Here is a 52,576-nt window from a genome sequence, read left to right on the forward strand (position 1 = left end):
GTCGGTGGTCCAGGGGGCCAGGCTTGTCGGGGCGGACCCGATCATCGCGGTGGACGTGGCGGAGACGAAGGAAGAGCTCGCACTCAGGTTGGGTGCGACGCATTTTCGGGTCGCCTCGCCGACGTTGTCGAAGGAGGTCCGGGCGCTCACCGGCGGGCTCGGTGCCGACCACGCCTTCGAGGTCGTCGGGAAGGCAGCGACCATCCGGGCCGCGTGGAGTGCCACCCGGCGCGGCGGGCGTACCACTGTGGTCGGCGTCGGCGCCAAGGATGATCGTGTGTCGTTCGGGGCGTTGGAGGTTTTCCACCTCGCTCGTACGCTCACGGGTTGCGTTTTCGGTTCCTGTGATCCGGACCGGGATGTCCCACTGCTGCTCGATCATGCCCGCCGCGGGGATATCGACCTGCGCGGTTTGGTCACCGCCGAGATCGGGCTCGCGGATGTGCCGGCGGCGTTCGAGGCGATGCTGCGGGGCAGCGGCGGCCGTTCCCTCGTCCGGTTCCCGGCCGAATAGCCCCTATTGCCGGGCGCTCTAAGCGGTCGGCGCTGGAAGTTCGTCCAGGGTCTGCCGGCACACAAGATCATCGTGGATACTTACGGCGGGTTCGCCCGGCACGGCGGTGGCGCATTCTCGGGAAAGGATCCGGGTAAGGTGGATCGTTCCGCGGCGTATGCGGCCCGCTACGTAGCGAAGAACCTCGTGGCCGCCGGGCTCGCGGCGCGTGTGGAGGTACAGGTTGCATACGCGGTCGGGGTGGCGCGTCCGGTTTCCGTGCTCGTCGAGACCTTCGGTACCGAGCGGGTGGTCCGCAGGCTCATCGACAAGCTGGTGGCCGAGTATGTCGACCTGCCCTGGGAGCGCACCGACCGGGCGGCCGCGCTGCGCGACGCCGCCGGCCTGACCACCACCGACAGTAAGACCATTACCGACAGTAAGACCACTGTGGCCTGAGAGGGAACCTGCATGACCACCATGACGACACCGGAAATCTATCGCAGCCGCAACGGCATTTCCTTTGCCGTCGCCGACCTCGGACTCGCCGAGTTCGGGCGTAAGGAGATCCGGCTCGCCGAGCACGAGATGCCCGGCCTGATGACGCTGCGCCGGGAATATGCCGGGGCCCGCCCGCTGCACGGCGCCCGCATCGCCGGTTCGCTGCACATGACCGTGCAGACCGCCGTCCTGATCGAGACCCTGGTCGCCCTCGGTGCGCAGGTACGCTGGGTCTCCTGCAACATCTTCTCCACCCAGGACCATGCCGCCGCCGCGGCCGTCGTCGGACCAGACGGGACACCCCAGGAGCCGACGGGTGTGCCGGTCTTCGCCTGGAAGGGCGAAACCCTCGAAGAGTACTGGTGGTGCACCGAGCAACTGTTCACCTTCACGGCCGACAACGGCGAACCGGTCGGCCCCAACATGATTCTCGACGACGGCGGGGACGCGACCCTGCTGGTCCACAAGGGAGTCGAGTTCGAGAAGGCGGGTGCGGTCCCCACGGTCGGCGCCGATGATCTGACAGTGTCCGACGAGTACCGCATAATTCTCGACACGCTGCGCCGCTCGTTGGCCACCGCGCCTGGGATGTGGACAGACATTGCAGCCGGCATCCGTGGCGTCACCGAGGAGACCACGACCGGGGTCCACCGGCTCTACCAGCTCGCCGCGCGGGGGGAGTTGCTGTTCCCGGCAATCAATGTCAACGACTCGGTGACGAAGAGCAAGTTCGACAACAAGTACGGCATCAGGCACTCGCTGATCGACGGCCTCAACCGGGCTACCGACGTACTGATCGGCGGGAAGGTCGCGGTCGTCTGCGGCTACGGCGACGTCGGCAAGGGCTCGGCCGAGGCGCTCGCCGGCCAGGGTGCGCGCGTCATCATCACGGAGATCGACCCGATCTGCGCACTGCAGGCACTGCTGGAGGGCTATCAGGTCGCCCGGCTCGATGACGTCGTCGACAAGGCGGATATCGTCATCACCACCACGGGCAACAAGGACATCGTCACCGTCGAACACATGGCGCGGATGAAGCACCAGGCGATCCTGGGCAACGTCGGTCACTTCGACAACGAGATAGACATAGACGGCCTCGCCCGCATCGCCGGCATCCGCAAGGTCACCATCAAACCCCAGGTCGACGAGTGGGTCTTCCCGGATGGGCACACGATCATCGTGCTGTCCGAGGGCAGGCTCATGAACCTGGGTAACGCCACCGGCCACCCCTCGTTCGTGATGAGTAACAGCTTCTCCAACCAGGTAATCGCGCAGATCGAGCTGTTCACCAAGCACACCGAGTACGCAGGCGAGGTCTACCGGTTGCCGAAGCTTCTCGACGAGAAGGTCGCGTGGATCCACGTGCAGGCGCTCAGCGGAGACCTCACCAAGCTCACCAAGGACCAGGCGGACTATATCGGTGTCGACATCGAGGGGCCGTTCAAGCCGGAGCACTACCGCTACTAGGGCGTGTCTGATGCTCCGCGGCCAGACCGCCTTCGTCTGCTGAGAAGTACAAGGGGAGTGCATGTCTGCAGGAACCGTCGCTGTCACCGGCTCGATCGCCACCGACCATCTGATGCGCTTTCCCGGGAGGTTCGCCGACCAGTTTCTCGACACTCACCTCGACCGGCTGTCGCTGAGCTTCCTCGTCGACGACCTCGTTATCCGCCGCGGCGGCGTAGCCGCCAACATCGCGTTCGGCATGGGCGTCCTAGGCCATAACCCGGTCCTGGTGGGCGCGGTTGGTAAGGATTTCGATGATTACCGTTCCTGGCTGGAACGCCACCGGGTCGACTGCGCAGGACTGCTTGTCTGCACCACCGCATACACCGCGCGTTTCACCTGCACCACCGACGACGACCAGTGCCAGCTCGCGTCGTTTTACCCAGGAGCGATGAGCGAGGCACGGAACATCTCGCTCGCACCGATTGTCGCCGACCGCGGGATCGGTCTCGTCCTGGTGGGCGCCAATGATCCGCAGGCCATGCTCAACCACACCGCCGAGGCCAGACAGCTGGGTATCGCGTTCGTCGCTGATCCGTCTCAGCAGCTGCCCCGGCTCGACCGCGACCAGTGTCGGTCCCTCGTCGACGGTGCGAAATATCTGTTCACCAACGAGTACGAATGGGAGCTGCTCATCCGCAGGACCGGGTGGAGCGAGGCGGAGATCGCCGAGCGGGTGGAACTGCGGGTCACTACTTTGTCCGCCAAGGGCGCGTTGCTCGTCGGCAATGGAAAGAGCATTCACGTCGACGTCGTGCCCGCCAAGGAGATCGTCGACCCCACCGGTGTCGGCGATGCGTTCCGGGCTGGCTTCCTGGCCGGGGTCGAGGGTGGCCTGGCCTGGGAGCGGGCCGCCCAGCTGGGCTCTCTCATCGCGACCCTGGTCTTGGAGACCTCGGGACCACAGCAGTGGCGGCTCGACCCCGGTACTGCCCCGGCGCGGCTGAGCAGCGCCTATGGAGGCGTCGCCGCGGCCGAGATCGAAGCAGTTCTGTCGCACGCTCGCGATCTGTCATAGCGGCCGGTGCGGGCCTGGTGAACCAGCGAGAACAGCGTGGCGAAGCAGACATGTGAGAGCTGCCGCCCGCGCGTCGGCCCGGATAGAACACCACTATCCGGGCCTTCGGCTATCCGGGCCTTCTCCGCCTTGCCGGCTCACCGCATGGATCGTCGACCGTATCGCCCAGCCCGACCCTTGATCGGTCAGTGCGCGGCCTGGTCGCGGATGCGGTCGACCAGATCGTGGAGACGGACGCCATCGTGGAACGTCGGGGATTAAGAGCGACCGGCAATAGGGACGCGGCGTCGCGGGGCCGGGGCACGCACCTCGCCACGTTGTCGTCGGTCGACACCCACTACCAGGGTGCCTCCCTCCTCGCACCTCGCGATCTACGCACCCCAGCCCAGCTCCTTCATCCACGCCCCTATCGCCGGGCGCTCTAAAGATCATGTACTGCCTGTCGGTGTGGCAAGACCCCCGCACCAACAGGGGTGTCAGCCGTGTAGAGTCTGTTCCGTTGCAGGTCCGGCAGGGCATGCATGTCCGGGTGGCGGAATGGCAGACGCGCTAGCTTGAGGTGCTAGTGCCCTCTAAGGGCGTGGGGGTTCAAGTCCCCCCTCGGACACTCGCCTCCAGACGTCCTGTGTGCTTCGCACCAGGTCGTCTCGTTTATGCCTGCCCGGGGGCCGAGCCCTCGGACCTCCACGGTGCGTTGGTGCTGCGCGAATCTCGGCCTTGTCGGCGGGGTCGGCTTCGGCGAGGATGATCAGCATGTCGCCGAGGGCCTCGACCATGGCGGCGATTTCGTCCCGGGTCGTCCGCCTGTCGGTGTGGTCGGTGGTGTCGCGGAGCTGGCGTTCGGCGGTAGCGCGTTCGGCTTGGGTTTGTGCGATCCAGTCGGTGACGAGGGCAGGGTCGGCGCCGGCTTCCAGTGCGGCCCGGTAGCGGGCGATCTTGGTCGTGCAGTCTTTGATCGTGCGGTGGGCGCGGTCGGCGGCTTGGTCGTTTCCGGTTGGCCCGGTTTGGGTCGCGGCCATGGCGTCGAGGGTGTCGGTGAGCCGCGGCGGTTTCAACGTGGTGGCGAGCCAGCTGTCCAGGGCGGGTACGACGGCGTCTTCGCGGACGTAGACGTTCGCCGGATGGCTGATCGTGTTCGCCAGGGCATACTCCTGCGGGTAGCGGCAACGGTAGTAGGCGGCTCCGCGGACGGTGTGCTCCTGCATCTTGCGATCACAGACACCGCAGTGGACCGCGCCTCGCAGCGCGTAGGGCTGGCGCGTCCGCGGGACCTTCTGGTCACCTGAGCCCCGTCCCCGGCCCGCGAGGAGCTGCTGCGCCTGAGTGAACGTCTTGATGTCGATGATCTCCGGGTGGGCCGTCTGCTCTGACCAGATCCACGTGTCCTCAGGGTTCCACCGCAGCTTGGTGCTGTGCCCGAGGCCGACCCCTCGAGCGCCTCGTCCGCGCGCCGGAACCGCTCGGCGGCGGGGACGCCGGCGTAGAGCAACCCGTCGGCGACGTTCTCCCGCACCGTGGCATGTTCGGCCAGGAAGAACTGCTGGAAGACGAACCCGATCCCGCGAGCCCGCAGCAGCGACAGCTCGCGGTCGCTCAGCCGTGCCGTGTCGACTCTCCCGATGCGGACGATGCCGCCAGATCGCCGTCGACCTGGACTCGTCCGTGTGCGGTGTCGAACAGACCGAGCTTCACAGCGACCAGCTCGCGTCGCGCGTCGGCGCGCACGACCTCGACCGCGAACCCGCCGCCGAACTTCGCCACGATCGCCGTGACCGGGACGCTCGGCGCGTTGCCGACTCCCGCGGTCGAGCCGCACAGCAGCAGCACCGGGTGATCGTCCGTCCTGGCCGAGCAGGGTGTCGGTGTTGGTGACCTCACCGGCGACCGGAAGCACGTCGCTGCGGGTCGCCACCATCGCGGCGAGGGTGGTGCTTGAGCACGAGGTAGGCAGTCAGCACCTTCGCCAGACTCGCGATCGGGACCGGCTGCTCATCAGGGCTCACCGCTGGCCGGCCGTCGCCGAGCACGTACGCGCTCTGCCCGCGCCGTGGCCATCCGCGCGTCGACAGGTAGGCGCTGTCCAGATCGTGCTCCAGGTCGCGGCCCTCCCCCGACCAGCACATCAACACCTACCAGGCACTCATCCAACTCGCCGACGGCAACCCCTGGCTACCCCAAACGACCTGACCAGGCACGGTTCGGGTTGACCATCCGCAACACGCGTGGCACCATGAGATACTCCAAGTATGCGAGATTATGCGTTAAGAATGGACAACGAGATGGCACTGTCGATGCGTCCGACCGGTTGGTTCCAGATCGGCTGGTCAGGGCAGTACGCGGTCGGCGATGTGTCGCCCTTCAAGCTGTGCGGCAATGACCTCGTTGCGTTCCGTACGGAGTCTGGTCGACTGGTTGTGCTCAGCGCATACTGTCAGCATCTTGGAGCGCACTTAGGGTACGGGGGGTGCGTCGACGGCGAAAATATCGTGTGCCCGTTCCACGGTTGGCAGTGGACCCCGGAAGGCACTAACGCGCTCATTCCGTACCAGGACCGACCGAACTACGCTCGAAAGGTGCAGCCCTGGGTCGCCTTCGAGAAGCACGGCGTGGCGTTCGTGTGGCACGACGTCCACGGCAGGGACCCGCTTTGGGATGTGCCGGACTTGTTCACTGATGTGTCCGACCAAGGGCTAAGCCCGGCTGACCACTACCGCCCCTATCCCGAAGCAGCGTCAACGGTCGACGACGTGACGATGCACCCGCAATACATGATTGAGAACGGCGTCGACTTCGCACACTTCAAGTATGTCCATCGCAGCGCGCTTCCCGAGATCCTCGGTAACGAGCAAGGCGAGACATGGTTCCGAGCGTCGATGGACCTCACTTACGGTGCGGGGAAAGAAAAGACGTGGCTCACGCCCACGGGACCAGCGAAGGTGACGCTCCACAACCTGTTCTCTGGCGTGGGCATCACGTTCTCGGCATTCGAAGGCGCGGACGCAGCGCGGACGATCCTGGCGGTCACCCCAATCGACGACAAGCACTGCACCGTGTACTCGACCGTGTGGCTGCCAAGGCTTCCGGGTGACACCGGAGATGCCCTGCCGGAGAAGTTACTTCGAAGACTGCACGAGACAAAACGCCAGGTGGTCAACGACGTCGAGATTTGGCGCCGGATGCAGTACACCGAGCCGGCGGGTCTTGCCACCGCAGAGGGTAAGGGCTTCACCGAGATGCGGCGTTGGGCTCGGCGCTTCTACCCTGACGACAAAGCAAACAGCATGTTTGAGGGCGCGCACCGCGTTGGGACAGGGGTCGGCGGTTGACCACCTCCATCCCCGCAGGCATCGCGGCGTACTGGGCTAGTGACACGTCGGTGCCGCTGGTTGACAGCAGCGTCGGCGATGTCCTGCGTCGACAATGCGAGCGAACGCCCGACGCCACCGCCCTGAATTTTGCTGGCTCACACGGGCTCGTGACGCGCACCTATCGACAACTGTTCGACGAGGCGACCACGGGCGCGATGTCATTGTTGACCCACGTCTCGCCGGGGGAGCGGGTCGCCGTGTGGGCGCCGAACAGCATTGACTGGGTCGTGCTCGAATACGCAGCCGCGCTTGCGGGGGTTGTTCTCACGCCGTTGAATCCGGCGCTCACCCCGGCCGAAGTGACTGCGATGCTCGGCCACAGCAGGGTAAAGCTCGTATTCGCCGTCCCCGAAGCCAGAGGTAAGCCACTGCTTGCGCAGGCGAACGAGATATCGACCCACGTAGCTGGCATTAGTGCCGTCCTCAACCTGCACGCTCGCACACCACACGACGGATGGCCACCTGGACCCCGCCCAGTCTCGATAGAATTACCGGTGGTCGAGCCAATCGCACCATTTCTCCTGCAATTCACTTCGGGCACCACCGGCCGACCCAAATGCGCGGTTCTCAGCCATCGCGCAGCTTTCAACGTGGCCCGGATGTGCGCGCTGGGAATCGACGACGGACCTAACCAGGTGTACTGCACGCCGCTTCCGCTACATCATGTCGCGGGCACGGTCAGCATGGTGCTCGGTTCGCTTTCGGTCGGAGGCGCTTTGACGTTGCTTCCGGCTTACGACCCCCTGTCGCTGCTCGACGCACTCGAGTCGACAAGGGCGACGATGGTCGGGGTCGTGCCCACGATGGCTGTCGACCTCCTCGCCGAACCTTCATTTCGGTCGCGGTCCCTGACCTTGCGGACGCTGCTCGGCGGCGGCTCCGCGATTTCTCCGGCGCTGGTGCGCGACATCGAATCCACCCTGGGCATCGAGATGCTCGTTGGCTATGGGCAGTCGGAATCGCCGTCGATCACCCAGACACGACGCGGCGACCCGGCCGAGGTCAAGGCGACCACGATCGGGCGCCCGTTACCCAACCGTGAGGTACGGATCCGTCGGCCAGAGTCTGACGAGACCGCGGCTTTCGACGAAATCGGCGAACTCTGCACCCGATCCAAACTCGTCATGGACGGATACTGGGACGATCCCTCCGCGACAGCCGAGGCTATCGACGCGGCGGGCTGGTTACGCACCGGCGACCTGTGCTCGATGGACGAAGGAGGTTTGATCAGCTTCCACGGTCGTATTCGGGATGTGCTGATCGTCGGCGGAGAGAACGTCTACCCTCGCGAGATCGAGAATGTGCTGCTGGCACATCCGGCAATTTTCGACGCGGCGGTCGTCGGGGCACCTGACCGGCGGTTGGGAGAGCGGCCCGCTGCATTTCTGCGACTGAACGACAGCGCCGTAGTCACCGAGAACGAACTCCGCGACTACGTATCGGAACGTCTCGCGACAATAAAGGTCCCGCGCGAGTGGCATTTCGTGGCCGAATTCCCACTCACGGCCGCGGGTAAGGTAAAGAAATTTGAGCTGCAGCGCCAGCTGCAGGATGGAGCGAAACTATGAGCGGTGCGCGGGTGGTCCTCACGTCAGCCGACGAATACCTACACCACCAGGCGGTCGCCACGTTCGATGAGGTGACCACCACCGACCGTAACTGGACCGAAAAGGGCTACGTCGTCGGGTACGCGACGAACGGCTCGGTGATGGCGGGCATCGGCATCGGTAAGTACCCCAACCGCAACGTTATGGACGCATTCGCGACGATCGCGGTACCAGGTTGGCAGTACAACGTCCGCGCGTCACGGGACCTGCGGCCCGGTATCGAGTCGACCACCGTGGGCCCCGTTGTTTGGGACATCATCGAGCCGCTCAAGAAAATCCGGGTCGCGCTGCTGGACAACGACTACGGTGTCAGTTGCGACCTCCTCTACGAGGGGTACTTCCCACCCGTCGTTGGGAGTCCCGGATTCCGTCGAGACAACGGGATCACGAGCAACCACACTCTGCGGTATTACCAGCCGGGTAGGACCAGCGGGACCGTGACGGTCGAAGGCGTGACCCACACGATTGATGCAGACAATTCGTACGGGTATCGGGACCGTTCGTGGGGGGTGCGGGGTATCGCGGGCGTGCCGCCCGAGGGTTCATTCCTTTTCGACGACGCATCGGGTCAGCCCGAGACTGGACTGCGACCGGCTAGCCCGACACCGGCCGGGCTGTTGCACGGATACCTGAATCTAATCTTCCCGGGCTTCGCGGTCAGTTCGACGTTCACCCAAGGACCCGACGGGACGCCCGTCCCATCGAGCACTGGTAGCAGTGAGGGTTTCGTCGCCTTCCCGACCGAGACCGGGCGCCCTCCGATTGCCATTGTTGACCTCGAGCTCAACTTCGAGTTCTTTGCCGGTACGCGCCGAGCCCGCGGGTTGGAAGCGAGTGTCCTGCTTGCTGACGGGACTAAGAAACAGATCACCTGCAGCTGGAAGAATCTTGTTTTCTATTTCCGAGGCGGAGCTTATTTCGGCTTCCGCGGTTGGTGGCACGGTAAGTACATGGGCGCTCCGCTGGTCGTAGGCGGCGAAAAGCTTGACTTGACCGACAAAGCCGTGCTCGATGAGCTCTACTCGGTCGAGGAGATCGCGGTCGACTGTACTTGTGATGGCGAACGCGGACATGGCGTGATCGAACCGTGGGTAATCGGTGAGATGCCCAGATACGGCATCAGCCATGAGCACCTCGGGTGACGTTCGCTACGCTCCTTTGCCCACGGGCAACGGAACACCCATCCCGCTGGGAGCTTGATGTTGTCCCGAAACTCACGTCGCCCGCAGGGCTGCTCAGCGGCGGCGCCGCGCTCGGCATCACCCTGAACGCGATGGCCTCAAGCACCGGACGCACTCCCGTGTGCGCAACGGCGCAGTATCAGAACACCGCGACGATCGGCACGCGAGTGTCTATCGCCGTCGAACACCAAGCTGGACGACATACGACGCAGGCGCGGGCGGTGCTTCGGTCGCACGAGCGCACACTGCTCACCGTTCAAGCGGCACTTGTCGAAGCGCGACCCAGCCGGTGGCATTCGCTGTTTCAGGCCCCCGACGTTCCCCCGGCGGTCGACTGCGCAATGCACGCGGTCGCTTCGAAGACGACCGACACCATTCTGGAATTCACCGAGATCAGACTCGCATCGGGCCGTACCTGGCCCGAGCTCGACGGAACCCCCGGATCGGGCTCTTTCGCACTGTGGTTCCGGCTGCCCGGCGGCAAACGAGCGTATACGGCGGCTGAACTTGCCGTCGTAGCAGACTTCCTCCCGCTCGCCACCTCACAGTCACTGGGTCGACCCGCCGCGGGCACGAGCCTGGACAACACACTGCGGGTGTGCGCCGGCGCGCCAACGGAATGGGTGCTCCTGAGCTGTCAGATTGACGGGATCGCCGACCGTCTCGCACACGGAACCGCACATCTGTGGGCCGAAGACGGCACGTTACTCGCCCTCGCAAGCCAAAGCCTGATCGTCCGCCGCCCCGAGGTCGCCGGGCTCAACCACGAGGCGCGGGTCCAGGACGCGTAGTAGAAAGGACGGCGAATTCATGCGCTATACCGAAAACCTGCCCAGGCGAGGCGAATTCGACTATCGCACCGTCGTCGGCCCGCACCGCGCGGACCCCGACGAGATCGCGCTCGACGTGCCCCTGCTCGGGCTACCACTATCGACAACCTACCTGTACGGGACCTTGCGTGATCTCGAGGGCGACCTGTTCAGCGCGATGAGGCGCATCTACGCCGGGAACGGTGGACGCGAGCGGTTCCTGCTGCAGTCGACCATCGACAACACCGACCTCAAGGTGCACCCCGCCAGCCGCCATTCCGCGCGGGCCACCGGAGTCACCCGTGGAACGCAAGACGGTACCTTTCGCTTCGAAAGCGATCCCGCCGCCGAAGGCGAACCATTCCACATCGAAGCCACCGCAACGGCATTCACCTGGACCGAGGGAGACACCCTCGACCTCACGGGACGGCTCGTTCCGCCAGGGACTCAGTGGCACCTGCCCGCGCGGGAACGCGGGATGGCCTACTTGTCACAGCTCTACGAAGTAGAGGGAACCATTCTCGGGCGCGAGGTCGGCGGGTTCCTGGGCATGGACGACGTGTACATGCATGGTGAGATGTACGACGGCAACGACATCCTGGTCGGCGACAAGGCGCATATTCTTTGGTACACCTGGGCTACCCGGTACACCGACGGCTCGCTGGACTTCGGTCATTTCCTCGTCGGCCATGAGCAGCTCGCGTTCGCGCTGCTTGCCAACGAAAAGACAGAGGTGTTCACCAGTCACGACATCGACGCGCAGGTTACCTTCGACCAGACGGGGACGTGGGTAGCCGGTATCGACCTCACGGCAAGTGGCCAACAGTGGGAGTTTCTGCCCGATCCGCGCGGGCGCATGGTTGATTTTATGCCGATGCCCAACCCCCAGGTCGAAGGGCGATGGCGCCGCGTTGGCGACACCCGCGAACCGCTGACATGGTTCGCGTGGGGCGAAGGCGCACCAAGTCACGGCGACCGACGGAGAGCCCCCCGATGGTGACGTCCGAGAAAGAACTCGAGGAACGGCGAGCCGCACTCCAGCGGTGGTGGCGCGATCAACCATCCGAACCCGATGACGCAACGCTCGGTCCTCTCGTCCCTGCAAGTTCAGGGTTCTCAAACGAGACGTACCTGTTCGACCTTGTCGGGTACGAGAACCCTGGAATCCCAGAGCGTTCGTATGTCGTTCGCTGCATGCCATCCGGCGCCGTCCTGCTGCCAGATTACGATCTCCGGTTCCAGTACGACGTCATGCGTGAGCTCGGATCAACAACAGTCCCAGTGCCGAGACCGATCGCGTACGAGGCCGACGACACTGTGCTGGGGTCGCCTTTCTTCATCATGGAGAAAGTCGAAGGTGTTGTCGCGTCAGGCAGGTACCCCGGCTTTCACGGCCATGGACTGTTCTTCGACGCCACACTCGCACGGCGCGAGCAGATGTGGTGGGAGGCGGTCGATGTGATGGCTGCACTACATCGGCTTGACTGGCAAAGACTCGAACTGCCGAGTTCAGTCGGTTCCCCCGAGACCGTCGACGAAGCAGTAGCCGCTGAGGCAGCGAAGATTGGACGATGGTTGGATTGGGCCGACCTAGGCCCACTTCCCGTACTAGAGGAAGGGCTCGAGTACGTCACGAAAACTTCCTGCGCAGCAAAGCGGCTAGTACTGTGCTGGGGGGATGCGCGTCCCGGAAACATCATCTATCGCGACGGGCATGTCGCCTCAGTGCTTGACTGGGAACTGGCCTATCTCGCGCCGCCGGAGTTCGATCTCGCCTATTTCACGCTCATCGACGGCGTTACTGCTGAAATCAATCAGGTCCCACGACTTGCGGGGATTCCCGAGGCTGCCGCCACTGCCGCCCACTACGAACGCGTGACCAAGCATCCGCTCGAAGCTTGGGACTTCGCGCAAATATTCCAAGCGCTACGGCTCGGCGCGCTCCTCGTTCTTGCGGTCCACATGTCACCTCCGAACCTCAACTACGTCGATGACTTCTTGACCAACAACATTCCGACTCATCGGCTTGCCGAGCTGCTCGGCAAGACCCAAACATGAAGGACGCCCCGTGACAAATCGGATCCCTCGCCTATTTTTCCGCTGACACAAGCATTGCGCTGGCCGAAACGTCAGTGGTAGAAGCTGTGCTTCGCAACGGACGTGAGCATCCCATGAGACAAGCGCTCTCCTGGCTCGATCGTCACTCGCTCGCGGCGATGTCGTGGTCCCGATCTCCAAGTCCGAGGTGTCGAGGATCTGCGCCGCGCTCGACCGCGACGTCGCCGCCTGGCGGGGCCGGCCGTTGGACCATGTGGGCTTCTGCTACGTCTACCTCGACGCGACCTACTGCAGGTCCGCATCGATGGCCGGGTCGTGTCCCAGGCAGTGGTGATCGCGACCGGGGTGTCGGCCGAAGGGTGCCGTGAGGTCCTCGGGTGCGACGTCGGGGACAGCGAGAGCGAGGTGTTCTGGGTCGACTTCCTGCGCTCGCTGCGCGACCGGGGCCTGGTCGTCGGCTCCGACGGCGTCCGGCTGGTGATCTCCGATGCGCATCGGGGGCTGACCGGCGCGGTGGCCAAGGTGCTGCCCGGCGCGGCGTGGCAGCGGTGCCGGGTCCACCTGCAGCGCAACATCGCCGTGCGGGTCCCCAAGCATGCCGCGGAGATGGTCGCGGCGACCGTACGGACGATCTTCGCTCAGCCGACCGGCGAGCTGGTGCGGGCCCAGGTCGACGTCGTCGCCGACCTCCTCGAGGCCAAGTTTCCGGCCGTCGCTGCGATGCTCACCGACGCGAAGGCAGACCTGACCGCGTTCGCCGACTTCCCCCAGGCCCATTGGCGGAAAATCTGGTCCAACAATCCCCTGGAACGCCTCAACCGCGAACTCAAGCGACGCACCGACGTCGCCGGCATCTTCCCGAATCGTGACGCCCTCATGCGCCTCGCCGGCGCCGTTCTCATCGAAGCCCACGACGAATGGCAGGTCTCCGACCGCCGCTACCTCTCCGAAAAATCCATGAAAGAACTTACCACACCCGCACCGAAACTCGCCGGCACCCAGCCGCCAGCCAGGCTGGACAACCTCGAACTATCCGCGGCATAATAGCCACCGTAGCGGAGAACGTAGAGCACAACGTGAATCGATCTACACTACTCCACGGGACGCTATCTCCGAACTTGCCACCAGGTCAGTACGACTGGCACGTGGAATCCGTGCGGTTGTCCCGCCCGGGAAGGCAGTCGCTATTTGGGCACCGAATTCACCCGAATGGGTCACGGCGATGTACGCGTGTGCGCTCGCCGGCACTCCGCTGGTGCCGCTAAACCCGGCATTTATCGACGAAGAGGCGAGTTCGTTGCTGCATCGCGCCGAGATTGCCCTTGTGTTCACGGTGCCTGAGTACCGAGGGTCGGCCCTACTCCAGCGGGCGTTTGCCCTGGTGTCACAAGGTGGACGTGCCGTCTCCCTGTTAGAAATGTTCGACGAGCTACCTGATCTCGGCGACGCGCTCCCCGAAGTCGACGCACAGTCGCCGTTCGTGATCCAGTATACGTCGGGCACCACCGGCCGACCGAAGGGCGCTGTTTTCAGTCACTTCGCGGCGTATAACTCGGCCCGGATCGGGATCGATGCGATTCTCCCGAGTGGCGACGCTGTGTTTTTTTGCGCGCTTTCGCTTCACCATGTTGGTGAGCACGGCGAACGCTGTATACGGTCCATCCTGAACACGCTGCCCCGGCGCGGACATTGCTGGCGCCCGGACCAGGATTGCTCGTATCCGCAATCGCGGGTATTCCGTCGGCGTCGCCGACGAAGCTCAATCGGCGTTCGAGGCCGCCATGCAGGAGGCGCTGAAGCATGCAAACGGTCAACCGGGAGTGCGCGTACAGAAGTTGCACCTCCAGCTCATCGGCTCCTACGAGCCGGCGAACCTCGCCGACGGTGCGCGATCGGTACGGGCGCTCACCGCGCCGGTCCTGGATCACGCGAAGAGGGCTTCGATCCTACTCACGCTCTATCCATTGCCAAGGAAGCTGAGTCCTCCGCCGTCGCCGCGAGCTGCGGTCCGACTCCGGGCCACAGTTGACAACGCACGGCCTGGCCGCTCGGCGATATGGTATACGCATGAATGCGCGAACTAATCCACAGATCGAAAACTCCGTAAACACGGCGCGTCGGAACACTCGGCGCGATGAACTCGCCAGGGAAACGCGCGGCGCATTGATTACTGCGGCGCGCACGGCGTTCGTGCGACGCGGTTATGGGCACACCTCACTTGATGAAATCGCTGAAGACGTCGGGCTCACCAAGGGCGCGGTGTACCATCATTTCGCCAGCAAGAAGGACCTCTTCCGAGCGGTTGTACATCAGGTCCAGCTTGAGCTCGGCGAGCGAGTCGGAGCCAAGCATCCTCGATCGATCGAAGGCGACGTGTGGCCTCGCTTCGGTGAGCTGATTGCGGGCTTCCTCGATGGGACGACGAACCCCGACGTGAGGCAAATCTTGCTTGTCGACGGTCCGAAAGTACTCGGTTGGGAGGAGTGGCGGACGGTCGAGACGCAGTACGCCACTAACTTCATCGAGACATACATCGCGACTGCGCTAAAGCGTGGCGAAATACCCGCGCTCTCGCCAGCTGTGCTTGCGCAGTTTTTTGTCGCACTCATGGAAGAGGCCGGGCGGATGATGGTCGCGCCTGCAGCGACACCTGCTCGACGGCAGGAGATCGTCGCGACCCTTGCGACCCTGACCGAACGCCTGCGCACACCCACAGAGTGAAATCAGCCGCTTAGGCTTCGTCGCCGGCTCTAGCTAAGCTAGTGGTTCGTAATAGCTCTGGCTTTACTTCTAACGGCGATTACTGTTAAGTTGGACTATGGCCTTGACTGGCCTTGAACGCGCCGAGCTGCAGCGGGTTGCTTCGGATCGGAGCATCAGTGCGACGTTGGCATCTCGGTGCCGCATGGTCCTGTGGCGCGATGACGGCCGTTCCGTCGCGGAGATCACGAGGTGGGTGTCGGTGACGAAACCGACGGTGTACACCTAACTGGATCGTTACGACAAGTTCGGAATGCGCGGGTTGGAAAACGTTCCGAAGCCCGGCGGGCCGCCGAAGGTCGCGCCGCGGGTACGTGCCCGGATTCTTGCGTTGACCCGCTGCAGCCCTCCGTCGGAGTCGGGGTTGGTGTGTCCTGAAGGGAACTGGATGAGGTTCTGATGTAGAAGACGGAAGGCTCGACAGCGACCATGCTGTTGCGGAGATGAAGGTAGGTCCTTCGGTATCGGCATGCAGGTGCTGGTACCAAACCGCCGCGAGCTGCTGTGGTGAATGAGCCTTTCCGCGTAACCATCCGTTGCGTTGCGTAACATCAATGGTGTGTTCCCGTGTCGGCTGTCAGGTGGTGCGGCCGTGCTCGATGTGGAGGATCACGAGGGCGGCTTTCGCGATGAGACCGATCTTCCAGGAGTCGAGGCTGATGTTCGGCAGGGCCTTGAAATGCTTCAGAAGGGCATTCGCGCGTTCGCCGACGGCCCGCAGTGCCTTGTTGGTACGTAGTCTGAAGTGCGGTGGGTGGACGGTTCGGGGTGGGGCCGGCGGGGGTTGGTGGTGACACGCCGGCTGCGGTGCATTATGTCGGGCTCGTCGAGGTGGTTTGATGCGGTACATGACGATTACCGAGCCGGAGGCAGGCCCCGCTGAGGGTGGCGTGTCGCTGGACGCGGTCATGGAGAACACCCGGCTGTGTGCCCGGGTCGCGGGGCTGGTGGCGGAGAACGCCCGGCTCGTCGCGGCGGACGCGGCGCGGGATGCGGAGGTCGCGGCGCTGCGGGAGCGGGACGTGTGGCAAGCGCAGGGTTCAAGTGGTTATAGCGACGCTCCAATCTTGGCGTGGCCTTTAGCGCCTGGCGTCGAGCAGCGTTCCGGGATGCGCGCCGGTTGCGTGGTCCGTTTCCTGGGTCAGCACACCTGACACGATCGTGGCCCGGTAGCCACCGCCTGCCCGGCGTAGCCGGCTGGCCCCGCCAGGCAAATCGTCGACGAACTCTTCCGGGTGGTAGCGCAGCTCGTCGAGGTCGAACACGACGAGGTCGGCGTGCGCGCCGACCTCGACCACGCCCCGGCCGGCGAAGCCGAAGAGTCGCGCCTGCCGGCCGGTGAGTTGGTGGACGGCGTCTTCGAGGGTCAGGTCGCCGCGCTCGCGGACATGCCGCGTCAGTACCAGCGTGGTGTCGCCGGCGGCGCACATCATCTGCAGGTGCGCCCCGGCGTCACTGTTGGAGATGATGGCGGCCGGATGCGTCAATGCCTCGGCGACCGCGTCGACGTCGGCGTTGTAGACGCCGACCGCGACGATGCCCGGGTTGAGATCGTTGTCGACGAGCCAGTCGGCGAGGACGTCGGAGGGGTGGCCGCCACGGGCGGCGACCAGGTCGGCGAAGGTGCGGCCGACCCATTTTTCATGTTCCGGCCGGGTCACGGAGACCAGCCGCAGCATGCCGTGCTCGTGATGGCGGAACATCGTGCGGGGCACCCTGTCCCACTCCGCGCGGGCCACCGCCCGCCACTGCGGGTCGGCGAGCAGTCGGCGCTTCTCTGCGGCCGGTGCCTGCACGATTCGGTGCCATCCCGCGGCCAACGCGAAGAACGACATCCCGCCGAACCAGTTGAATCGGATGTCCATGGTGCGGGGGGTGATCTGCGGGTAGACGAGGTCGCCCTGCGCCTGTAGCGCGGCCGCCCGGTCCAGCGCCGACCGGAGCTGGTCGGGGTGCTGGTCGTCGTGGACGACACCGTTGTAGGTGGCGAGCACCCCGCGGGGACGGCATAGCCGGGCCATCCGGTCGACGTCGTCGTGAAAGCGCCGCCGCGCCACGTTGGGAATGTAGGAGAGGAAGGCGCCGTGGTCGGCGACAACGGCGAGGAGGGCGGCGAACTCCTCGTCGTCGGCGAGGCGGGACGGCACCGGGCGCTTGCCTGCGTCCTCGTCGAAGAACGAGGTGGACAGGGCAAAGGCGCCGGCGGCCAACGACTCGTCGAGCGCGCCGGCGATGGCCCGCCGCTCCGTCTCGGTCGCCGGGCGTTCCCAGGCGGCCTCTCCCATCACCCACATCCGCAGCGGGGTGTGCCCGACCTGGGCGGCGAGATTGACACCGAACCCACGCTGGCGCAGGACGTCCCGGTACTCGGGGTACGACGACCAGCCCCAGTCGACCGCTTCGTTGAAGACGTCGGCGGGTAGGTCCTCCACGTAGCAGAACAGGTCACGGACCGCGTCTCGGTGCTCGGGCCGGACCGGGGCCAGCGACAGTGAGCAGTTGCCGGTCAGCGCGGTGGTGACGCCGTGCACCGCCAGTGGGTCCGCGGCCGGATCCCAGAACACCTGTGGGTCGACGTGGGTGTGGGTGTCGATGAAACCCGGGGCGACGATGGCCCCGGAGGCGTCCAGCTCCGGCTCGCCGTCCGGGTGCAGGCCCGCGGCCACCTCGACGACGCGTCCGTCACGGACCCTGACGTCCGCGCGCCGGCCTGGTCCGCCGGTTCCGTCGACCACTGTTCCGCCACGCACGATAAGCGACGTCACCGGGCTCCTTGCCGAACGTCGGATTGCCCTCGGGGAATTGCGGCAAACAGGACCCGGCCGCGAGCGGCGTCGTCTCCGGCGGCTGTGCCATGGGCTTTCATCGCCTGCGGTAGACGGCCGGCCGCCGATCGCGGCGGGCGGCTTCGGCCTCTGCCGCGTCGTCGGTACGGGAGTTGCGGGCCATCCGCTCGGCCTCCGCCGCCAGGTGGTCGGCGAACCCCAACCGCTCCCCGTCCCGGAAGTTCGCCTTCATCGTTTCCACCGCCAGCGGGGGCGCGGCCGCAACCTGACGGGCCACGCCGAGCGCGTGCGCCAGCGCAGTGCCCGCCGGGACGACGTCCTCGACCAGGCCGATCTGCAGTGCCCGCGCGGCGTCCACCCGGACGCCGGTGAAGTACAGCTCGCGGGCGAGCCCGGGACCGACGATGCGCGGCAGCGTCCAGGTCCCGCCGTAGTCGCCGGACTGACCGGCGGCTGCATAGGCGGTGACGAAGACCGCGGTGACGTCGGCGTAGCGCAGGTCGCAGGCACACGCCCAGGACAGTCCGGCACCCGCGCACGCTCCGTTGACGGCGGCGATCGTCACTTTCGGCATCTCATGCAGCAGCAGTGCGGTGCGCATGTTGCGCTGGGTCCGCACCACGTCGGCGTGAACGGTGCCGCGACGGCCCAAGCCCACCAGCATGTCCCGGTCGGCGCCGGCACAGAACCCGCGGCCTGCACCCGTCATGACGACCGCGCGGACCGCGTCATCGGTCGCCGCGCGCTCGAGCAGACCCTCCAGGCGCGCCATCAGCTCATACGTCAGGGCGTTCAACCGATCTGGCCGATTGAGCGTCACGACTGCGGTGGTGCCGTCGACCACCTCGTACGTGACGGATTCGCTCGTTCCCTCACCCGCCGGCGATCCGTTCCCGTTGACCGGTCGCGAGCCGGCACTCAACGTGGCCGTCCCGCCGACCCGAACCGCCGACTGGGGACACCCGCCCGCTCACGACGCGCTAGCCATGGCGTGAACATCAGGCGCATCCTGGCGCTGGCCACGCTGGCGAAGCTCATGGTTCAACCATATAACCATATTGGTGGGCGTGGTCAATCGAAGCGGGGAGGAACCGCAGGGCGCCGGCGACGCGCCGGGGTCTACCAGGCACCGCCGTCTTCGGGTGCCCGACCGGGCTTGCGGGTTGTCGAGGCGCGGGCGCTGCCATGAACGCCAACCCAAAGGTCGTACCATAGACCGTCGCGTAGTACCGAGAGGGAGGCTGTTTGTGACGTCTGGACCACCGACCCCCGTCGGTGCCCCGCCCGACTCGGCGGAGGAGCTGCCCCCAACAGCCGACGCCTCCACAACAGCGGACTTGGCGGACGCGGCCGGCATGACCAGCCGAGCCGCCGAGGCGGCCGCAACAGAGCTGAGAATGGAGCCCCGGGGTGTCGGGCTCGGGGCAGCCGGGGTGATGATCGCGTCGGACGGTCCTCTCGTCTCGCCAGCTCGCCCCAGCCGGACCTTCGACGAGGTCATCCGCCAGCTTCGGGACCTCATCAGCCGGCGGGAGGTAAGGGTCGGCGACAGGCTGCCGTCAGAACGTGCGCTGGCCGAACAGTTCCAGGTCAGCCGCAATATGGTGCGCGAGGCACTGCGGATGCTCGAGATCACCGGGATGATCGAGCTGCGCAAGGGCCGCTACGGCGGCGCCTTCGTCTGCACCGGCCGACCGGAGATCGTCACGCAGAGCCTCGCCGACATGATGCACTTGGCGGCCTTTTCGCTGGCCGACCTGACCGAGGCCCGACTGTGGCTCAGTAGCACGGTCGTACGGGTGGTCAGCCAACGCGCGACCGAGGCGGATCTTGACCGACTCGCCGCGAACGTCGACGCCGCCGTCGCCTACGCAGCCGCCGCGGACTGGCACCACGTCGCGCAGGTCAACATGCGGTTCCACGACATGCTCGCCGAGCTGGCCGCCAACCCGGTGCTGAAAATCATCCACGACTCGGTCATGGGCGTCATCCGCGAGATATCTCTTGCCCTCGGCCCGATCAAGAGCGATGCAACCGTCCGACACCGGGTGAAAATCCTGGAGCACCTTCGCCAGCGCGACGCCGACGCGGCGGCCGAGGAGATGGCGGCCAACCTCGCGTCCGTACACGAGTTCTGGCTGCGTGAAATCGGGGATCGGCCGGTCGGTTCGATCACCGGGGCCGTCTCCGCCGCCCTACGCCGGGACGCGGGCTAGGACGCTGCTGATCGGGTTTGTGGCGGTTGGCCGGTGGGATGGGCAGCAGGGGTTCGATGACGCGGCGGCGACGGGGTGTTCCGGATCGTGTGGAAAACAGCGCCGTCCTAGGGCATCTCCCGTCGATCGAAGATCCACGGGAGATGCCCTGATTGCCTACGCACCCGATCACCTGCCCCGCTACCCGTTGCTCTCCTCCCGGTAGAGATGCAGGTGACGCAGCAGCGGCTCGTCGCTCGCCCGAAGCACGACCGCGTCCTGGCTGGCAGTCACCCGGTGCCGCCACCAGGGCGGGATCGCCACCACGTCACCGCGCGACGCCGTGAATTTCGATTCGCCGTCCTCGACGTCGACGACCACCGCGCCTGCCAGCGGGATGAGCAGGCTGCTGGTGGTTATTCGACGGGTCGGCAGCGACGCCCCACCGGTCAGGCTCAGCGCCTGCAGCTCGATCGTCAGCAGGTGGTCGGCGCCGAACGCGGCCCGTCGTACGCCTGGCGCGATCTCCGGCGCCGACCGTGCGAGTTCCGCCGCGGCGAACCGCATCGGAGAGGCCGGGTCGGCGTGCTCGATCGTCTGACGCAGGTCCGGGTGGGTCTCGAAGAACATGGCCCGCAGCTGGTGGATCAGCGGTACGTCGAGGATGTCTATCCAGTATGCCTCCTGGTCGCTGTCGTTTCCGTGCCCGTGCCACTTCCAGTTGGGTGTCAACAGGACGTCGCCGTCGGCCATGTTGATGCGGGTGCCGTTGACGACGGTGTAGGTGCCGGGTGGGACTTCGACGGCCACCCGCAGGGCGCTCGGAGTGTGGTGATGCGCCCGGGGGGACTCGTGCGGGAGAACCATCTGGTAGGCCGCGACCAGGTTCGGCGTCGAGGAGTAGGTGTTGCCCTCCTTCGGGTTGACACAGATCAGGTTGCGGCGTTCGGCGAACTCCACCGACACGAACTCCCCCGCCGCGTGTAAAGCCGCTCGGGCATCGGTGTAGCGCCAATGAAACGGCGGAAAATCCCTCTTCGGCTCCGGATAAAGCGACGGCTCGGGCTTGGCCCACCCCGGTCCGAAGGAGCGTTCGGCGAGTTCATCGAAATATCCGTCCGGTGCTGTCCCCACGGCACGATCTCCCTTCGGTCGACGTCCCTATCAACCGCACCTGGTTGTACGTCCCGGCTCACGCTCGACCGTGTTATGCGGGTGCCGCCTCGCCGCGGCCGATGAACCCACCCGGCTGCGCCCCCGTCAGCGTGCCCTCGGTCTGCGTCACGACGCCGGCGACGATCGTGTGCCGGAACCCGCCCGGAGGCCGACGCAGCCGCCTGCCGCCGCCGGGCAGGTCGGCGACGAAGCTGTCGGGCTCCCAGGCGAGATCCTCCAGAGCAAAGACGGTCAGGTCCCCGGCGAGCCCCGGCGCGATCCGGCCGCGGTGGCTCAGGTTGAACGCGTCAGCTTGGCGGCCGGTCAGCGCGTGCACCGCCTCCTCGACGGTGAAGTCGCCGCGGTCGCGGACATGCCGCGCCAACAGCAGCGTGGTGTCACCGGCGGCGCAGAACATGGTGAGGTGCGCTCCGGCGTCACTGTTCGACACCAGCGCGCCCGGGTGACGCAGTAGCCCCGCGACGCCGTCGGGGTCGTAGTTGGACAGTCCGACCCCGACGATGTCGGGTACGAGATCCTCCTCGAGTACCCAGTCCGCCAGCACGTCGGACGGGTGGCCGCCCCGCGCTGCGACCAGGTCGGCCAGCGTGCGGCCGACGAACCACTGGTTCTCCGGCCGCCTGGCGGCCATGATCCGCACGCGGTCGGGCACCCGGTGCGGGAACGGGTTGAAGGTGACGGTGTCCCACTCCTCGCGGGCGACCCGGCGCCAGTCCGGGTCGGCCAGCAGCCGCCGCTTCTCCGCCTCGTCGGCCTGGATGACGCGGTTCCACCCCTGGGCGAGATTCATGAAGCTCATGCCGCCGAAGAAGTTCGGCCGGACGTCCATCGTCCGCGGGGTGACCTGCGGGTAGACCCGGATCCCTTCGTTCTGCCAGGCGGCGGCCCGGTCGAGCATCTCGTGGAAGGGCCGTTCGGCTCGTTCGTTGTGGTAGATCCCGAGCCAGGACGAGGCGACCCCGCGTGGGGCGCACAGGCCGACGAAGCGGTCGACATCGCCGGCCATGTACCTCAACTGCTGGCGGGGAATGAACTCCAGCGGGGCGTCGTAGCGGGCGAGCACGTCGATCAGGGCGGCGTGCTCGGCGTCGTCGGCGAGCACGCTCGGCACGGGGCGGCCAGCCGGGTCCTCGTCGAACATCGACGTCGACAGGCCGAAGGCGCCCGCCCGCAGACAGCCGTCCAACACGCCCGCGAGTTGCTCCCGCTCCGCCGCGGTCGCGGGACGTTCCCATGCCTCGTCACCCATCACGAACATGCGCAGCGGGGTGTGGCCGACGAGGTACGCGGCGTTCACGGCGGTGCCGCCGCGACCGACGACGCAGTCGCGGAACTCTGCGAACGTCGACCACGACCACGGCACGGCCTTCTCGAAAGCCTCCCGGGGGATGTCCTCGACGAACGCGAAGATCGTGGTGATGGCCTGCCGGTGCTCCGGCCGCAACGGCGCCAGCGAAAGGGAGCAGTTCCCCGTCACGACGGTGGTGACCCCGTGCTGCGGCATCGGGTCGCACAGCGGATCCCAGAACAACGAGGGATCCAGGTGGGTATGCAGGTCGATGAAACCGGGGGCGACGTAGGCCCCGGCGGCGTCCACCGTCCGCTCACCGCCGCCCTCGGCGCTCAGCCCTGGCCCCACCTCGGCGATGACGCCGTCCCGAACCCGGACGTCGGCGCGATGCGCGGCCGCGCCGGTGCCGTCGACGACGGTTCCGCCCTGAATCAGCACAGAGCCCATCGATCCCTCCCTCACCTGTCGATATCCGCCGACAGCGACCGCGGCGACAGCGACCGCGGCGACATCACGGACTGCACCGGCACCCCCGACGCGGTGGGAAGGCGCGTCTGGCCGGCCGCGGCGGGCGCCTTCGCCTGCGTGGGTGGCCAGCCCCGCGAACCGGCTCGGGGGAGGATCAGGTCGGCGAAAGCGGCAGGGTCCTCGTAGCCGAACAGGTGATGACCCCGCGCCGCCTCCAGCGGCACCCCGATCCGCGCCGCCTGCCGCTCGAACCACCGGCGGGGAAGGTGAGACTCGTCGCCTGCTGCCACCACCGTCGGACATGACGGGCGGCCGAGCGCTGCCCAGGCGCGCGGCGCACTGTCAGGATGCCAACTGCCCACGTACGCGCGGGCCTCGTCGTCTGGATGGCAGCACAGCTCGACGGACCCGTCCGGGCGCGGGCGGGTGCCGGCGTCGGCATAGGCGGCCCGGACAACCGGGGAAAGCTCGGCGAACGGCCGCCGGACGCGCAGATATTCGTCCAGCTCGGCGCGACTCGGGAATGTCGGCCGCCGGCGCGCCGCCGCGGCGGCGCTTCGCCGGCCGCCGACATAGGAATCGGGCCCGGCGGGCTCGGCGGCGGCGTCGACGATGATCGCCTCCGCGAGGACGACGCCGACCGGCGGCACACCCAGCTCACCCAACAGCTCCGCGAGCAGCACCGCGACACCGCCGCCAAACGACATCCCCACCACCAGCGGGCGCTCGACACCCAGAGCGGACAGCACCGCCGCAGCGTCATGGGCAACCCCGGTGAAGGTCAGTGGGACCCCGTCGGGCAGAGCCTCGGACCCCCCGTGGCCAGGAAGATCCAGCGCAACAGGTCGGCACACCGCGGCGATCTCCGCGGCAAGTGGGCCAAACATCTGTGCGCAGAAACCGGCCGGATGGAGCAGCAACACGGGCGGACCTGCGCCGCCCCAGTCGTAGGCGGTGACGCGCCGCCCCTGCCGCCTCACGGCCACGACATCCACTCCACCGGCCATTGGGTTACGCGCCGATCGACGGGGTCGGTTGGTTCCCGCAGGTGCGGCTCTCGTACTCGAATGCGATGTTCGTGCCGCCGACGCCCTGGACCACCGGGACGGACATGGTGCCCACCGACTCGATGGTGATGGTCACCTCGTCGCCCGCCCGTAGCGGACCCACGCCCTCCGGAGTGCCGGTCGCGATCACGTCGCCGGGATGCAGGGTGGTGACCGATGAGGCGAGGACGATCATCTCGCGGACGTCGACGATGAGGGACCGGGTGTTGGCCTTCTGCCGCAGTTCGCCGTTGACGGTCAGGGCCAGGTCGAGGTGGTCCGGGTCGGCGATCTCGTCGGCGGTGACGATCCAGGGGCCGAGCGGCGTGAAGGTGTCGTAGGACTTGCGCATCACGCGTTCCTCGGAACCTCGCACGGTGACGTCGATCAGGCAGGAGTACCCGAAGATGTGCCCGAGCGCGTCCGCGCGGGAGATGTGCCGGCCGCCTCGCCCGACGATGATGGCGAGTTCGCACTCGTGGTGGACCTGCCGTCCGGGGAGATCCGGGAGCACGATGGGATCGGCCGGTCCACTCAGCGACGAGGGGGTCTTGAGGAAGAAGCCGTTGCGGTCGGCGCGGTTCTTCGAGGTCATCTCGGCGATGTGGGCGTGGTAGTTCGCCGGGTAGGCCAGCAGCTTGCTCGGCCAGCCGACCGGCGCGAGCAACCGCACCAAGGTCAACGCGACGCCGGGCCGCGTCGCCAACGCTTCGACGATCCGCGGTCGTAGCTCGTCGAACGCGGCGATGAGGGCCACGTCGGCGACCGGGGGCCAGCTGTCGGCCGGCACCGGGGAGATGTCGGTGATGTCGACGACTTGCGCACCCCGGTCGTCGGCGTCCCGGATCACGCCGATCGCCGCAACGGCTCCGGCGGCAAACCGCACCAGCCTCATACGGGAACCTCCCGCGTCGGGGCCTCCTGGGCCGGGGGTGCCGACCGTCGCCCTGAGTAGGCTCCGCGGACCATGTCGAGGACTCCTCCGGGGTCGGCGGGCGGCACGTCGGCGCGCCAGGCGACATGGCCGTCCGGCCGGACGAGCACATACCGGGTCTCATAGGCGGCGACGACGTCCGGTGTGTCGAGGGTGACGACGGACAGCGGCACCCCGCGCGTGGCGGCAGCGGCCTCGAAGGAACCCGTGTCCACCCCAGTCGTGCCCTCGGTATCCGCGGCCGCATCGGTCCCGAGCCGGAGCAGGACGAAGCCTCGGCCGAACAGGTCCAGGGTGGACCGGCCGTCGCCGAGCCAGACGTGCGGCGCCCGCGCGCCGGGATAGGTCGTCTGGGTGTAGGTCATCTTCTCGTCCGGCGGCTCCGGTGAGCCGTCCGGGACGAACACCGGAGAGGCATAGCGGTAGCCGAGGTGGATGCCCAGGGTGTGCCACTCGTGCTTCATCTGCGCGGCGAAGCCCTGGCCGACATACCGGCGGGCGCGCTCACCGGCGTCACCGGGTTCCAGGAACTCCGGCGGTGGCCGGAGCTCGTTACGCGGCGACAGCATCCGGCCCAGGTTCCTGCTGGCCTCGGCGACGTTGCGCTGCGCTATCGGGCGCCGGTCATGTTCGTAGGATGCGAGCAGGCCGGGGGTGCCCCAGCCGTCGAGGGTGGCGGCGAGCTTCCAGGACAGGTCGACCGCGTCCCCGATGCCGGTGTTCATGCCGAAGCCGCCGGTCGGGGACATCACGTGGGCGGCGTCGCCGGCGACGAACACCCGCTCGGTGCCGTAGCGGTCGGCGACGAGCTCGCCGCGGGTCCATGGGACGACGGTCTCGATCTCGTAGTCGATCGGGACGCCGACGGCCCGCAGGATCGCCTCGTGGATCTCGGGGGTAGACCACACCCGCGGCGTGGCGTCCCCGATCAACGACATCCGCCAACGGTCGGCGCCGTTGATGGCGACGATCGTCGCCCAGGTGCCCTCCGGACCGATGAAGATGAACCGGTATGCCTTGGCCTTGTCGTGGCGGTCAGGCAGGTCCCGGCAGCGAAAGATGATATTGGTCGTGTAGGTCAGGGCCGGCGTTCCACTCATCCGGATGCCGGCCAGGTTACGCACGGCGCTGGACGCCCCGTCACAGCCGACCACGTATCGGGCGGTGCATCGCCGCTCGGTGCCGGTCCCACCGACATCGCGCAGCGTAACTTCGACGTGGTCGGGGTGCTCCACGAGGTTGACGAGCTCTGTGTGATAGCGCAGGGTGACGTTGTCAAAGGATGTCGCGAACCGGCGCAGGATCGGGTCGAACATGTCCTGCGGGCAGCGTTCCCGGATCTGCGGGCTCTGCGGCGGCGGGACCGCGGCGGCCATCGCCGGGACCCTTTCCCGGCCCAGTTCATAGCCGTTGAGGGCGGTGACGTAGGCGTTGTCCTGCGGGTAGTCGCGGGGGTAGGGCGAGTCGATCACATCCTGGACGATGCCCCAGCGTCGGCAGTGCTCCATCGTGCGGATACCGACCAGATCCATTTTCGGTTGGTAGATCGAGCCGTCGCCGCGCTCCACCAGTGTGCTCGGCACCCCCCGCCACGCCAGGTCGCAGGCGAGGGCCAACCCGACCGGACCAGCGCCGACGATGAGGACGTCGATGTCGGTCACCCGATCACCCCCCGGGCGATGATCTCTTTCTGGATCTCGGTGGTGCCCTCCAGGATGGCGATCAGCTTCGCGTCGCGGAAGAGCCGCTCGACCGGGTGGTCGCGCATGTACCCGGCGCCGCCGAGGAGCTGCACGCAGGTGGTCGTGACCGCCATGCAGACGTCCGCGGCGAACGCCTTGGCCATCGAGGAGATGGTGACCAGCTCGTCGTGCGGCACGCCGGCGTCGAACTGGCGGGCCACTTCGTAGACAAGGCAGCGGGCCGCCTCGAGCTGAGTGGCGGCCTCCGCGATCATCCAGCGCAGGCCCTGGAACCCGGCGACCGGCCGGCCCTTGATCTCCCGCTGCTCGCAGTAGGCGATCGCGTAGTCGAGCGCGGCCTGCGCGCCGCCGATGCCCATCGCGCCGATCGTCGGCCGGTTGATGTGCAGGGAACGCAGCGCGGCCCGGAAGCCCTTGCCGTCCTCGCCGAGCATGTTCTCCTCGGGTACCCGGAGGTCCTCGAAGAACAGCGACACGTTCGGCACGCCGTGCTGGCCCATCTTGCGGTCCTGCGCCCCGACGACGAAACCGGGGGTGGCGGTGTCGACGATGAAGGCGCTGATGCCCGCGCCTCGAGGCTGGTCGTTCGTGCGGGCCATTACCAGTGCGTATTTCGCGACGCTGCCCCAGGTGATGTAGGACTTCTGGCCGTTGATAACCCAGGACGAGCCGTCCTTGACCGCTCTGGTACGCATCGCCGCCGGGTCGGAGCCGGCGTCAGGCTCAGACATCGCCAGGCAGGTGAGCGACCTGCCTTTGGCGATCTCGGGCAGGAATCGCTGCTTCTGCTCCTCGGTACCGAAGTTCAGCAGCGGCTGGACGAACACGCCGCACTGGCCGCCGAGCTGACCGAGCCCGGTAAGGCCACCCCTGGCAATTTCCTCCCGGGCGATACAGGTTGACGTGAGGTCGCCGCCGGGTCCGCCGTAGTCTTCCGGCACGGCGAGCTGGAGTAGGCCCATGTCCCCGAAGACCTCGATCAGTTCCTCGGGGAACCGGTCGGACTCGTCGACCTCGGCGGCGATCGGCGCGACGCGGTCCGCGACCATTTCGGCGACAGCTTCGCGGAACATTTCGTGCTCGGCATCCAGCCGCATGTCAGCTCCTCACCTGCTGCGATCGGTGGTAGACGCGTCCGTTGCCGGCCCGGTGCCCGGCGGCCGCCGGGCCGTGGCCGAGCGGATCAGGCCGCGGGCGATGGTGTTGAGCTGGATCTGGCTGGTGCCCTCGTAGATGGTGGTCAGCTTCGCGTCCCGCATGTACCGCTCGACCGGGTGGTCATCCATGTAGCCGGCGGCACCGAGCACCTGCACGGCGTCGGTGGTCACCCGCATCGCGGTTTCCGCGGTCATCCACTTGACCATGGAGGAAAGCGTCGCGATGGAGTCCAGGGGCGCGCCCTCGTCGACCTGCCGGACGCATTCGTAGAGCAGGCAGCGAGCCGCCTCCAGACGGGTCGCCATGTCGGCGAGCATCCACCGCAGGCCCTGATATTCGACCAGGGAATGCCGCCCCTGATACCGCTGCTTCGCGTAGTCGCGGGCGTAGCTGAACGCGGCTTGGGCCCCACCCACGGCGATCGCGCCAATCGGCGGGCGCATGAGATGCAACGCCCGCATCGCCGACCGGAAGCCGTCCCCCTCGTCGCCGAGCATGTTCTCGGTCGGGACCCGCAGGTCGTCGAAGAACACCTCGACGTTGGGGATGCCGCGGCCGCCCATCTTGACGTTGTGCCGGCCCTCGATGAAACCGGGGCTGTCCGTCTCCACCAGGAATGCGCTGATGCCACTGCCACCACCCCGTCCGGGCACCGGCTCGCCGGTACGGGCGAAGATCAGCGCGTAGCGGGCCGCCTTGCCGTAGCTGATCCACGACTTCTGCCCGGTGACGACCCAGGAGCCGCCGTCTCGGCGGGCCCGGGTCGTCATCACCGTCGGGTCCGAGCCGGCCCCGGCCTCGCTGAGGCAGACACAGGCGATGGCGCCCTTGGCCAGCTCGGGCAGGAATCGCTCCTGCTGCTCACGGCTGCCGTAGGCCAGCAGCGGGTAGGCGACGATCCCATTCTGTCCGGCGAGCTGGGCCAACGCCATCGACCCGCTCTCGGCGACCGCCTCCCGGGCCACGCATACCGAGGTCAGATCGGCGCCCGGGCCACCGAAACGCTCCGGGATCATCAACTGGACCAGGCCCAGGTCGACGAACCGTTCGACGATTTCCGGCGGGAGTTGGTCCTTCCGATCGACGTCGGCCGCGATCGGCGCGATCTCCCGAGCGCCGAACGTCAGCACCGAGCGCCGGAACGCCTCGTGCTCCGCCGCCAACCGCACCATCCGCCACCTATCCCCGTCGGTCTTTAATGGTTGAACCTAAAATCTGGGTGCCGGCGCGGTCAAGGTGTAGCGCGTGAACAGGGCAGGCTGGGGGTGGCTGCCTACAACCGACGCTCGCTGTGCGTCGTCGGGATCGGCTAGGCGCTCGTCCGGTTGGGCGGGGGGCTGGCGTACCGCTCCTCCAGCTCGTCGAACGCCGGTTTGCCGACCAGGTCCTGCCGCTCCTGCCACGAGATCATCTGCGCCTGGACCTCCTCGGTCGTCCCGTGCTTGCGCAGGTGGGTGAGGACGCCGCGCATGCCGTAGACAGCCGCCCGCAGGGCCGCGTTGGCATAGAGCACGCAGGAGAAGCCGAGCGCGCCGAGCCGGTCGGCCGGCAGCAGCGGGGTCCGGCCGCCCTCCACCATGTTCACCAGCAGCGGCCCGGGCAGACTGGCGCCGATCCGTGCGATCTCCTCGACGGCCTGCGGGGCCTCCACGAACAGGACGTCGGCCCCGGCCTCGTGGTAGGCGTGCGCCCGGTCCAGCGCCTCGGCCAGACCGTGCACCGCCCGCGCGTCGGTCCGCGCGATGATCGTCAACCGGTCGTCGTCGCGTGCGTCGAGCGCCGCGTGGATCTTCGCGACCATGTCGGCGGCCGGGATGACCTGTTTGCCCTCGAAGTGGCCGCAACGCTTGGGGAACGTCTGGTCCTCGAGCTGGATGGCATTGGCGCCGCGGCGCTCGAGGACCTGCACGGCGCGGTGGACGTTGAGCGGGCCGCCGAAGCCGGTGTCGGCGTCGACGATCAACGGCACGTCGACCGCCAACCGCAGGGCCTCGGTGTGGTCGGCGAGCTGGCTGAGGCTCACCAGTCCCACGTCGGGGGCACCGAGGTAGCTGTTGGTGAGGCCGGCGCCGGTCAGGTACACGGCCTCGAAGCCGGCGGCGACCGCGACCCGCGCGCTCAGCGCGTCCGCGGCGCCCGGGACGACGAGCGGGGACGCCGCCGCGAGCAGCTCGCGGAGCCGGGCGTTGCGGGCGTCAGTCATGGCGGTGGCCGTCGACGGTGCGGTGCATCAGGGCGTGTCCTTCCGCTGTGCCCCGGCTGGCCGGGGCTGGCTGGTCCGGCCTGCCGTGCGGTGACGCTCGGCACCTGGTGGCCCTGGTGGCCCTGGTGGCCCTGGTGGCGCGGCGAGTCTTCCTGGTTGGGCGGGGTGGCGGGGCGTCAGGCGTCCAGCAGCGCGCGGGCGATCGTGTTCTTCTGCACTTGGGTCGTGCCTTCGTAGATCGTCGTGACGCGGGCGTCCCGGACGAACCGTTCGACCGGATGGTCGGCCATGTAGCCCGCGCCGCCGAGCAGCTGCAGCGCGTCGTTGGTCACCCGCACCGCGGCCTCGGAGGCGTACAGCTTGGCCATCGAACACAGCGGCGCGACGGTGCCGACGGGGACGCCGGCGTCGAGCCGTTCGGCACATTGGTAGATCAGTGCCCGCGCCGCTTCCAGCTCGGTCCACATGTCGGCGAGCATCCAGCGCAGTCCCTGCAGCTCGGTCATGGGACGTCGCTTGTACTGCCGGTCCGCCAGGAACGCCTTGGCGTAGTCCAGCGCGGCGAGCCCGCCGCCGAGCGGGATGGCGGCCATCATCGCGCGGTTCTGGTGCAGGCCCTGTAGTGCGGCGGCGATCCCCGAGCCCTCCTCGCCGAGCAGGTTCTCGGCTGGGACGCGCACGTCGTCGAGGACGATCTCGACGTTCGGGAAGCCGCGCTGGCCCATTTTGACGTTCGTGCGCACCTCGTGGAAGCCGGGACTCGCGGTCGGCACGATGAACCCGCTGATCCCCTTCGACCCGGGGGAGTCATTGGTTCGTGCGAATACGGTGGCGTACGTCGCCAGTTTTCCCCAGCTGACGTAGGACTTCTGGCCGTTGATGACCCAGCTGGAGCCGTCCCGACGGGCGTGCGTTGCCAGCCGGGACAGGTCGCTGCCGGCCTCGGCCTCGGTCAGCGCGACGAGGCAGACGGCCCCGCGGGCCAGCTCCGGCAGCAGCCGGCGACGCTGCTCCTCGGTGCCGAGCTGCCGTAGCGCGAGCGCCAGGGTGTTGTTCTGGCCGGCGAGGGTGGCCAGGGCCATCGAGCCGGCGCGAGCGACCTCCTCCCGGGCGAGGCAGATGGAGGTGATGTCGGCGCCCGGCCCGCCGTACTCGGCTGGCACGGCGAGCTGGATCAGCCCGTTGTCGCGGAACACCTCCATCACCTCCTGCGGCCAGGAGTCGGTGCGGTCCATCTCGTCGGCGATCGGGCTGACGTGGGTGCGGGCAAGCTGACGCACCGTCTTCTGGAATGCCACGTGCTCCTCGGACAACAAGGGTGGTGTCCTCCCGTCGACGCGCTAGGTCGGCAAGTAAAAACATGAGAATGAATATGCGTCGATCCCGGGGGAGTGGCGGCGGCCGCCGCTGGCCGCCCACGTAGGGTCGGTGTCGACGAACTGGTGCGGGGAGGGTGGCGGTGAGCGAGCAGGCCCCTGCCGGGCCGGGGGAGAAGCTGCCGGAGTGGCTCGCGCGAAACATCGCCGGTGACATCGCCGGTAGACGCCTGCCGGCCGGGTCCATGCTGCCGGCCGAACAGGTGATGACCGAGACGTTCGGCGTCGGTCGCGCGTCGATCCGCGAGGCGCTGCGGATCCTGGAGACCCAGGGGATCATCTCGCTCAAACGCGGCCCCGGCGGCGGCCCGGTGGTCGCCGACTACACCGGTCGGGACTTCGCCCGGGTGGCCACGTTGCACCTGCAGATGTGGGGGGCGACCTACGGGGACCTCGCCGAGTCGCTGGTCGTGACCGAGTCCCAGCTGGCGAGGTTCGCCGCCGAACGCGGCCGGGAGCGCGCACCGCTGCTGCGGCAGGCGAACGTCCGGGTGCGTTCGGCGTCGGACGACGAGGAGGTGCGGGCCGGCTTCCGCCAGTTCCACGAACTCATCGACCTGCTGTCGGGTAACTCGGTGCTCAACCTGTTCGCCTCCGCCATCCGCGTGATCAACCGGGTGCAGCCGGAATGGAGCACCGTCGACGGCTACCTCGTCAGCCCGGAGGGGCGTGAGCAGACGGTCGCCGAACATGAGGCGATCACCTCGGCGATCGGCCGCGGCCATGCCGCCCGCGCCGAACGGCTGATGCGCGACCATCTGACCCGCCAGATCGCGGTGTCGACGCAGCCGGCGGACTGGCGCGACGAGCCGGTGACCTGGAGCTGACCGGGACGCCGGAAGACCACCCGTTCCGCTCATCGCCACCGTCCCCCGGAGACGCCCAGCACCTCGCCCGTGACGAAGCCGGACCCGCGGCCCAGGAGATAGAGCACGGCGTCGGCGACGTCGCGCTCCTCGCCCAGGCGGCGCACCGGCGTCTTGGCCACCGCGCGGCGCTTGAGGTCTTCGAAGTAGGTCAGCGTTCGGACGCGGTCGGTCTCCACGAAGCCGGGTGCCACCGCATTCACGGTGATGCCGTGTTCGCCGAGTTCCAGCGCCAGCGCGTAGGTCAGCCCGACCAGACCGGCCTTGGCCGCGCAGTAGTTGACCTTGTTGCGGTCGCCCAACCGAGCCCGGGAGGATATGTTGACGATCCGCCCGTAGTGCTGGCCGATCATCGACGGCACGATCGCTCTGGTCACGTAAAACGGTGCCGTCAAGTTCACCTCCAGGACGCTCGCCCACTGCTCGTCCGTCATCTCGCCGATCGGCGCGTCGCTGGAGAAACCGGCGCAGTTCACCAGCGCCTGGATGCTGCCGAGCCGCGTCACCACCGAGCCGACGGCAACGTCGACCGCGGCGCGGTCGGTCACATCGGCGACCACCGGGTGGGCGTGCCCGCCGGCCGCCACCACCGCGGCGACCGTCGCGTCGGCGGCGGCGTCGTCGCGGTCCCACACGACCACCCGGGCGCCCTCCGCAGCCAGGGCCCGCACGATGGCGGCGCCGATCCCACGGCCGCCGCCCGTCACCACGGCGACATGCCCGGAGATTCCCAGGTCAGCCATGGCCGGCTAGTCCCTTTCCGGTTGGTCATCGACCGGTGCGCCCCCGAGCCAGTCCCGGAGCACGGCCGTCCGGTCGGCGCCGAGCCCGGGTGCGTCTCCCCGGACGTGCACCGAACCGTCGGCGAACTGGAACGGTGGGTTGAACAGGTAATGCTCGCCGCCGGCGTCACGGCGGGGATGCAAGACCCCGCGCTGGCGCACCTGGGGGTCGGCCAGCGCCTCGGCCGGGGTCCGGTAGGGCGCCGCCGCGACCCCGACCTCGGCGAGCAGCTTCAGACACTCGGCGGTGTCCCGCCGCGCCGTCCACGCAGCCACCGCCGCCATCAGCTCGTCCCAGTGCAGCTCCCGTTGCTCGGTGTCGAGCCAGCGCGGGTCCTGCAGCCAGTCCTCCCGCCCGATGACCGGCAGGAGCGCGGTGACCTGCTTGACGTTGACCGGCGCCACCGACACGAAACCGTCCGTGGTCGGCATCGGCCGGTAGATGCTGCGGATGGCGGGCTCGGCAAGCTGCGCCACCTGCATCTCGTAGACCATCAGCGCGAGCATGCCGTCGAACATCGACACGTCGATGTACTCCCCGCATCCCGTCCGGGTCCGCCGCAGCAGCGCCGCCTCCACCGCGACGCAGGCGTACAGTGCGCCCACGACGTCAGCGAGGAAGATCGCGGTGCTGGCCGGCGTGTCCTGGCCCACCTGGTAGCCGAGGTTCGCCAGGTCGTAGCCGGACGAGGCATGGATGTTGGGCGCGTACGCCGCGTTCAGCGCCGACGGTCCGGTCTGGCCGTAACCGGAGATGGCGCAGTACACCAGGCCGGGGTTGGCCGCCGACAGCTCGGCGTAGCCCAGGCCGATCCGTTCCATGACCCCGGGCCGGTTGTTCTCGACCAGAACGTCGGCCGCCGCGGCGAGCTCCCGCGCTGTGGCGAGGTCGGCCGCGTCCTTGAGGTTCAGCACGATCGAGCGTTTCCCCGCGTTGAGCTGCGCGAAGTACCGGCTTACCCCGCCGAGGATCGGGGTGCGCCGGCGGTTGTGGTCGCCGCCGGGCGGTGCCTCGACCTTCACGACGTCGGCGCCCAGGTCGACGTAGAGCCGGGTGCCGAGCGGGCCGGACATCATCGTGGAGAAGTCCAGGACCCTGACATTGCCCATGGGGGGCGGGCCTCCCGCCCCCGCCGCTTCCTCCGCGCTCACTTCGTCCCCCGGTCGCGGGCCGGGTCCGATGCCGGCACTTCGGGCCGGCTGTCCGCCCGGTCGAGGGCGGCGAGCAGGTCGTCGTCCGGCCGGCTGTACCCGCCGGCGTGCGAGGTCGACAGGCCTGTGCGCCGCCGGAGCATGACGAGCATCTCCGTCCAGGCCAGCACCACCGCGAACGGGTCCAGGACCCCCAGACCGCCCGCCTGGCGGACCCCCCGCTGATAGAGCAGCTCGTTCAGGGCGCCCTCACCGGGGATGACGAGGTCGGCCCCGGCCGCGGCAGCCTCGCCGGCAGCCTGCTCGAAGGAGGCCGCCACGCCGTCGTCGGCGCCGTCGAGAGCGGCGATGATCTCAACCTCGGTCACAGCCGGTCGCAACCCGACGACGACGATCTCTGCCCCAAGGCTCACTCCCCGTAGCAGGGCGCGCATCCGCGGCACCGCGCCGGCCGACAGCGCCACCACCGCAGGTCGTGTCGCCAGGTTGCCGGCGGTCAGCAGGGCCACCTGGGCCATCGACACGACCGGGATGTCGACCAGCGACCGGCACTCGGTGAGGAACGGGGCGCCGAACGTGGCCAGCGCCACGGCGTCGTAGCCCTCGCGTTCCGCTTGGCGGACCTGCCCGATCACCTGCTGGGTGATGACGAGGCGGGCGTAGGAATGCGCGAGCACGGTGGCGGGCGGCCGCCCCGCGTAGGAGCCGGGGGCGGCGCCGTGCAGCACCACCTCCGTCCCCTCGTCGATCACCGCGGCGGCGTGCTTCTCCAGACAGGCGGCGTAGGACCCGAACTCCCCCAGGGGAGCCATCGACTGGTGCCAGATACGCAACGCCATCAGTAGTCGCCCGCCAGTTCGGCGGCGGCTGTCGCGCGTCGCTGGTCGTCGGCCATCCCCGCGACGTTGGTGGTGTGGAACGGGTGCAGCGGCGTCGGCACCTCAGCCCCCACGGAGACGTGCCACATCACCCGGTTGTCGGTCGCCGGCCAGCCGTCGCGGCGGTGCACCGCCATTGCGTTGTCCCAGATGACGAAGTCGTCGGGGGCCAACGCCACGGACAACGTCGCCGGGCAGGCGTCCACCGCCTCCCACATCTCATCCAGCAGCGCGCGGCTCTCGGTCTCGGTCATGCCCTCGATCAGGCTGTCCCGCCGGGCCGGGAGGTACAGGAACGGACGCTGGGTACGCAGGTGACGCCGGACCAGCGGGTGTAGCCGGCCGAGCCGGCGGTCCGCCAGCGGCAGCGACGTTCCGCTGCGGGCGACCTCCACCTCGATCTGACGGGCGTACTGGTAGTGGCGGGCACGTAATCGGCCGATCCGCTCGCGGAGATCCGGGGGGAGCCCGTCGTAGACCGCCGCCATGTCGGTGAAGTACGTCCGCGGCGCCGGGTCGGGGGTAACCCGGCAGTAGAAGGCGATGACGCTGGTCGGCACCTCCCACGCGGTGCTGTCGCTGTGCCAGATCTGCGCGGCGGAGTTGCCGTCGCCGAGCGGGCGGCCGTCAGCGGCGACACCGTTGGAGATGACCTTGACGAAGTCGTGGCCGGGCACGTGGTGCGGCTGGACCCCGGGCACCCGACGCCGGATGTCGATCGGCTGGCCCCACTGCGACGCGACGTGCACCATGGCGCCCGGGCCGAGCCGCTGTCCCCGCATCAGGATCACCACGTGTCGGTCCATCGCCTTACGGGCCAACTCGATGAAGCCGTCGTCGTAGGCGACGTCCTCCAACTGGACGCCCGAGATCTCCACGCCGAGATGTGGCGTCAACGGCGCCAGCGCTAGCTGGGACAGGTCGTAGCCGACCGCGCTGCCCAGCGGGATGACGGAGGCCATCGGTCCCCTTCCGGCGCCTGGATGTTTCTTGCCAAGTGCGGAGAAGGGTAGCGACCGCCAACGCCCGACGTACAGATTCCTGCGAATAAAACCGTCCTGACGGCATGACTGGGCACTGGCCGGTGGATCTAGTCAGTCCGGGCGGCCGACCGGTTCGGGCTGTCCTCGACTGGCGCCGACTGTTCTCAGGATGCTTGACATCGCCGTCGTCCGGACCGCGGCCGGCGTCGAGCTGCGGTGCCCGCCGAGGCCGTCGACAAGATCTTTGATCTGCTGTCGGGGGAGTCTTTCGCGAGCCGAGGATCCCGGTTCGGGTCGTCGCGACCGCCCCACCCGGATCCTTCGCCTGCGCGTAGAAGGCCGGGGTCTTGTTCCACAGCACGGCCAGCACCACCACCAGCAAGCCGCCCAGCCCGAACCCCAGCAGCGCATGTCGCTGCCACCTGCCCTCGCTCTCCCGTGCCATGGACAAGGGTGTACCCACGGCGCGGGACCAGACCCGTAAAGTAACCGCCGGCCGACCGTCCCGACGCCCGATCCACGCCGCCGGGCACACCTTCCCGGGTGCGATCAACCTCCATAAAGGCGGACGATTTTGTCATCCGTGCATCGTGTTGGATAGCGCCGCAGGATCGCCGGGGACCGCGCTGTGAAGGCCGCACCGGGCGAGGCGAGGCAGAGGTCCAAAAAAGTTTTGGATCTGTAACATTTGCGAGGTGACAGCCAGGAACTCCGCGCCAGGCGGCGAAAGCACGCATCCCGGCCGGGCCTTGGGCTGCGGTAACGTGCTGTTCGGCTGGCTGCTGCCCACCGCGGTCGCTCTCATGGGCGCCTGGCTTATCGGCACCTACTTTCCGCGGTCCTCCAGCCGCGGCAGCTGCGGGGACATCGGACAGCGGGCGTGCACCGGATCGGATGCGGGTTACTTCTTCCTGGGTTTCGGCGGCGCCTGGATCTTCGGTATCGCCTGTGTGGTCATCGGCCTGCGTGCCTGGACGTCCGGGCGCGGCGCCCCGCTGGGCTTCGTCTTCTCCGCTGGCGTCGTCGTCGCTCTGGTGTGCATACAACATGAGATCAGCTCGGAGAACCCGTGGCTGCTGGTCCCCACCGCGCCGAGCGCCGTCGCGGCGCTGGCCGCCGTCCCGCTGGCGCTACGTTCCCGACGTCGTAAAAGCCGCCGACAACTGCGATATGAGGCTGATCGACAGCGGCTGCGGGAGCGGGGCATGACCGCGGTCGGCCGGATCATCCAGATCGCCGATACCGGCGTGACCGTCAACGACCAGCCCGGGTTGACGGTGACCGTGAGCTATACCCGCGCCGATGGCAGCCCGGCCACCGCCTCGGTCACTCGGACCTTCCCGCGGTATGAGCTTCCGCGCCGTGGTGGCGCGGTCCAGGTCCGCTACCTGCCGGAGGACCCCTCCCAGATCGAGGTGATCCTGGGGCCGGATGATGCCACCGTCGGGACCACACCCCAGGACGCGGCACCCCGCCTCGTCTCGGAACTCGAGCATCTCGCCGCCCTGCACGCCATCGGCAGCCTCTCCGAGGCGGAGTTCACCTCCGCCAAACGATTGCTGCTCGGCGGCGCCTGAACCTCGATGGCAGCCCCGGCCGATTCGCGGGAGCGGCCGGCAGCATCCACGTCCACACCCTCGGCGACACCAACGACGCCGACATCACCATCAACCTCAGGTAGCCGACGGCCAGCCGGCCGAGGGAGCTCACACCATAGATGCCGCAAGACGGCGGGTAGGCGTCAGCGGGGGAGACGGGCAGCGCACGTGCCTGCGCGGGGCCGGTCCGGGTGTGTCGGGACCGGCGCGGGCTTCGTCCCGCGCGGTGTTCTACAGTGATCATCCGGTGCTGGGAGTGCGCCACGGCCCGGGATGGCCGTGCCGTGGCGTCGACAAGCCGGCGCGACTGTGGCGGCCCGGTCGGGTCGGCTGCCTTTGTCACCAATCGCCCACGCTGGGTCGCTGGGTGCTGCTACAGTGCCTCCCGACGGACCGATCCGTTGGTAAGGGGGAACCTGTGGCAGATATATTTCCGGAAGCAGCCGTGTGGTCCGTGGTGATGGACCAGGTGCACGCGTTCATCCAGAATTCGACGTTAGGGACGCCCGGGAAGGTGTTCATCGACAACGCGTTCGCGGATCTCCTGAAACTGGCTCCGGAAGGGCAGCGGAAAACAAAGAACGAATGGAAGCCGCCGGGTTGGAAGCCGACCGGGCAACCGATGGTAATGAATTCCTGTACCTATTTCCCGGCAACGAACAACCGGGCCGGGTACATCGGCGACGGCGTATCGATGTTCATCAACGCGAAGTCCTTCTATGGTGTGTGCAACGACTTCGCATGGGTGGTGACCAGTATTCTGGTGACCAGCAGGTTCACCGGCCGTCTGAATTCCCAGTCCGCCTTGCTGCCGCCGGGGACGCAGGTCGAGGTTTATGGGATCGAAGGACAGCAGGACGCCAAGCACGTGTTCACCGTCGTGAACCGGAACGTCAAGCGTCACCCCGAAAGAGATACCGACATGACCGAGGGCGATTTTACCCGGTGGGGTGACACCTGCTTCGTCGTCGATCAGTGGTACGGTCTCCAAACCGGAACCAGCCCGGTGAAGTCATTCACGCCAGGTCCCTACTACGACAAGGATTTCATCGACTGGTGGACCACTCTCCTGGCCAAGACGAACCCGGAGGGCACCAAGAAGCTGAACAAACTCCAGTCGAAGGCATCTTTCACCGCCGGCGAATTTCCCCTGTAGGACCTGTCGGCCACCCGTTCCGGTACCCGTGGTTTCGCCGGCCCGACTGTCCGGGCCGGCACCGCCGGGTACGGTCCACCCCCGTACGGGGCCGGGGCAGGAGCCCCGTTGATTCCAGCCCAAAGCTCGCACCCTGGGGTGGGGTTCTGGCTGCACTGCGCGCTGTCGAGCTTGTCGTCGGCGGTGGCCGGGGACGCCAATACTCCGATCACCATCACCGCGAGCACAGCGAGGACCGTCACGACAGCGACCACGACACTGACGCCGGTGACCCCCAGTCGAGCCCAGTGGACCGAAGGGAAGGTTCTTCGACGACGATGGTCACGGACCCGGCGTTCGAGGGCACGCCTTTGTCGACCTCGGCGTTGTGGCGGAGTTGCCAGGCCCGCGTGCCCAGGGGCAGCCGACCTTCAAGCCGAGACTCGACTGGGCTGGTACCGCAGAGCGACCGCCCCCGACCGGAACTCCTGGCGCCCCACGAGCTTCAGCTCGAGCCGCTCGCTCAGGCCGGCGAACAACGTCGGCCCGTGGCCCGCCACGACGGGCTGCACGACAAACTCGTACTCATCGATCAATCCCAGATCCGCCAAGGCCAACGGGAGGGTCACGCCTCCCACGAACATGCCTCTGCCAGGCTCCCGCTTGAGCTCCTGAACGGCTTTCCCCAGGTCCCCCTGCACGAGCTCCGCGTTCCAATCGACCCGCTCCAGGGTGCCCGACACGACGTACTTCTTTGCCCCGTCGATCGTCCGGGCGAAGGGGAGCATCCAATTAGCCATCCAGTCAGGCCACGTTCCCGTCGCCGGCTGCCGCCACGCCGCCTCCATCATCTCGTAGGTCACCCGGCCAAAGAGAAGGGCATCAGCTCGTTCCAGATTGGCGGCCCAATAGCGATGCAACTCGTCGTCGGTGATCCCCACCCGGTGGTCGCAGCAGCCGTCGAGGGTAACGTTGATCGAGTATCGGAGCGGTCTCATAGGTTGCTCTCCCTTGCTGCGGTCGCAGGCACCTGGTGGACCGTAATCAGACCGGCGCCGCCGCCATTTCTCATCGGTCCCCCGTTCGGACCTGCTGGGAGGGCGCGAGGATCGCGCACCCGTAACACTGAAGGACCGGCGCCCTGTCTCGCAAGTGCGCGCGACGGCCAAGGCCATGCCGCGGGCGGCCCGCAGACGATCCGACCATCCCGCGGGACGCCGTTGCGGGCCGCGACCCGCGGGAACACCCCACGGGCGCCGTCGAGGCGGCGCTCGAACTCGTCGGCGTCCAAGCCGTTGAGCACGGTGGTGACCGTGCCGCCCGGAACATCCGCGTCGATCAGCTCTTGGCGGATCATCCCGGACACGGCGATCAGTTTCAGGGTCAGGCCGGTCTGGTCGATCCGCTGCACCAGGTAGCCGAGCCGGCGGCCGGCGCCGGCCGTGTCGTGCACGACGGCGGTGACGTTCAGCCAGTCCAAGCCCGCCTTGGCGAGCACACCGAACTGCTCGGCCTTCAGAACCGCGACGAGGGGGTTGATCCCCTGTACCAGCAGGTGTGCCGTCCCGGCCGCGCGCACCGCCGCCGTATACCGCTCGGCGAGCGACAGCCACACCGGGTTCGCCGGGTCGTCGATCCGCTCCTCGTAGTACCGCCGAACGAGCACCGGGTCCTTGCCATCGGTGGCCTCACCAGCCCGCAGATACTGCGGGAAGCCCGTGGCAACGGACCGCCACTGGACTATCGGTCCGTCGGGGACCTGTAACGGCCGTACCGGGCACGCGGCGACCGACGACCCCCCGGTCTGGGTGATCGCAATCCTGGTCTCGGGATGCTCCCGGACGATGCCGGCCAGTAGCTGGTGGGTGTGCTCGACGATGCCGCTCGTCCGAGCGGGTTTGATCATTCCGCTGTCCACGAATCTGCCTCGCACGTCGTACGTACAGACGTGCAGGGCGTCGGGAAAATGTCGCACCGGGACCATCGTCTTCCCCTTCCTCGTCGTGCTCCCTTGAGGGCCTGTGCGTCCCCTTGGGGGATGTGGGATAGGAAGGCCGCCTGCCCCGCCGGACCTGGTCAGCAGCGGGGCAGGCGACGTGAAGCGCCGTGTCCGCGAGGAGGACCACGCGGGCGGCGCGGCGGCGGGAGAAAGTCGCGGCCGAGTCCGAAGGATGCCGCCGGACGTATTCCCGCTGCATGGCAGTCATGGAACACTCCGCCACAGGCGCGAAACAGACTGTGTGCCGCACGCGGGTGTGCGTGCCGCGGGCGTGCGTCCGTGGGGTGCGTGCGGCACACAGCCCGTGCCATGCCCGGCAGGAGGTGGAGCTTCGTGCAGCATGGTTCCCAGCAGCCACGGCCCGCTCGCGCCCGCTACACCGCCCGCGCCGAGGAGTACCGGAATCGATGCGGTCTCAGCTTTTCCGCGCTGGCACGGACGATGAGCGCGAGCGGATGGCGCACATTTGACCGGGCGACCGCCACCGCCGCGGTACGCGGCCACCAGTCAGGCAAGGAACACCTACTGCCCACCCGGGAAACGGTCGAGCACCTCGACCGCGCCCTCGGCGCCGACGGTGAACTCCTGACGCTGTGGCAGGACGCCTCCATCGAGGACCATGCGATCGGAATCGGGGCCCCGCCACGGGCCACCACTGCGGCTGCGACTGGACGTGCCCCCGAACAGGCAGCGACAGTGGAACACGGCGAGGAGGTGAGTCCCACGAGACGACGCGATGCTTTACGCAGCGGACTGGCGCTTGGCTCGGCCGCCGTAGCCGCCGCACTCGCCGAGCGCATCGCCGCAGCCGACCCACGCCCCGCCAGCCTCGATCAGTACGAAGCCGAAATACACCAGATCGCCCGGACCTACCGCACCACGCCCCACGTCAAGCTCGCGGAACGACTCGAACCTGCCTGGCTGAGCACAGAGCGCCTCCTGGACACACGCGTTTCCTCAAAGGTCCGAAGCCGACTGACGTGGATAGCCGGCTGGCAGGCGTTCTACCTGGGCACCCTCGGGTTCGACACCGACAACGACCAGGCGGCACGCGAATTCCTGGCCCTCGCAAGCCAGCACGCCACCGACACCGGCGACCGTCTACTCGCGGGATCAGCCGCAGCGATGAGATCAACCGTCGCCTACTTCAACGCCGCCTACGACACCGCCGCCGACATCGCCCACGAAGCCGGACAAGAAGCCCATCCCTACAGCCAGCCGATCCTCGCCGGCTGCGAAGCCCGTTCCGCCGCCCTCGCCGGCCGACCAGACGACGCACAGACAGCGCTCGCCCGGATGCAGGATCATGTTTGGGACAGCGGAGTCCTACCGGGACCGAACCCCGGCGACGAAGCCTTCGCTCACGCCTTCCTCGCGGTCACCCTCTCCCACCTCGGGCACGGCCAGACCGCCGAAAGCCACGCCCGAACCGGGCTGGACCTCGAACTCGCCAACGGACCCGACAACTACGTCCAGATCAGCGGCAACTGGACCGTCCTCGGCATGACCTTCCTCCACAGAGCTCACCCCGACCCGGAACAAGCTGCCGCAGCCGCGCGAGAGGCCCTGCTCGTCCTCGACACCACCCCAACCCGCGGTGCGATCCAACGGGCCGGGGACATGCTGCGTCAGATGACCAGCCGATGGCCAGAACTCCCCGCCGTCCGCGATCTCGGCGACGTCGTCGCCCAGTCGCGCCTTGCCCTACCCACCGACGTCTAGCCCGAGTTTCCAAGGATCTTGGCCCCTTCCAAGCGTTTTCGCTGGCCACAAAGATTTCGATCTTGAATGGGTGTATTACCCACGTCAGCCCTGGGGCGCGTAGCGCTCCAGGGCGAACAGGTCGTAGAGCTGCCGCTGGACCGGGTTCATCCGGGTGACCATCTGCCGGAGGCGAGGCCGGCCGTGCTCGCCATGGAAGAGCAGGACCGTCTCCTGGATCCCCCTGAGCTCGCGCAGCAGGACCGTCACGGACAGGTGCAGTCCGGCGCGCTCGGCATCCCGCCGCATCAGGTGAGCGACGGACAGGGCGAGCACGCAGGTGAACAGGTGGATCCGGATCGTGTGGTCGGTGACGTGGTGGATCGGGGAGAACGACACCACGTGCGGGTCCTTGGCCTGGCGGAACCCGGCCTCGAGATCCTCCTGGGACCGGTAGGCGTCGATCACCGCATCCACGGACCAGTCGTCGTGGTCGGTGACCAGGATCCGATTGCCGAAGATCTCCTCTTCCAGGGCAGCCTGCGCCGTCTCGTCGTGAGTCCAGGTCAGGCGCAGGGTTGCGGAGGTGTCGCCGGTCAGTTCGGTGCGCAGCACCCGGGCGACCCAGCGCGGGGCGACGATCGTGGCGATGTCAGCCTCGACCGCCGCCCGGCCCCGTGGCCAGCGTCGGCCGAGGCTCCGACCGTCCACGTTCCGGGTTCGGTTCGACATCCGGTTCGGCAGGGAGGGCTGACGACGACCGCGGAGCCTTGACTGGTGCGCTCCGCGGTAAGGCGCCGCTGCTTGCCGGAAACGTTCAGCGAGCCCCGGTCAACCGGTCTAGGCCGGTGCACTGACCGCTCGCGCGATGCGGTGGCCGACAAGCCGCTCGGCCACGGCGAGCGGATACCATGCGGCACCGTGCACCTCGGACTCCTGGATGCGCCCCACGTCCGCATGCGCCGTGGTGAAGGCGTACCCGATGTCGAGGTGGTAGTGATCCGGCTCGTCCTTCTTCGGTCGTGCCGGAACCTGGCCGTACTCGATGTAGACGGGGGTCTGCGACGCGGGGAAGACCATGCCGGGGTCAACACCGGTCTCCTCCGTCAACTCGCGCACTGCCGCGCCGATGAGTGTGGTGTCGGTCGGCTCCAGGTGGCCGCCAGGCTGCAACGTGATCCCGTACGCGCGGTGCTCGACCAGCAGGATCTCGGCGTCACCGCGGACGTCACTACGGACCAGAAGCGCACCGGCAGTTACGTGCATCGGAAAGGTCCGCCGCGAGGCGAAATCCCGTCCTTGAGAAAGCAGTAGCAGCGGCTCAGTCAGCAGCGTGGCCTCGTCGGGGTAACACTCGATGTAGGCGGAAAGCGCACTCGATATGTCCGAATCATTGATCGCCACAAGCTGCCCCCGCATCAGCCCGAGAGACCAGCCCTCCGGGACCTCCTGCTTGAATATGAGCGACGAGATGCGGCACAGTCAGCTCCGTAGATAGCGCATGGCGTATCAGGAATCCCGCACTTTACACGCGGGGCCTCAGCGGTGCGCGCATGCCACGCCGGGAAGGAACAGGGGGCAGATCACCGCTGTGGATCTGCTCGTCGGTCCGGGTTCAGTTTGCTGTACCGAACCAGGTGGCCAGCGCCTCGTGCAATCCATGGCGCATTGATTGATCTGACGGGTTGGCAGCTGCGGCCCAAGCCACGTATCCATCGGGGCGGATGAGTATGGCAGAGGCCAGCGGGGATGGTTCCGCGGAGTGGGCCGTGACGATGTCTATCCGGTCGGTCCAGCCGTTGGCCGCCTCGGTCACTGTGGAGTCTCCGGTGAGGTCCACGAGCACCGGGCGGGCGGCTCGTAGCCGTTCGGCGATCTGCGCCCGACCGTGGGTGATATCCAGCTGAAGGTCGGGAAGCCAACGCCCGGTCAGTGGATGACCGGCCTCGCGGCCCATGTCGTACTGGACGTCGGTCCCGGCCAGGAGTGCTGCGATGCGCCCACGGTTGCCCTGGTCGTCGAGCAGCTCCGCGATCAGCTCGCGGGCTGCGGTGACGTCGTCTCCCGGGCGCATCAGGGCCATCTGGGCGCGGGTCTGCATAAGGACCCGTCGGCTGGCCGGTGCTCGCTCGGTCTCATAGGTGTCCAGCAGCCCGGGAGGTGCCCAGCCTTGGACCTCGGCGGCGAGCTTCCAGCTGAGGTTGATGGCGTCCTGCATGCCCAGGTTCAGTCCGGGCCCGCCGACGGCGGAGTGCACATGCGCGGCGTCGCCCAGCAGCAGGACACGGCCGGCGCGGTAGGTGTCGGCCTGCCGTGAGTTGATCCCGGTGAGGCGGCGCAACAGGTGCGGTCCGGAGCCGGCAGGTGGGCTCATCGGCAGCTCCGTACCGAGGACACGACGCACGCTTGCCTGGAGTTCGTCGAAGGTCATCGGCGTCCTGTCGTCGGCTGGCGGCCGGCCCCACTCGAAGACGGCGACGAGGTGGACGCCCGAGCCTGGAGGCATCATCGCGAAGGTGAACACGCCTCCCGGCAGGCGGTTGTGGGCGTAGGGCCGAGGGCACATACTCAGGCCGGGCAGGTTGAGTTCGCCGGTGGCAGAATCCAGCAGTGCGTCCGGGATGACCGCATGTCCGGCGCGTGAGGCGAAGCTGTCGTCGGTGGTGCCGGGGAAGGCGATGCCGGCTTGCTTGCGGACCATGCTGTGGCCGCCGTCTGCTCCGACCAGGTAGCGGGTCCACGTTCGGTAGACGCCCTGCGGGCCCTGGACGTCGAGGGTGACGGCGTCGTCGCTCTGGTCCAGAGCGATCAGTTCGTGCCCGCGGCGGATCTCGATGCCGAGTTCTCGGGCCCGCTCTTCGAGTACCTGCTCGATCCGCGTCTGGGGCACCTGCAAGACGTGCAGCGGGTTGCCGGGCAGGTCGCGCAGATCCAGTGGCAGGCCGCTGAACTGGTAGAACGGCAAAGGCTGCGAGGGCCCGACGCGATCGGCGAGGCGCCCGTACAGGCCGCGCAATTCCAGGGCCTGAACCACCCGGCCGACCAGCCCGTTGGCCTTGGCGGCCGTGTTGCGTTCGGGCAGCCGCTCCAGTACCAGCGGATGTACGCCCGCGAGCCGCAGCTCGCAGGCCAGCAGCAGCCCGTTGGGGCCACCGCCAATGATCACGACGTCAGCACTCATCAGAGATCTCCTCCGTGATGGCAGCCCGGCTTGCGGACCGCGACCACCCGTCAGTCTGGGTTGACAAGGTGGGGTGGATGTCAGTCTGGATTGACAGAAGCCTGCCTGTCAATCCAGACTGACAGGCATGGAACCGGGAGATCTCTCAGAACGCCTCGGGTCGCACGACCCAGCGGTCGGACTGCGGGCGGTAGGCGCCCTGCACCGGCTGGCCGAGCAGGTGGAAACGGCCGCCGTGGCACGCGCCAGGGAGCAGAGATGGTCCTGGGAACAGATCGGAGACGCCCTCGGCGTGTCCCGCCAATCCGTCCACGCCAAGTACGGGAAGTGAGACGACAGTGTTCGAACAGTTCGCAGCAGCTGCCCGCACGGCAGTCATCTCAGCGGGGGAAGAAGCCCGGCTGCGCGGCGACCGCCGCATCGGGACCGAGCACCTCCTTCTGGGAGTGCTCCACGAGCACGGCTCGGTCGCCGTCCGAGCCTTCGGAACCGACCTGGAGACCGCGCGTACCGCTCTCTACGCCCTCGACCGGTCTGCACTGGCCGCGATCGGCATCGACGTCCAGGGAATCGAGCGGCCACCGATTCCTGCCTCGCGCAAGCGCACGCCCTTCACCTCCGGTGCCCGCTCGGTCCTTCCACGCGCTCTGGCCGAGGTGAGGAAGACCGGCAGTCGGCGCATCGCACCAGAGCACCTGCTGCTCGCGCTCCTTGACTGTGAGAGGCCGGATCCCGCGGCAGATCTCATGGAACAGCTTGGCATCGACCGCGCAGCCGTACGTGAACTCATTCGGCAGACGGACTCCTGAGACATCAGGTCCGCAATGACAGAGCCCTGGGCGGGAAGCGCTGCCCTTTCGGCGCCTTCCGCACACGATCGCTGTCCGAGGAGCCCAGCCCCCAACACCCGGCAACCTGACCGTCAGGTGCAGGCCGCGTCTCTGCGGGTCGCGGAGAGTAGCGGCCAGCGGCGTACGGCCGGCCCAGCTTCTTCCCGGTCACGCCGCCACCACCTCGTCCTCGCCCAGCACGCCGAAGTCCACGTTCAGGTGGGCGTCGTAGTCGTCCGGGGCGACGCCGAGTTCGTGGGTGGAGTTGTGCTTGCCGAAAATGTCATCCGCCCAGCTCGGGGCGGTAGCAGCCGTGGCTGCCGATCGTGGGACGGACCAGCCCCTGACCCTCGTCCGTCGGGGTCGGTGGCTGCGCGAGGATGCCGTTTCGTGCTGCTTCGGTTGACCTACCTCGGTGTCACGAACACGTTCGCGCTGCTGCGTCTGCTCCCCGCGGTGACCGTGACAAGGACATCGAGATCCTCACGCTGCGACACCAGATCGCCGTGCTCCACCGCCAACTCGACGGTCAACGGATCCAATTCCAACCAGCGGACCGCGCCCTGCTCGCCGCGCTCCTGCACACGCTGCCACGGCCAACACTGCACGGCCTGCGGCTACTGGTACGCCCGGAGACCGTTCTGCGGTGGCACCGCAGTCTGATCGCCCGCCACCACGCCGCCGCATCCCGCCCCAAGCGGCCCGGCCCGGGTCCGGGCAACGACCCGTACCACCGGTCCCTCATCGACGACCCGATCGATGAGCACCGTAGCGAGCTGAGGAAAAATGACCTTCAGGAATCCAGCGTCACACAGCGCTAACAATACCTGCACGGCGACTGCCTGTTACCACCGGAATCTTGGCAGAGCCGTTATAGGCTCTGTCTCGGATCTGGCGGTGACTGACAGTCAGCATTCGTTGTGACTTGCCGAGAGCGGTCAAAGCCCGGTCAATACAGACATTTCGGTGACGTACCCGATGGCGGTCGGAGGGTCCGACGCGTACAGGATCGCAAACAGCCGCCCGGATTGAGCAGGATTCACTTGCGACCGTCACCGCACTCTCTTCGGCGACGCACCGTCACCACCAAATCTGCGACAGAGCCATCACGGAACTGGCCGTTGACAAGTTCTGTGACGCCTCGGCGAATCGTCGTCGACGATCCCGTGTCCGCTCAGCCCTGCGCATACGAGAAGAGTGCCCGTCCACTGACCCCGAGGTGAGAGTCCAGCGCACCGTTCACACCGTATTCAGGCAGGGCGGCGGAGGTCCGGTGTTTCGGGCCGCGGGCCAGCGCTGTCGTAGTACGCCCGCCGGGTACTCTGGACCGTCATGCGGGCCGTTCCGTTCGTCGCACCCTCGATGTTCAGCGGTGGTTTCAGGCGTTCGATGAGCTGCCTTTCGATTGTGCGGGGCGCGGGGTGATGGACCGTGGTCAGGTACAGATGCTTGTGCATCCACGCGGTGAGGCGGTTCTCATCGTCGGGTACGAGAACGACTCTGTCGGTCCACCGCGTCCGGTAACTCTCCTGGGTCAGCAGGAGGCCGGCGAGTGTCCGGCGCAAGGTCGAGCTCCCGGAGCGTGCCAGGTGGTTCGACACGATCCTGGTGCGCAGACGGGTCGCTTTCCCCAGGTAGAGCAGCCGGACTCCCGGTTCGGCCGGATTCGGGTGGCCTGGGAGATCCGGGAAGACGGCGCAGGGCGCCCACCAGGCGTAGAGACCGGACTCGGCCGACAGCTTCGTGGCCTCGGCCAGGTCCGAAGGCCTGTCACAGAGCTCTCCAATTACCCGTGCGAGGTGCTCCTCGGTAGCCGCCGCATCGTCGACATCAACCATCATGTCGTCGATTCTCGCCCGGTAGGGCAAACCGCCGGACGGCGGGCTACGACGCGGGACTGATCCCGGCGCTTCCAGAGGCGGGTCGCGCCCCACGTCAGCCGCTCCCGCCACCAGTGCTGATCAGGTGTCGATGACGCAGCCTCGCATCTGGGATCCCGGCCTGCTGCAACGTCGCTGGCGGAGCATTGCTGAGGCAGCCCTTGTAGGACTGACCTCCAACGCACACCGTTCAGGAACGGTCGAGTACGGCCGCGCAGTTGGGGGCGCACAACATGTCGATCCCGGGGCGGTTGTCCATCAGTGCATTGGTCGACGGCGTGGTGATACCGGCGTCGGCGAGGACCGCGTCGAAGGAGGCGGTGAACTTGCCCGCGCGGTCGCGGACCAGGAACGGGAAGTCGGCCGCCCGGTCTGCCCAGTCCCACCGGGGCTTGGGCTGGGTACGGCGCAGCACGGCGACGTCCGCACCATGATCGGCGCGAGTTTGTTGTTGTGTACGCTTTTCGGCCCACTGCGCGTACATAGTGACAAACTCGCGCCGATCTTGCAGTGACATGCGCGCAAAGACGCTGATCATGTGATGCTGGGGCACCGAGCTGCTCGGAGTCGGCGAGGGCGCGCCGATCTCCTATATCGTCCCCATCACGATCGTCGGTGTCGAGTTCGGCCTGTCGATGGACTACCAGGTGTTTCTGGTGACCTGTATGCGGGAGGAACGGGCGCGCGGCCGGGAGGACGCGTGGTCGGTCCGCGTGGGCGTCGCGGCGAAGGCGAAGGCGAAGGCGAAGGCCGCCGCCGCCGCTGGTGTCGGACTTCGCGGGGTTCCGGTTCCCACCGGAGGTGATCGTGCTCGCGGTCCGCTGGTACCTGCGCTACGCGCTGTCGTACCGAGACGTCGAGGAACTGCTCGCCGAGCGGCTGTTCATCCGCCCCGCCACCGCGAAGACCCATGTCAACCGGGCGATGATGAAGGTGCGCGCACGCGACCCATGCGACCGCACGCAGCTCGTCGTCTTCGCCTACGAACACGGCCTCATGACCCCCGGCAACCCGGTGCCCCGACCGAGCCTGTCAGCGCGGGGGTGTCGGGTGACGGAGCGTCAAACGGATCGAAAAACGAGTACCGTATCTCATCGGATACGCATGGAGGTGGAGTGACGGATTCGCTGGCGGGACGGCTGATCGAGTCGGCGCGGCTGGAGGCGGGCCTGTCCGGGGCCGAGCTCGCGCGGCGGGCGCACACGTCACGGCCGACGTTGGCGGCCTATGAGCACGGGGTGAAGTCACCGACGTTGGAAACCGCGACACGCCTACTGGCGGCGGCAGGCTTCCGACTCGACGCCGTGCCGGTGCCCTCGTTCGAGGTCGTGGTGGACAGCCGAGGACGACCGTTCACCGTGCCGGATCGGCTGCCCCGGCTCCCGATCCGGCAGGCGTTGGCACGGGTACGCCTGCCCGTCCATCTGAACTGGTCTGACCCCGATCGGACCTACGACCTCACGGACCGTCGGCAGCGCCACCGACTGTACGAGATCGTCCTGCGCGAGGGGACGGCGGAAGACATCCTCGCCTACATCGACGGGGCACTGCTCGTCGACGCCTGGCCGGAGCTTGTCCTTCCCGCCCCGGTCCGGCGCGCCTGGGAACGGATCGCCTTCAGGTGATCACATCGTTGCAGCGGGCGGTTGCGCGGATGTTCTTCGGGCTGCCCGAAAGCGTGGGCTTCGCGGTCGCGGGCGGCGCCGCGCTCATCGCACGTGATCTCGTCGACCGCGAGACCCGCGACGTCGACCTGTTCACCGCCTTCCCGCCCACGGCATCGATCCCCGACACGGCAGCGGCGTTCGAAAGCGCGGCGGCCGCGAAAGGCTGGGCCACCAGGCGGGTCCAGATCACGGACAGCTTCGCCAGACTTGTCGTCGAAGCAGACAACGAGGCGCTGATCGTGGATCTCGGCGTCGACAGTCCACCGGACGAACCACCCACCCTCACCGAACTCGGCCCGACACTCACCGCCCATGACCTGGCGGCCCGCAAGACGCTCGCCCTGTTCGGCCGAGCCGAGGCACGTGATTTCACCGATGTGCACGACCTGGCGAACGTCTTCACCAAGGAGGAACTTGTCCACCTCGCCCAAACCCAGGACGGCGGCTTCGACCTGCAGGTGTTCGCCGACATGATCGGAACCATCGGCCGGTTCACCGACGACGACCTGGGACTGCCCCGTCCGGCCGCCGACCGGCTACGCCACTTCTTCCGCACCTGGCGTCAGGAGATCACCGGCGGATGAGCGACGACCGGCCTGCTCCATCCGGATTTCAGCTCGACTACGCCCACGATCGCGGTCACCAGACGGGCCGCGGCGTCCGGACCCACCAGACCTGCGGAACGCGCGTTCGATTCAGTTGATGATGTTGCTTGCCGGGTGCTTATTCGGCAGCACCCCTGGTCGGGAGCCTCGTGGAGACCGGGCGGATGGTGATTTCGGGGCACTGAACCATGATCGAACGTAATCCGGGGTTGGGACGGCCCCGTCTGTGACGTAGGACGAGAGGCAGGCTCACATGACGACACCAGGGGCGGTCACAGCGTCCGAGGCCGGCGAGCCGCTGGAGTGCTGGTGCTGCGCTGGAACGTATCAGGAGCCTGACCTGGTCCGGCTCGGTCGCCATCCCGAGGTCGGGGTCTGCCTGGCCTGCGCGCACTTCCTGCATCAGCAAGCCCGGGGTCGTGAGGACAGGCGACACCCTTCACCTGCCTCGCGGCTCCGCGACGGGCTACGCGGGGGCCGGCGGCTGGTCATCCAGCGGCACTGGCATCAGAACCGCGTCATCGGCCGGCCACTGCGCTGGTTGGGGCGGCGCCTGCCGTAGTTACGTCCTAACGGTAAGCCAGCCGGTCCAGGCGCGGCAATCGCGTCACGCGCCGGTGTCTTCGCCGTCGACCACAGGGTTTCCACTGTAGATGGCGAGCTGGGCGCTGGAGGCCATGGCCGCGGGCTTCTCGGGCCATTCCACTGCGAGAGCCCTTGATACGCGGACGTTGATCCGGTAAGAGTCGGCGGACCGTTCGACCGCGGCGAGGAACGCGGAATCCCAATTTCGGAGTCCGGGAGGCTCGGCGCGCCCCGACTCCTCACACAGCGACAGCACCAACAGACCCACCGGGTGCGTGACACCGAGGTCCGCTCACGTGATCGCCTGGCAGATGCTGACCAACCCCATAGCATGGTCTGCCGCTCATCGGGCGCGCCGGGGAAGTGCGTCGAGGACATCATCGGCGTCGCACGGCGCGGAGTCGGCGAGCGCCTCGTCCACCCGGCCGCGAACCTGGCCGCGCTCGTGCGGCGAAAAGGCAAACGCCGCCAGGATGCCTGGTAGCGCCGCCGCGAGTTGGCCAGAGGTCAGGACGAAGTTGCCAAGGAATCCGGGCAACAACCGGGCTCGCGCCGGTCCGATCGCGTGGAACAACGCCTCAGGCGCAGGTACTCGACGGGTGACCTGGACATCGGTGAGCAATTCCGATGCGCACTCGTTGGAGAAGTCCCAAAGCTCTTTCCAGCCACCGCCGGCGACGACGGAGAACATTTCGGCGAACGACTCGTCCGGCTGGCCGTGATTGAGCCAGAGCTGCCAGCGATCCTGCAGATCCTCCCGGGACTCGTATCCGTCGAGCAGATTTGTCCAGATCGGGCCCCACCGCTGCAGTGCACGTGCGTCAATGGCAGAGACCGCCCACAGCATGCTCACGCTCACCTCGGCACCATATGTCACAGAACGGCCCAATGCCGGAGGTGGGAAAGAGGCGGCCGAGGCGCGGGTCGAGGTGCTCGAGGCACGGGTTGGGGAGTTGACCGAGCAGGCGGTGCCGGACGCGGACCGTTACCGGGGCACCGAAACCGACGAGGCCCGGCTGTTCTACGTCGCCCCCACCCGGGCGCAGAAGTACCTCGCCTTGTCGTATTCACCGGGTTCTTCGTCCATGTACGCCGGG

General features: G+C 67.6%; 50 protein-coding genes, 1 tRNA gene and 6 pseudogenes. 29 read left to right on the forward strand and 28 right to left on the reverse strand.

The genetic code is table 11. The annotated features are described in order from the left end of the window. The 6 genes and pseudogenes from U9978_RS15440 to U9978_RS15465 form a co-directional block, all read left to right on the forward strand. On the forward strand, positions 1-514 hold a 514-nt coding region (locus tag U9978_RS15440; RefSeq protein ID WP_322761828.1), incomplete at its 5' end, for a zinc-binding dehydrogenase. A 48-nt stretch (positions 515-562) separates the two neighbouring features. Then, positions 563-952 (forward strand): annotated as a pseudogene (locus tag U9978_RS15445) (methionine adenosyltransferase domain-containing protein); the annotation flags it as partial. Positions 953-964: 12 nt separating this feature from the next. Next, on the forward strand, positions 965-2,461 hold the full coding sequence (ahcY, locus tag U9978_RS15450; RefSeq protein WP_322761830.1) for an adenosylhomocysteinase: 1,497 nt from the start codon (positions 965-967) through the stop codon (positions 2,459-2,461). 61 nt (positions 2,462-2,522) lie between these two features. Then, positions 2,523-3,518: a carbohydrate kinase family protein gene (locus tag U9978_RS15455; protein ID WP_322761831.1), complete on the forward strand. Its 996-nt coding sequence runs from the start codon at positions 2,523-2,525 to the stop codon at positions 3,516-3,518. 188 nt (positions 3,519-3,706) lie between these two features. Continuing rightward, the gene (locus tag U9978_RS15460) at positions 3,707-3,943 is read left to right on the forward strand and encodes a hypothetical protein (protein ID WP_322761832.1); all 237 of its coding nucleotides are present in this window, start codon (positions 3,707-3,709) and stop codon (positions 3,941-3,943) included. A 98-nt stretch (positions 3,944-4,041) separates the two neighbouring features. Then, positions 4,042-4,125: transfer RNA gene (locus U9978_RS15465), tRNA-Leu, on the forward strand. On the opposite strand, the gene U9978_RS24080 is transcribed toward U9978_RS15465, so the two are convergent. The 3 genes from U9978_RS24080 to U9978_RS15480 are packed head-to-tail and all read right to left on the reverse strand — an operon-like array spanning position 4,091 to position 5,641. Further along, complete coding sequence (locus U9978_RS24080) at positions 4,091-5,158, reverse strand: zinc ribbon domain-containing protein (protein WP_416210991.1); 1,068 nt, start codon at positions 5,156-5,158, stop codon at positions 4,091-4,093. The two genes, U9978_RS15465 and U9978_RS24080, sit on opposite strands and share 35 nt — an antisense overlap. Next, the gene (locus U9978_RS15475) at positions 5,112-5,345 is read right to left on the reverse strand and encodes a hypothetical protein (protein ID WP_322761834.1); all 234 of its coding nucleotides are present in this window, start codon (positions 5,343-5,345) and stop codon (positions 5,112-5,114) included. The genes U9978_RS24080 and U9978_RS15475 overlap by 47 nt, the downstream gene beginning before the upstream one ends. A gap of 47 nt (positions 5,346-5,392) precedes the next feature. Next, the gene (locus U9978_RS15480) at positions 5,393-5,641 is read right to left on the reverse strand and encodes a hypothetical protein (protein WP_322761835.1); all 249 of its coding nucleotides are present in this window, start codon (positions 5,639-5,641) and stop codon (positions 5,393-5,395) included. A 156-nt stretch (positions 5,642-5,797) separates the two neighbouring features. Here U9978_RS15480 and U9978_RS15485 point away from each other — a divergent pair, with 156 nt between their 5' ends. The 9 genes and pseudogenes from U9978_RS15485 to U9978_RS15520 all read left to right on the forward strand — a co-directional run bounded on the left by U9978_RS15485 (position 5,798) and on the right by U9978_RS15520 (position 15,262). Beyond that, positions 5,798-6,844 (forward strand): Rieske 2Fe-2S domain-containing protein, encoded by a 1,047-nt coding sequence (locus U9978_RS15485; RefSeq protein WP_322761836.1) that lies wholly within the window; start codon positions 5,798-5,800, stop codon positions 6,842-6,844. Further along, a complete protein-coding gene (locus U9978_RS15490; RefSeq protein ID WP_322761837.1) occupies positions 6,841-8,454 on the forward strand; it encodes a class I adenylate-forming enzyme family protein in 1,614 nt (537 codons plus the stop codon). The genes U9978_RS15485 and U9978_RS15490 overlap by 4 nt, the downstream gene beginning before the upstream one ends. Further along, complete coding sequence (locus tag U9978_RS15495) at positions 8,451-9,635, forward strand: hypothetical protein (protein ID WP_322761838.1); 1,185 nt, start codon at positions 8,451-8,453, stop codon at positions 9,633-9,635. The genes U9978_RS15490 and U9978_RS15495 overlap by 4 nt, the downstream gene beginning before the upstream one ends. Then, positions 9,632-10,465, forward strand: a complete 834-nt coding sequence (locus U9978_RS15500; protein WP_322761839.1) for a thioesterase family protein — start codon at positions 9,632-9,634, stop codon at positions 10,463-10,465. Before U9978_RS15495 ends, U9978_RS15500 begins: the two co-directional genes overlap by 4 nt. Positions 10,466-10,484: 19 nt before the next feature. Next, positions 10,485-11,483 carry a hypothetical protein gene (locus U9978_RS15505; RefSeq protein ID WP_322761840.1) on the forward strand — a complete coding sequence of 333 codons (999 nt, stop codon included), beginning with the start codon at positions 10,485-10,487 and terminating at the stop codon, positions 11,481-11,483. Further along, complete coding sequence (locus U9978_RS15510) at positions 11,477-12,541, forward strand: phosphotransferase family protein (protein ID WP_322761841.1); 1,065 nt, start codon at positions 11,477-11,479, stop codon at positions 12,539-12,541. The genes U9978_RS15505 and U9978_RS15510 overlap by 7 nt, the downstream gene beginning before the upstream one ends. Positions 12,542-12,713: 172 nt before the next feature. Further along, positions 12,714-13,585 (forward strand): annotated as a pseudogene (locus U9978_RS15515) (IS256 family transposase); the annotation flags it as partial. Between the two features lie 64 nt (positions 13,586-13,649). Further along, the gene (locus tag U9978_RS24085; protein WP_416210992.1) at positions 13,650-14,570 is read left to right on the forward strand and encodes an AMP-binding protein; all 921 of its coding nucleotides are present in this window, start codon (positions 13,650-13,652) and stop codon (positions 14,568-14,570) included. Positions 14,571-14,608: 38 nt separating this feature from the next. Further along, complete coding sequence (locus U9978_RS15520; protein ID WP_322761842.1) at positions 14,609-15,262, forward strand: TetR/AcrR family transcriptional regulator; 654 nt, start codon at positions 14,609-14,611, stop codon at positions 15,260-15,262. 616 nt (positions 15,263-15,878) lie between these two features. Here U9978_RS15520 and U9978_RS15525 read toward each other — a convergent pair. Then, positions 15,879-16,037: pseudogene (locus U9978_RS15525) on the reverse strand (IS5/IS1182 family transposase); the annotation flags it as partial. 112 nt (positions 16,038-16,149) lie between these two features. On the opposite strand from U9978_RS15525, the gene U9978_RS15530 reads away from it, so the two are divergent. Next, positions 16,150-16,455: a hypothetical protein gene (locus U9978_RS15530; RefSeq protein ID WP_322761843.1), complete on the forward strand. Its 306-nt coding sequence runs from the start codon at positions 16,150-16,152 to the stop codon at positions 16,453-16,455. Here U9978_RS15530 and U9978_RS15535 read toward each other — a convergent pair. Both U9978_RS15535 and U9978_RS15540 read right to left on the reverse strand, forming a co-directional pair. Continuing rightward, positions 16,381-18,066 carry an N-acyl-D-amino-acid deacylase family protein gene (locus tag U9978_RS15535; protein ID WP_322761844.1) on the reverse strand — a complete coding sequence of 562 codons (1,686 nt, stop codon included), beginning with the start codon at positions 18,064-18,066 and terminating at the stop codon, positions 16,381-16,383. The two genes, U9978_RS15530 and U9978_RS15535, sit on opposite strands and share 75 nt — an antisense overlap. A 97-nt stretch (positions 18,067-18,163) precedes the next feature. Next, on the reverse strand, positions 18,164-19,009 hold the full coding sequence (locus U9978_RS15540; RefSeq protein WP_322761845.1) for an enoyl-CoA hydratase/isomerase family protein: 846 nt from the start codon (positions 19,007-19,009) through the stop codon (positions 18,164-18,166). Between the two features lie 325 nt (positions 19,010-19,334). Here U9978_RS15540 and U9978_RS15545 point away from each other — a divergent pair, with 325 nt between their 5' ends. After that, positions 19,335-20,303, forward strand: a complete 969-nt coding sequence (locus U9978_RS15545) for a FadR/GntR family transcriptional regulator (RefSeq protein ID WP_322761846.1) — start codon at positions 19,335-19,337, stop codon at positions 20,301-20,303. 180 nt (positions 20,304-20,483) lie between these two features. Here U9978_RS15545 and U9978_RS15550 read toward each other — a convergent pair whose 3' ends face one another. From U9978_RS15550 to U9978_RS15590, 9 genes are all read right to left on the reverse strand, one after another. Continuing rightward, on the reverse strand, positions 20,484-21,416 hold the full coding sequence (locus tag U9978_RS15550; protein WP_322761847.1) for a cupin domain-containing protein: 933 nt from the start codon (positions 21,414-21,416) through the stop codon (positions 20,484-20,486). 73 nt (positions 21,417-21,489) lie between these two features. Continuing rightward, the gene (locus U9978_RS15555; protein ID WP_322761848.1) at positions 21,490-23,196 is read right to left on the reverse strand and encodes an N-acyl-D-amino-acid deacylase family protein; all 1,707 of its coding nucleotides are present in this window, start codon (positions 23,194-23,196) and stop codon (positions 21,490-21,492) included. A gap of 11 nt (positions 23,197-23,207) precedes the next feature. After that, complete coding sequence (locus U9978_RS15560; protein WP_322761849.1) at positions 23,208-24,203, reverse strand: alpha/beta hydrolase; 996 nt, start codon at positions 24,201-24,203, stop codon at positions 23,208-23,210. 25 nt (positions 24,204-24,228) lie between these two features. Continuing rightward, positions 24,229-25,158, reverse strand: coding sequence for a fumarylacetoacetate hydrolase family protein (locus tag U9978_RS15565; RefSeq protein WP_322761850.1), 930 nt, complete (start codon positions 25,156-25,158; stop codon positions 24,229-24,231). After that, the gene (locus U9978_RS15570) at positions 25,155-26,858 is read right to left on the reverse strand and encodes an FAD-dependent oxidoreductase (protein WP_322761851.1); all 1,704 of its coding nucleotides are present in this window, start codon (positions 26,856-26,858) and stop codon (positions 25,155-25,157) included. Before U9978_RS15570 ends, U9978_RS15565 begins: the two co-directional genes overlap by 4 nt. After that, positions 26,855-27,997, reverse strand: a complete 1,143-nt coding sequence (locus U9978_RS15575; protein ID WP_322761852.1) for an acyl-CoA dehydrogenase family protein — start codon at positions 27,995-27,997, stop codon at positions 26,855-26,857. Before U9978_RS15575 ends, U9978_RS15570 begins: the two co-directional genes overlap by 4 nt. A 9-nt stretch (positions 27,998-28,006) precedes the next feature. Next, a complete protein-coding gene (locus U9978_RS15580) occupies positions 28,007-29,230 on the reverse strand; it encodes an acyl-CoA dehydrogenase family protein (protein ID WP_322761853.1) in 1,224 nt (407 codons plus the stop codon). A gap of 137 nt (positions 29,231-29,367) precedes the next feature. Beyond that, positions 29,368-30,261 carry an oxaloacetate decarboxylase gene (locus U9978_RS15585; RefSeq protein ID WP_322761854.1) on the reverse strand — a complete coding sequence of 298 codons (894 nt, stop codon included), beginning with the start codon at positions 30,259-30,261 and terminating at the stop codon, positions 29,368-29,370. 176 nt (positions 30,262-30,437) lie between these two features. After that, a complete protein-coding gene (locus U9978_RS15590; RefSeq protein ID WP_322761855.1) occupies positions 30,438-31,559 on the reverse strand; it encodes an acyl-CoA dehydrogenase family protein in 1,122 nt (373 codons plus the stop codon). 161 nt (positions 31,560-31,720) lie between these two features. Between U9978_RS15590 and U9978_RS15595 the strand changes: the two genes are divergently transcribed. Then, on the forward strand, positions 31,721-32,464 hold the full coding sequence (locus tag U9978_RS15595) for a FadR/GntR family transcriptional regulator (RefSeq protein WP_322761856.1): 744 nt from the start codon (positions 31,721-31,723) through the stop codon (positions 32,462-32,464). A 29-nt stretch (positions 32,465-32,493) separates the two neighbouring features. On the opposite strand, the gene U9978_RS15600 is transcribed toward U9978_RS15595, so the two are convergent. Genes U9978_RS15600 through U9978_RS15615 form a run of 4 tightly spaced genes read right to left on the reverse strand, consistent with a single transcriptional unit; the run spans position 32,494 to position 36,277 of the window. Continuing rightward, a complete protein-coding gene (locus U9978_RS15600; protein ID WP_322761857.1) occupies positions 32,494-33,246 on the reverse strand; it encodes an SDR family NAD(P)-dependent oxidoreductase in 753 nt (250 codons plus the stop codon). A 6-nt stretch (positions 33,247-33,252) separates the two neighbouring features. Beyond that, entirely contained in the window at positions 33,253-34,395 is a 1,143-nt protein-coding gene (locus U9978_RS15605) for a CoA transferase (RefSeq protein ID WP_322761858.1), read from the reverse strand. 38 nt (positions 34,396-34,433) lie between these two features. Beyond that, positions 34,434-35,276, reverse strand: a complete 843-nt coding sequence (locus U9978_RS15610) for an aspartate/glutamate racemase family protein (protein WP_322761859.1) — start codon at positions 35,274-35,276, stop codon at positions 34,434-34,436. Then, the gene (locus U9978_RS15615) at positions 35,276-36,277 is read right to left on the reverse strand and encodes a TauD/TfdA family dioxygenase (RefSeq protein ID WP_322761860.1); all 1,002 of its coding nucleotides are present in this window, start codon (positions 36,275-36,277) and stop codon (positions 35,276-35,278) included. The genes U9978_RS15610 and U9978_RS15615 overlap by 1 nt, the downstream gene beginning before the upstream one ends. Before the next feature lie 716 nt (positions 36,278-36,993). Here U9978_RS15615 and U9978_RS15620 point away from each other — a divergent pair. Further along, positions 36,994-37,875 carry a DUF3592 domain-containing protein gene (locus U9978_RS15620; RefSeq protein WP_322761861.1) on the forward strand — a complete coding sequence of 294 codons (882 nt, stop codon included), beginning with the start codon at positions 36,994-36,996 and terminating at the stop codon, positions 37,873-37,875. Between the two features lie 439 nt (positions 37,876-38,314). Continuing rightward, positions 38,315-39,052, forward strand: a complete 738-nt coding sequence (locus tag U9978_RS15625; protein ID WP_322761862.1) for a hypothetical protein — start codon at positions 38,315-38,317, stop codon at positions 39,050-39,052. Between the two features lie 410 nt (positions 39,053-39,462). Here U9978_RS15625 and U9978_RS15630 read toward each other — a convergent pair whose 3' ends face one another. Continuing rightward, positions 39,463-40,029 (reverse strand): dihydrofolate reductase family protein, encoded by a 567-nt coding sequence (locus U9978_RS15630; protein ID WP_322761863.1) that lies wholly within the window; start codon positions 40,027-40,029, stop codon positions 39,463-39,465. Then, the gene (locus U9978_RS15635) at positions 40,026-41,006 is read right to left on the reverse strand and encodes a hypothetical protein (RefSeq protein WP_322761864.1); all 981 of its coding nucleotides are present in this window, start codon (positions 41,004-41,006) and stop codon (positions 40,026-40,028) included. The genes U9978_RS15630 and U9978_RS15635 overlap by 4 nt, the downstream gene beginning before the upstream one ends. Positions 41,007-41,363: 357 nt before the next feature. On the opposite strand from U9978_RS15635, the gene U9978_RS15640 reads away from it, so the two are divergent. After that, positions 41,364-42,752, forward strand: coding sequence for an XRE family transcriptional regulator (locus U9978_RS15640; protein ID WP_322761865.1), 1,389 nt, complete (start codon positions 41,364-41,366; stop codon positions 42,750-42,752). A gap of 84 nt (positions 42,753-42,836) precedes the next feature. Here the strand turns inward: U9978_RS15640 and U9978_RS15645 are convergent, their stop codons facing one another. The 3 genes from U9978_RS15645 to U9978_RS15655 form a co-directional block, all read right to left on the reverse strand. Continuing rightward, the gene (locus tag U9978_RS15645) at positions 42,837-43,442 is read right to left on the reverse strand and encodes a hypothetical protein (RefSeq protein WP_322761866.1); all 606 of its coding nucleotides are present in this window, start codon (positions 43,440-43,442) and stop codon (positions 42,837-42,839) included. Between the two features lie 129 nt (positions 43,443-43,571). Continuing rightward, positions 43,572-44,135: an NUDIX hydrolase gene (locus tag U9978_RS15650; RefSeq protein WP_416210993.1), complete on the reverse strand. Its 564-nt coding sequence runs from the start codon at positions 44,133-44,135 to the stop codon at positions 43,572-43,574. Positions 44,136-44,346: 211 nt separating this feature from the next. Continuing rightward, positions 44,347-45,912, reverse strand: a complete 1,566-nt coding sequence (locus U9978_RS15655) for an FAD-dependent monooxygenase (protein WP_322761868.1) — start codon at positions 45,910-45,912, stop codon at positions 44,347-44,349. A gap of 127 nt (positions 45,913-46,039) precedes the next feature. Between U9978_RS15655 and U9978_RS15660 the strand changes: the two genes are divergently transcribed. The 3 genes and pseudogenes from U9978_RS15660 to U9978_RS15670 all read left to right on the forward strand — a co-directional run. After that, positions 46,040-46,243, forward strand: coding sequence for a helix-turn-helix domain-containing protein (locus U9978_RS15660; RefSeq protein ID WP_322761869.1), 204 nt, complete (start codon positions 46,040-46,042; stop codon positions 46,241-46,243). A gap of 7 nt (positions 46,244-46,250) precedes the next feature. Continuing rightward, positions 46,251-46,721: a Clp protease N-terminal domain-containing protein gene (locus U9978_RS15665; RefSeq protein ID WP_322761870.1), complete on the forward strand. Its 471-nt coding sequence runs from the start codon at positions 46,251-46,253 to the stop codon at positions 46,719-46,721. A 411-nt stretch (positions 46,722-47,132) separates the two neighbouring features. Beyond that, a pseudogene (locus tag U9978_RS15670) lies at positions 47,133-47,449 on the forward strand (integrase); the annotation flags it as partial. A gap of 543 nt (positions 47,450-47,992) precedes the next feature. Here U9978_RS15670 and U9978_RS15675 read toward each other — a convergent pair. Further along, entirely contained in the window at positions 47,993-48,583 is a 591-nt protein-coding gene (locus U9978_RS15675) for a GIY-YIG nuclease family protein (RefSeq protein WP_322761872.1), read from the reverse strand. A 316-nt stretch (positions 48,584-48,899) separates the two neighbouring features. After that, a pseudogene (locus U9978_RS24090) lies at positions 48,900-49,004 on the reverse strand (transposase); the annotation flags it as partial. Between the two features lie 383 nt (positions 49,005-49,387). Here U9978_RS24090 and U9978_RS15685 point away from each other — a divergent pair. The 4 genes and pseudogenes from U9978_RS15685 to U9978_RS15700 all read left to right on the forward strand — a co-directional run. Further along, positions 49,388-49,501, forward strand: a pseudogene (locus U9978_RS15685) (IS6 family transposase); the annotation flags it as partial. A gap of 236 nt (positions 49,502-49,737) precedes the next feature. Then, positions 49,738-50,247 (forward strand): helix-turn-helix transcriptional regulator, encoded by a 510-nt coding sequence (locus tag U9978_RS15690; RefSeq protein WP_322761873.1) that lies wholly within the window; start codon positions 49,738-49,740, stop codon positions 50,245-50,247. Beyond that, the gene (locus U9978_RS15695) at positions 50,244-50,873 is read left to right on the forward strand and encodes a nucleotidyl transferase AbiEii/AbiGii toxin family protein (protein WP_322761874.1); all 630 of its coding nucleotides are present in this window, start codon (positions 50,244-50,246) and stop codon (positions 50,871-50,873) included. Before U9978_RS15690 ends, U9978_RS15695 begins: the two co-directional genes overlap by 4 nt. A gap of 274 nt (positions 50,874-51,147) precedes the next feature. After that, entirely contained in the window at positions 51,148-51,456 is a 309-nt protein-coding gene (locus tag U9978_RS15700) for a hypothetical protein (RefSeq protein ID WP_322761875.1), read from the forward strand. 45 nt (positions 51,457-51,501) lie between these two features. Here U9978_RS15700 and U9978_RS15705 read toward each other — a convergent pair whose 3' ends face one another. After that, a complete protein-coding gene (locus tag U9978_RS15705; RefSeq protein ID WP_322761876.1) occupies positions 51,502-51,747 on the reverse strand; it encodes a hypothetical protein in 246 nt (81 codons plus the stop codon). A 75-nt stretch (positions 51,748-51,822) separates the two neighbouring features. Further along, on the reverse strand, positions 51,823-52,338 hold the full coding sequence (locus U9978_RS15710; RefSeq protein ID WP_322761877.1) for a hypothetical protein: 516 nt from the start codon (positions 52,336-52,338) through the stop codon (positions 51,823-51,825). Between U9978_RS15710 and U9978_RS15715 the strand changes: the two genes are divergently transcribed. Continuing rightward, positions 52,304-52,576, forward strand: a 273-nt coding sequence (locus U9978_RS15715; RefSeq protein ID WP_322761878.1) for a hypothetical protein, incomplete at its 3' end; no start/stop codon positions are given. The genes U9978_RS15710 and U9978_RS15715 overlap by 35 nt on opposite strands.

Source organism: Protofrankia sp. Cr2 (assembly GCF_963555885.1).
GTDB lineage: Bacteria > Actinomycetota > Actinomycetes > Frankiales > Frankiaceae > Protofrankia.

Coding starts and splice junctions, on each gene's coding strand:
- U9978_RS15600 (WP_322761857.1), bottom strand. CDS start 33,246: ATGGCTGACCTGGGAATCTCCGGGCATGTCGCCGTGGTGACGGGCGGC.
- U9978_RS15520 (WP_322761842.1), top strand. CDS start 14,609: ATGAATGCGCGAACTAATCCACAGATCGAAAACTCCGTAAACACGGCG.
- U9978_RS15510 (WP_322761841.1), top strand. CDS start 11,477: ATGGTGACGTCCGAGAAAGAACTCGAGGAACGGCGAGCCGCACTCCAG.
- U9978_RS15610 (WP_322761859.1), bottom strand. CDS start 35,276: ATGGCGTTGCGTATCTGGCACCAGTCGATGGCTCCCCTGGGGGAGTTC.
- U9978_RS15655 (WP_322761868.1), bottom strand. CDS start 45,912: ATGAGTGCTGACGTCGTGATCATTGGCGGTGGCCCCAACGGGCTGCTG.
- U9978_RS15675 (WP_322761872.1), bottom strand. CDS start 48,583: ATGATGGTTGATGTCGACGATGCGGCGGCTACCGAGGAGCACCTCGCA.
- ahcY (WP_322761830.1), top strand. CDS start 965: ATGACCACCATGACGACACCGGAAATCTATCGCAGCCGCAACGGCATT.
- U9978_RS15575 (WP_322761852.1), bottom strand. CDS start 27,997: ATGCGGCTGGATGCCGAGCACGAAATGTTCCGCGAAGCTGTCGCCGAA.
- U9978_RS15565 (WP_322761850.1), bottom strand. CDS start 25,158: ATGAGGCTGGTGCGGTTTGCCGCCGGAGCCGTTGCGGCGATCGGCGTG.
- U9978_RS15555 (WP_322761848.1), bottom strand. CDS start 23,196: ATGGGCTCTGTGCTGATTCAGGGCGGAACCGTCGTCGACGGCACCGGC.
- U9978_RS15660 (WP_322761869.1), top strand. CDS start 46,040: ATGGAACCGGGAGATCTCTCAGAACGCCTCGGGTCGCACGACCCAGCG.
- U9978_RS15580 (WP_322761853.1), bottom strand. CDS start 29,230: ATGGTGCGGTTGGCGGCGGAGCACGAGGCGTTCCGGCGCTCGGTGCTG.
- U9978_RS15630 (WP_322761863.1), bottom strand. CDS start 40,029: ATGAGACCGCTCCGATACTCGATCAACGTTACCCTCGACGGCTGCTGC.
- U9978_RS15615 (WP_322761860.1), bottom strand. CDS start 36,277: ATGGCCTCCGTCATCCCGCTGGGCAGCGCGGTCGGCTACGACCTGTCC.
- U9978_RS15455 (WP_322761831.1), top strand. CDS start 2,523: ATGTCTGCAGGAACCGTCGCTGTCACCGGCTCGATCGCCACCGACCAT.
- U9978_RS15480 (WP_322761835.1), bottom strand. CDS start 5,641: ATGTGCTGGTCGGGGGAGGGCCGCGACCTGGAGCACGATCTGGACAGC.
- U9978_RS15605 (WP_322761858.1), bottom strand. CDS start 34,395: ATGGGCAATGTCAGGGTCCTGGACTTCTCCACGATGATGTCCGGCCCG.
- U9978_RS15585 (WP_322761854.1), bottom strand. CDS start 30,261: ATGACTGACGCCCGCAACGCCCGGCTCCGCGAGCTGCTCGCGGCGGCG.
- U9978_RS15700 (WP_322761875.1), top strand. CDS start 51,148: ATGACGACACCAGGGGCGGTCACAGCGTCCGAGGCCGGCGAGCCGCTG.
- U9978_RS15530 (WP_322761843.1), top strand. CDS start 16,150: ATGACGATTACCGAGCCGGAGGCAGGCCCCGCTGAGGGTGGCGTGTCG.
- U9978_RS15505 (WP_322761840.1), top strand. CDS start 10,485: ATGCGCTATACCGAAAACCTGCCCAGGCGAGGCGAATTCGACTATCGC.
- U9978_RS15495 (WP_322761838.1), top strand. CDS start 8,451: ATGAGCGGTGCGCGGGTGGTCCTCACGTCAGCCGACGAATACCTACAC.
- U9978_RS15485 (WP_322761836.1), top strand. CDS start 5,798: ATGGCACTGTCGATGCGTCCGACCGGTTGGTTCCAGATCGGCTGGTCA.